The sequence below is a fragment of the Novosphingobium sp. BL-52-GroH genome (assembly GCF_044813085.1).
Taxonomy (GTDB): Bacteria; Pseudomonadota; Alphaproteobacteria; order Sphingomonadales; family Sphingomonadaceae; genus Novosphingobium.
In genome coordinates this window covers 615,675-673,345 of record NZ_CP171152.1, presented here as the reverse complement: position 1 = coordinate 673,345, position 57,671 = coordinate 615,675, and the positions used below count along the sequence as shown (strand labels likewise).

At 67.0% G+C, this 57,671-nt stretch carries 42 protein-coding genes and 1 pseudogene (2 of these 43 cut by a window edge); 20 read left to right on the top strand and 23 right to left on the bottom strand.

Translation table 11 applies throughout. From position 1 onward, the window contains the following. The 4 genes in view from ACFFDA_RS15780 to ACFFDA_RS15765 are tightly spaced (at most 32 nt apart) and all read right to left on the bottom strand, a layout consistent with a single transcriptional unit that may run on beyond the window. Positions 1–494: the 5' portion of an inositol monophosphatase family protein gene (locus ACFFDA_RS15780; protein WP_404481619.1), read on the bottom strand. 319 nt of this gene lie to the left of the window's left edge; 494 of the gene's 813 nt are visible here — the first part of the coding sequence; its start codon is at positions 492–494; its stop codon lies beyond the left edge, outside the window. Next, positions 491–1,114 carry a glutathione S-transferase family protein gene (locus tag ACFFDA_RS15775; RefSeq protein ID WP_404481617.1) on the bottom strand — a complete coding sequence of 208 codons (624 nt, stop codon included), beginning with the start codon at positions 1,112–1,114 and terminating at the stop codon, positions 491–493. Before ACFFDA_RS15775 ends, ACFFDA_RS15780 begins: the two co-directional genes overlap by 4 nt. Positions 1,115–1,116: 2 nt before the next feature. Further along, positions 1,117–2,343 (bottom strand): bifunctional glutamate N-acetyltransferase/amino-acid acetyltransferase ArgJ, encoded by a 1,227-nt coding sequence (argJ, locus tag ACFFDA_RS15770; protein ID WP_404481615.1) that lies wholly within the window; start codon positions 2,341–2,343, stop codon positions 1,117–1,119. Between the two features lie 32 nt (positions 2,344–2,375). Beyond that, positions 2,376–3,374 (bottom strand): acyltransferase family protein, encoded by a 999-nt coding sequence (locus tag ACFFDA_RS15765; RefSeq protein WP_404481613.1) that lies wholly within the window; start codon positions 3,372–3,374, stop codon positions 2,376–2,378. Between the two features lie 151 nt (positions 3,375–3,525). On the opposite strand from ACFFDA_RS15765, the gene ACFFDA_RS15760 reads away from it, so the two are divergent. From ACFFDA_RS15760 to ACFFDA_RS15735, 6 genes are all read left to right on the top strand, one after another. Next, complete coding sequence (locus tag ACFFDA_RS15760; RefSeq protein WP_404481611.1) at positions 3,526–3,828, top strand: hypothetical protein; 303 nt, start codon at positions 3,526–3,528, stop codon at positions 3,826–3,828. 114 nt (positions 3,829–3,942) lie between these two features. Next, positions 3,943–6,687 carry a preprotein translocase subunit SecA gene (secA, locus tag ACFFDA_RS15755; protein ID WP_404481609.1) on the top strand — a complete coding sequence of 915 codons (2,745 nt, stop codon included), beginning with the start codon at positions 3,943–3,945 and terminating at the stop codon, positions 6,685–6,687. A gap of 232 nt (positions 6,688–6,919) precedes the next feature. Then, entirely contained in the window at positions 6,920–8,803 is a 1,884-nt protein-coding gene (locus ACFFDA_RS15750; protein ID WP_404481607.1) for a hypothetical protein, read from the top strand. Further along, on the top strand, positions 8,688–9,656 hold the full coding sequence (locus ACFFDA_RS15745; protein ID WP_404481605.1) for an autotransporter outer membrane beta-barrel domain-containing protein: 969 nt from the start codon (positions 8,688–8,690) through the stop codon (positions 9,654–9,656). Before ACFFDA_RS15750 ends, ACFFDA_RS15745 begins: the two co-directional genes overlap by 116 nt. Before the next feature lie 617 nt (positions 9,657–10,273). Then, positions 10,274–10,852 carry a hypothetical protein gene (locus ACFFDA_RS15740; RefSeq protein WP_404481603.1) on the top strand — a complete coding sequence of 193 codons (579 nt, stop codon included), beginning with the start codon at positions 10,274–10,276 and terminating at the stop codon, positions 10,850–10,852. Further along, positions 10,849–12,192, top strand: a complete 1,344-nt coding sequence (locus ACFFDA_RS15735; protein WP_404481602.1) for a PepSY-associated TM helix domain-containing protein — start codon at positions 10,849–10,851, stop codon at positions 12,190–12,192. Before ACFFDA_RS15740 ends, ACFFDA_RS15735 begins: the two co-directional genes overlap by 4 nt. 12 nt (positions 12,193–12,204) lie before the next feature. On the opposite strand, the gene ACFFDA_RS15730 is transcribed toward ACFFDA_RS15735, so the two are convergent. The 4 genes from ACFFDA_RS15730 to ACFFDA_RS15715 all read right to left on the bottom strand — a co-directional run bounded on the left by ACFFDA_RS15730 (position 12,205) and on the right by ACFFDA_RS15715 (position 19,316). Continuing rightward, positions 12,205–13,401: a GGDEF domain-containing protein gene (locus tag ACFFDA_RS15730; protein ID WP_404481600.1), complete on the bottom strand. Its 1,197-nt coding sequence runs from the start codon at positions 13,399–13,401 to the stop codon at positions 12,205–12,207. 53 nt (positions 13,402–13,454) lie between these two features. Further along, positions 13,455–14,084 (bottom strand): OmpA family protein, encoded by a 630-nt coding sequence (locus tag ACFFDA_RS15725; protein WP_404481598.1) that lies wholly within the window; start codon positions 14,082–14,084, stop codon positions 13,455–13,457. After that, on the bottom strand, positions 14,081–15,916 hold the full coding sequence (locus tag ACFFDA_RS15720) for a cation:proton antiporter (RefSeq protein WP_404481596.1): 1,836 nt from the start codon (positions 15,914–15,916) through the stop codon (positions 14,081–14,083). Before ACFFDA_RS15720 ends, ACFFDA_RS15725 begins: the two co-directional genes overlap by 4 nt. Positions 15,917–16,019: 103 nt before the next feature. Further along, the gene (locus ACFFDA_RS15715) at positions 16,020–19,316 is read right to left on the bottom strand and encodes a PAS domain S-box protein (RefSeq protein ID WP_404481594.1); all 3,297 of its coding nucleotides are present in this window, start codon (positions 19,314–19,316) and stop codon (positions 16,020–16,022) included. Positions 19,317–19,535: 219 nt separating this feature from the next. Between ACFFDA_RS15715 and ACFFDA_RS15710 the strand changes: the two genes are divergently transcribed. Further along, on the top strand, positions 19,536–19,736 hold the full coding sequence (locus ACFFDA_RS15710) for a hypothetical protein (RefSeq protein ID WP_404481592.1): 201 nt from the start codon (positions 19,536–19,538) through the stop codon (positions 19,734–19,736). Positions 19,737–19,757: 21 nt separating this feature from the next. Here ACFFDA_RS15710 and ACFFDA_RS15705 read toward each other — a convergent pair whose 3' ends face one another. Together ACFFDA_RS15705 and ACFFDA_RS15700 are read right to left on the bottom strand one after the other, a co-directional pair. Then, positions 19,758–21,200, bottom strand: coding sequence for a hypothetical protein (locus ACFFDA_RS15705; RefSeq protein ID WP_404481590.1), 1,443 nt, complete (start codon positions 21,198–21,200; stop codon positions 19,758–19,760). 88 nt (positions 21,201–21,288) lie between these two features. After that, positions 21,289–21,825 (bottom strand): Lrp/AsnC family transcriptional regulator, encoded by a 537-nt coding sequence (locus ACFFDA_RS15700; RefSeq protein WP_404481588.1) that lies wholly within the window; start codon positions 21,823–21,825, stop codon positions 21,289–21,291. 30 nt (positions 21,826–21,855) lie between these two features. On the opposite strand from ACFFDA_RS15700, the gene ACFFDA_RS15695 reads away from it, so the two are divergent. Next, on the top strand, positions 21,856–22,761 hold the full coding sequence (locus ACFFDA_RS15695) for an EamA family transporter (RefSeq protein ID WP_404481586.1): 906 nt from the start codon (positions 21,856–21,858) through the stop codon (positions 22,759–22,761). A 13-nt stretch (positions 22,762–22,774) separates the two neighbouring features. Here ACFFDA_RS15695 and ACFFDA_RS15690 read toward each other — a convergent pair whose 3' ends face one another. Next, positions 22,775–23,446 (bottom strand): hypothetical protein, encoded by a 672-nt coding sequence (locus tag ACFFDA_RS15690; RefSeq protein ID WP_404481584.1) that lies wholly within the window; start codon positions 23,444–23,446, stop codon positions 22,775–22,777. Positions 23,447–23,461: 15 nt separating this feature from the next. Further along, the gene (locus tag ACFFDA_RS15685; RefSeq protein WP_404481582.1) at positions 23,462–24,448 is read right to left on the bottom strand and encodes a DUF535 family protein; all 987 of its coding nucleotides are present in this window, start codon (positions 24,446–24,448) and stop codon (positions 23,462–23,464) included. 465 nt (positions 24,449–24,913) lie between these two features. Here ACFFDA_RS15685 and ACFFDA_RS15680 point away from each other — a divergent pair, with 465 nt between their 5' ends. The 3 genes and pseudogenes from ACFFDA_RS15680 to ACFFDA_RS15670 all read left to right on the top strand — a co-directional run bounded on the left by ACFFDA_RS15680 (position 24,914) and on the right by ACFFDA_RS15670 (position 26,620). Beyond that, positions 24,914–25,138: a hypothetical protein gene (locus ACFFDA_RS15680; protein WP_404481581.1), complete on the top strand. Its 225-nt coding sequence runs from the start codon at positions 24,914–24,916 to the stop codon at positions 25,136–25,138. 382 nt (positions 25,139–25,520) lie between these two features. Further along, a pseudogene (locus tag ACFFDA_RS15675) lies at positions 25,521–26,332 on the top strand (transglutaminase family protein). Between the two features lie 150 nt (positions 26,333–26,482). Continuing rightward, positions 26,483–26,620: a hypothetical protein gene (locus ACFFDA_RS15670; RefSeq protein ID WP_404481579.1), complete on the top strand. Its 138-nt coding sequence runs from the start codon at positions 26,483–26,485 to the stop codon at positions 26,618–26,620. A 48-nt stretch (positions 26,621–26,668) separates the two neighbouring features. Here ACFFDA_RS15670 and ACFFDA_RS15665 read toward each other — a convergent pair whose 3' ends face one another. Beyond that, positions 26,669–26,887, bottom strand: coding sequence for a response regulator transcription factor (locus tag ACFFDA_RS15665; protein WP_404481577.1), 219 nt, complete (start codon positions 26,885–26,887; stop codon positions 26,669–26,671). Positions 26,888–27,167: 280 nt separating this feature from the next. Here ACFFDA_RS15665 and ACFFDA_RS15660 point away from each other — a divergent pair, with 280 nt between their 5' ends. Beyond that, on the top strand, positions 27,168–27,413 hold the full coding sequence (locus ACFFDA_RS15660) for a response regulator transcription factor (protein WP_404481575.1): 246 nt from the start codon (positions 27,168–27,170) through the stop codon (positions 27,411–27,413). Between the two features lie 63 nt (positions 27,414–27,476). Here the strand turns inward: ACFFDA_RS15660 and ACFFDA_RS15655 are convergent, their stop codons facing one another. The 6 genes from ACFFDA_RS15655 to ACFFDA_RS15630 form a co-directional block, all read right to left on the bottom strand. Beyond that, positions 27,477–28,208 (bottom strand): 4'-phosphopantetheinyl transferase family protein, encoded by a 732-nt coding sequence (locus ACFFDA_RS15655; RefSeq protein WP_404481574.1) that lies wholly within the window; start codon positions 28,206–28,208, stop codon positions 27,477–27,479. Positions 28,209–28,231: 23 nt separating this feature from the next. Next, complete coding sequence (locus ACFFDA_RS15650) at positions 28,232–29,209, bottom strand: glycosyltransferase family 2 protein (protein WP_404481572.1); 978 nt, start codon at positions 29,207–29,209, stop codon at positions 28,232–28,234. A gap of 17 nt (positions 29,210–29,226) precedes the next feature. Then, positions 29,227–35,775, bottom strand: a complete 6,549-nt coding sequence (locus ACFFDA_RS15645) for a type I polyketide synthase (RefSeq protein WP_404481570.1) — start codon at positions 35,773–35,775, stop codon at positions 29,227–29,229. An 18-nt stretch (positions 35,776–35,793) separates the two neighbouring features. Then, positions 35,794–40,449 (bottom strand): MupA/Atu3671 family FMN-dependent luciferase-like monooxygenase, encoded by a 4,656-nt coding sequence (locus tag ACFFDA_RS15640; RefSeq protein ID WP_404481568.1) that lies wholly within the window; start codon positions 40,447–40,449, stop codon positions 35,794–35,796. Positions 40,450–40,775: 326 nt separating this feature from the next. Next, on the bottom strand, positions 40,776–41,939 hold the full coding sequence (locus ACFFDA_RS15635; RefSeq protein WP_404481566.1) for a glycosyltransferase family 2 protein: 1,164 nt from the start codon (positions 41,937–41,939) through the stop codon (positions 40,776–40,778). A gap of 3 nt (positions 41,940–41,942) precedes the next feature. Beyond that, on the bottom strand, positions 41,943–43,217 hold the full coding sequence (locus ACFFDA_RS15630; protein WP_404481564.1) for a glycosyltransferase: 1,275 nt from the start codon (positions 43,215–43,217) through the stop codon (positions 41,943–41,945). Positions 43,218–43,528: 311 nt separating this feature from the next. Here ACFFDA_RS15630 and ACFFDA_RS15625 point away from each other — a divergent pair, with 311 nt between their 5' ends. Genes ACFFDA_RS15625 through ACFFDA_RS15610 form a run of 4 tightly spaced genes read left to right on the top strand, consistent with a single transcriptional unit; the run spans position 43,529 to position 48,421 of the window. Next, positions 43,529–44,836 (top strand): glycosyltransferase family 4 protein, encoded by a 1,308-nt coding sequence (locus ACFFDA_RS15625; protein ID WP_404481562.1) that lies wholly within the window; start codon positions 43,529–43,531, stop codon positions 44,834–44,836. A 1-nt stretch (position 44,837) separates the two neighbouring features. Beyond that, positions 44,838–45,968 (top strand): glycosyltransferase, encoded by a 1,131-nt coding sequence (locus ACFFDA_RS15620; RefSeq protein ID WP_404481560.1) that lies wholly within the window; start codon positions 44,838–44,840, stop codon positions 45,966–45,968. Positions 45,969–45,971: 3 nt separating this feature from the next. After that, entirely contained in the window at positions 45,972–47,090 is a 1,119-nt protein-coding gene (locus ACFFDA_RS15615) for an acyltransferase family protein (RefSeq protein WP_404481558.1), read from the top strand. Beyond that, the gene (locus ACFFDA_RS15610; protein WP_404481556.1) at positions 47,075–48,421 is read left to right on the top strand and encodes an oligosaccharide flippase family protein; all 1,347 of its coding nucleotides are present in this window, start codon (positions 47,075–47,077) and stop codon (positions 48,419–48,421) included. The genes ACFFDA_RS15615 and ACFFDA_RS15610 overlap by 16 nt, the downstream gene beginning before the upstream one ends. On the opposite strand, the gene ACFFDA_RS15605 is transcribed toward ACFFDA_RS15610, so the two are convergent. Continuing rightward, complete coding sequence (locus ACFFDA_RS15605; protein ID WP_404481554.1) at positions 48,397–49,926, bottom strand: O-antigen ligase family protein; 1,530 nt, start codon at positions 49,924–49,926, stop codon at positions 48,397–48,399. The two genes, ACFFDA_RS15610 and ACFFDA_RS15605, sit on opposite strands and share 25 nt — an antisense overlap. A 3-nt stretch (positions 49,927–49,929) precedes the next feature. Further along, the gene (locus ACFFDA_RS15600; protein ID WP_404481552.1) at positions 49,930–51,294 is read right to left on the bottom strand and encodes a glycosyltransferase family 4 protein; all 1,365 of its coding nucleotides are present in this window, start codon (positions 51,292–51,294) and stop codon (positions 49,930–49,932) included. 144 nt (positions 51,295–51,438) lie between these two features. Between ACFFDA_RS15600 and ACFFDA_RS15595 the strand changes: the two genes are divergently transcribed. Beyond that, positions 51,439–53,559, top strand: a complete 2,121-nt coding sequence (locus ACFFDA_RS15595; protein ID WP_404481550.1) for a hypothetical protein — start codon at positions 51,439–51,441, stop codon at positions 53,557–53,559. On the opposite strand, the gene ACFFDA_RS15590 is transcribed toward ACFFDA_RS15595, so the two are convergent. Further along, positions 53,500–54,573, bottom strand: coding sequence for a hypothetical protein (locus tag ACFFDA_RS15590; RefSeq protein ID WP_404481548.1), 1,074 nt, complete (start codon positions 54,571–54,573; stop codon positions 53,500–53,502). The genes ACFFDA_RS15595 and ACFFDA_RS15590 overlap by 60 nt on opposite strands. A 94-nt stretch (positions 54,574–54,667) precedes the next feature. Further along, complete coding sequence (locus tag ACFFDA_RS15585) at positions 54,668–55,462, bottom strand: WecB/TagA/CpsF family glycosyltransferase (RefSeq protein ID WP_404481546.1); 795 nt, start codon at positions 55,460–55,462, stop codon at positions 54,668–54,670. Positions 55,463–55,771: 309 nt separating this feature from the next. On the opposite strand from ACFFDA_RS15585, the gene ACFFDA_RS15580 reads away from it, so the two are divergent. The 3 genes in view from ACFFDA_RS15580 to ACFFDA_RS15570 are tightly spaced (each overlapping or abutting the next) and all read left to right on the top strand, a layout consistent with a single transcriptional unit that may run on beyond the window. Further along, positions 55,772–56,422, top strand: coding sequence for a polysaccharide biosynthesis/export family protein (locus tag ACFFDA_RS15580; RefSeq protein ID WP_404481544.1), 651 nt, complete (start codon positions 55,772–55,774; stop codon positions 56,420–56,422). Continuing rightward, positions 56,403–57,641, top strand: a complete 1,239-nt coding sequence (locus tag ACFFDA_RS15575; protein WP_404481542.1) for a hypothetical protein — start codon at positions 56,403–56,405, stop codon at positions 57,639–57,641. The genes ACFFDA_RS15580 and ACFFDA_RS15575 overlap by 20 nt, the downstream gene beginning before the upstream one ends. Next, on the top strand, positions 57,638–57,671 hold the start of the coding sequence (locus ACFFDA_RS15570; RefSeq protein WP_404481540.1) for a GumC family protein. 1,457 nt of this gene lie beyond the right edge of the window; 34 of the gene's 1,491 nt are visible here — the first part of the coding sequence; its start codon is at positions 57,638–57,640; its stop codon lies off the right edge, out of view. Before ACFFDA_RS15575 ends, ACFFDA_RS15570 begins: the two co-directional genes overlap by 4 nt.

Genomic DNA, 57,671 nt, shown 5'->3' with positions numbered 1-57,671 from the left:
AGCGTGGAGATCGCAGCGACGGGAGGCTCGTCGCCGGTGGTGCGCGCGCTGATCCGCTCGCCGTCGATCCAGGCGCCGGTGCCCAGGCCCGCCTTGCAGAACCGGCCGGAAAGGCAGTCGAGTATCCACCCGCCGAGAATCTCGCCCTTGTCCGCGAGCGCGACGAGTACGCCGAAGGGTGGCTTGCCGGCGGCGAAGTTGTTGGTGCCGTCGAGCGGGTCGACGATCCAGCACAGCCGGTCCTTGAGGCGTTCCATCACCGAGGCGTCTTCGAAGACGGCCTCCTCGCCGACCACCGCAGCTTCGGGTAGAAGCGCGGCGAGGCGTTCGGTGAGCATCGCCTCGGCCTCGCGGTCGGCCACCGTGACGAGGTCGTCGATCGCCTTGTTGTCGATCTCGCTGGCGGCGAGCGACTGGTAATGGGGCAGGATCGCGCGGTCGCTGGCTTCGCGCATGATCGTCTCGACGGCGGCGTGGAGGGCAGGCGTCATCATGTCAGCGGGATCATGACCTGGCTAGCGAAGCCCGGCCGCTGCCGGATGCGGGCATACCAGTCGGCCACGGCGGGAAACTCAGGCTTTTCGAAGGCGAGGCTGAACCACGTATAGGCATAGACGCCCATGGGGATGTCGCCGATCCCGAATTGGCCGCCCGAGAGCCAGGGCTTCTCGCCCAGGTACTTGTCCATTACCGCAAGGTGGCGGGCGCATTCGTCGATACCGCGGGCGATGGCGTCGTGATCCCAATCCTGGCGGGGGATGCGGGCGTGGCTGAGGAAAGGCACGCCCTGCGCGGCGGCGTAGGTGAACTGCCAGTCCATCCAGCGATCCGCGAGCGCGCGGTCGATCGGATCGCGGGCGAACCAGCGCTCGCCGCCGTATTCGGCCGCCATGTAGCGCAGGATCGCGTTCGATTCCCAGAGCACCACCTTGCCGTCCTCGATCGTCGGGATAAGCCGGTTGGGGTTCTTGGCGAGATAGTCCTCGCTGAAGCCGAACTGCCGGCCGACATCGTGGCGCACGTAGGCAAGCCCCAGTTCTTCGGCGAACCAGGCGACTTTCTTGACGTTGTGGGAGTTCAACCGGCCCCAGATCGTGAATGCGGGTGCGGTCATTCTCAGCTCCGGTAGTCGGCGTTGATCGAGATGTAGCCGTGCGTCAGGTCGCAGGTCCAGACCGTCGCGCTGCCTTCGCCGAGGCCCAGGTCGACCTCGATGGTGACGTCCTGGCCCTTGAGATGGGCAGCGACGGGGGCTTCGTCGTAGTCGGCCAGCGGCAGGCCCTCGCGCGCTGCCCAGGTGCCACCGAATCCGATCGAGAGCTTGTCGCGATCGGCCGGTTCGCCCGCCTTGCCGACAGCCATGACGACGCGGCCCCAGTTGGCGTCCTCGCCGGCGATGGCGGTCTTGACCAGCGGCGAGTTGGCGATGGCCATGCCGACCTTGCGGGCGCTCTCGTCCGAGACGGCGCCGGTCACGGCCACGGCGATGAACTTTTGCGCGCCTTCGCCGTCGCGCACCACGAGGTGGGCGAGTTGGCGGCACACGTCATGGATGGCCGCCGCGAAGGCGTCCGCACCGGGGCTCTCGAAGGAGGCGAGGCGGGTGTTGCCGGCCTTGCCGGTAGCGAAGGCGAGCACGGTGTCGCTGGTCGAGGTATCGGAATCGACCGTGATGCAAGAGAACGTGCGCTGGTTCGCCGCCGAAAGGCACTGTTGCAGGAAGCCCGGCTCGACCGCGGCATCGGTGAAGAGGTAGCCCAGCATCGTTGCCATGTCGGGCGCGATCATGCCCGAACCCTTGATGATGGCGCTGATCGTGATTTTCGTGCCGCCGATCATGGCCGTGGCCGTCGCACCCTTGGGGAAAGTGTCGGTGGTGGCGATGGTGTTCGCGGCGTCCTCCCAGCTGCAGGGTGCGGCTTCGAGGGCCTTGGCAACGCCTTCGCGCGCCTTGTCCTTGGGCAGCGGCACACCGATGACGCCGGTGGAGGAGACGAAGACCTCCTCCTTGCCGCAGCCCAAGTGCACGGAGACTTGCTCCATGATCTGCTCGACCGCCTCGCGGCCCCTGTACCCGGTGAAGGCGTTCGAATTGCCGGCGTTTACCACCAGCGCGCGGGCGCGGCCCGATGCCACGTTCTCGCGGCCCAGTTCCACCTCGGTCGAGCAGCACAGGTTTCGTGTGAAGACGCCGGCGACGGCCGTGCCTTTCTCGAACGCGACGTAAGTCAGGTCGCAGCGGCCCCAGTCCTTGTACCCGGCGCGCACGACGTGGGGCGTGACGCCCGCGATCTCGGGCAGGGCGGGGAAGGGCGAGGCGAGCGGGGAGACGGGGTAGGCCATGGCCTGAGCGACTAGCGCATGGTTGTGACAGGTCAAGCGTCGGCGAACGATGCGCGCGGCGATACCGGGGTGTCGGCGGCGGGGCCCGCGCGCCGGCCGGAGACCATGGCGAGAAGCGTGGCCAGGGTCAGGGCCATGGCGGCGGCGACGATCCTGCCGGGAAGGTCGCCCAGATGGTTGCCGAGAATGAGGATCGGCATGTGCACCGCGTAAAGCGGGAAGGAAATCGCGCCTAGCGCGGCGAGCGGTCGCCGTGCCCAAACCGGGGGGCTTGCCGCGGCGGCCATCCAGAACACGGTCGGGAACACGAGCATGACCACCGCGACATCGCGAAGCCAGTCGGGGCCGGGTAGGAACGGCAGCACGCAGACGACCACCACGGGCAGCACCAGGCAGACGCGCCAGTCGGCCAGTCGCGCGGGCGGAGCAACACGCCAGCGGCGGGCGAGGATCACGCCGAGGATGTACGACCACCCGGTCCGCGCCACCGCCGCGGGGAACTGGCCTCCTGTTAAGCCGAGGTCGAGAGTCCCCGCTTTGGCTGCGAGCAACATCATGGCGATCGCGCTCGCCGCTGCGATGGCCAGCAGGGTGCGGCTGCGCAGCCGATGCAGCAGCACCGCATGCAGGGCATTGGCCATCAGTTCGAGAAACAGCGACCATTGCGGCCCGTTGACCGGAAAGATCGGCCCCCGCGAGGGAAGCGGGATCATTCCGACGCCGAGCGCGAAGGCGGCGAGGCTCAAACTCAGCGGCTGCCCGCGCGCGACCAGCCCCAATATGCCCAGCGACGCGCCAACGAGGATCAACGGCCGGAAGCGGCTCAGGCGCTGGGCGAAGAAGCGGCCCACGCCAAGGCCCCTCGCGAAGCGGGGTTCGAACGCCAGGGTGATGACGAAGCCGGACAGGAGGAAGAACAGGTCGACGAACAGGTAGCCGCGAGAAAACGCCATCGTCACATCGTCGAACTGGACGTGAAACAGCACGACACCGATCGCGGCGAGGCCGCGAATGCCGTCCAGCAGAACCATCCTGTCCGCTTGCCCGCTCTTCATGAGCCCCCCGTATCCGATGACCCGCTCCTAGCGAAAAATGCTTAATGACGCGTAAGTGAGATTCGTCGGGGTGACGGGTGAGAGGAAAATCTGTTCGCGGCATACATCTGTCTGGTGGACACGTCGGATGCTCGTCCTTATCTGGTCTGCGATGGTCCATCGCCTGTTCCTGACCCTGCTTGCCCTGCTGACGGGCCTGGCCGCACAGATCGGCCCGGCGGAAGCGCGCCTGTCGCAGGCGACGAGCGTGCAGGTGGTCGCGTCGCGCGAACTGGTCGCGGCCAAGGCGCCGAAAGCGCCCGTCGCACTGGCGCGGCTGCCCGAACCGGGCTTGCGCAATACCCGTCTCCATGCCCCGCCGCGCATCGTCGCGCCGGCCCCGGTCGTCGTGGCGACCGTGCTTACAGGCATAGACCGCGCCCGCGAATAACGCGGAAAGCTGCGCAACATTTCGCTTCCTCGCGAGCTTTCGACGCGCCTGGGCAATGGTCCCGGCGCGCGACTTTCGATCATACGCATTCACGAAATACAGGGGTTTCCCGCCATGCTCGGCGCACTCGTCAAGTCCATCTTCGGCTCGTCCAACGAGCGTTACGTCAAGTCGCTCGACAAGATCGTCGCGCAGATCAACGCCTTCGAGCCCGCGCTGGAAGCCTTCAGCGACGAGGAACTGGCGGCGCAGACGCCCAAGTTCCGCGAAATGCTGGCGAATGGCTCCACGCTCGACGACCTGCTGCCCGAAGCCTTCGCCACCGTGCGCGAGACCTCCAAGCGCGTGTTCGGGCTGCGCCACTTCGACGTGCAGTTGATCGGCGGCATGGTGCTTCATCGCGGCGAGATCGCCGAGATGCGCACCGGCGAGGGCAAGACCCTGGTGGCAACGACCGCGACTTACCTCAACGCGCTCGAAGGCAAGGGCGTCCACGTCGTCACCGTCAACGACTATCTCGCCCGTCGCGACGCCGAGCAGATGGAGAAGCTGCACGGGTTCCTGGGCCTCACGGTCGGCGTGATCGTGCCCAACCTCAACGAGTGGGAGCGTCGCGAGGCCTACGCGGCGGACATCACTTACGGCACCAACAACGAGTTCGGCTTCGACTACCTGCGCGACAACATGAAGCACGAGCGCAGCCAGATGGTGCAGCGCCCGTTCAACTTCGCCATCGTCGACGAGGTGGACTCGATCCTGATCGACGAGGCGCGCACGCCGCTGATCATTTCGGGGCCCACCGACGACAAGAGCGAGCTCTACGTCCAGGTCGACGCCATCGTGAAGCAACTGGTGCCCGAGGACTACGAGGCCGACGAGAAGACCAAGAACATCTCGCTCACCGAGGACGGCGTCGAGAAGGCCGAGCGCATGCTCGAGGCCGCCGGCCTGCTCGAAGGCTCTAACCTCTACGACGTCGAGAACACCCAGGTGGTCCACCACCTCGACCAGAGCCTCAAGGCGGTGGTCATGTTCAAGCGAGACACCGACTACATCCTCAAGGACGACAAGGTCGTCATCATCGACGAGTTCACCGGCCGCATGATGGATGGCCGGCGCTGGTCGAACGGCCTTCACCAGGCGGTCGAGGCCAAGGAAGGCGTGCGCATCGAGCCCGAGAACCAGACGCTCGCCTCGATCACCTTCCAGAACTATTTCCGCATGTACCCCAAGCTTTCGGGGATGACCGGCACCGCCGCGACCGAGGCGGGCGAGTTCTACGACATCTACAAGATGAACGTCGTCACCATCCCGACCAACGTGCCCGTCATGCGCGTCGACGAGGAGGACGAGTTCTACAAGAACACGCTCGACAAGTTCGCAGCCATCGCCAAGCTGATCCGCACCAAGTACGAAACCGGCCAGCCCGTCCTCGTCGGCACTGTGTCGATCGAGAAGTCGGAACTGCTGTCGGACTTCCTCAACAAGGAAGGCGTCAAGCACTCGGTCCTCAACGCCCGCTTCCACGAGATGGAGGCGCACATCGTCGCGCAGGCCGGTTCGCTCGGCGCGGTGACGATCGCCACCAACATGGCCGGGCGCGGCACCGACATCCAGCTTGGCGGCAACGTCGAGTTTCGCGTCGAGGACGAACTGCGCGACGTGCCGGAAGGGCCGGAGCGCGACGCCGCCATCGCCAAGATCAAGGCCGAGGTCGGCGAACAGAAGCGCCTCGTGCTCGAAGCCGGCGGCCTGTGCGTGATCGGCACCGAGCGCCACGAAAGCCGCCGCATCGACAACCAGTTGCGCGGTCGTTCGGGTCGCCAGGGCGATCCGGGCCTGTCCAAGTTCTACCTGTGCCTGGAGGACGACCTCCTGCGCATCTTCGGTCCCGACACGCTGTTCTCCAAGATGATGAACAACAACCTGGCCGATGGCGAGGCGATCGGGTCGAAGTGGCTGTCGAAGGCCATCGAGACCGCGCAGAAGAAGGTCGAGGCGCGCAACTACGAAGTGCGCAAGCAGGTCGTCGAATACGACGACGTGATGAACGACCAGCGCAAGGTCATCTACGAGCAGCGCGCCGACATCATGGACGCCGAGACGGTCGACGACGTCGTCGTCGAGATGCGGCAGGACACCGTCAACGCGATCGTCGCCGACGCCTGCCCCGCGGGCTCCTATCCCGAGCACTGGAAGGTCGAGGAACTCAAGGAGCGCGCCAAGGATATCCTCAACCTCGACGCGCCCATCGAGGCGTGGATCGAGGAGGACGGTATCGAGCCGCAGGATATCGAGGAACGCCTCGCCGCGATGGCCGACGAGCACATGGCCGCGAAGATGGCGCAGGACGATCCCGCGATCTGGCGGCAGGTCGAGAAGTCGATCCTTCTCGATCGCCTCGACCATTTCTGGAAGGAGCACCTCGCCACTCTCGACGCGCTGCGGCAGGTGGTCTTCCTGCGCGCCTATGCGCAGAAGCAGCCGATCAACGAATACAAGCAGGAAGCCTTCAGCCTGTTCGAGCGCATGCTGGAAACCATCCGCGAGGACGTGACGCGGATCATCTCGGTCAGCGAACTGCGCATGCCCGAGCCCGCGCAACTGCCCGAACTGCCGGACTTCCTCACCGGCCACATCGATCCCTTCACCGGCCTCGACGATTCCGTCGATGGCGACGGGTCCTCGCTCAACCCCGCGCTGTTCGGCTCCTTCGCCGGAAGCCCGCAGGGTATCGCGCCGACGGAGGCCGGGGCCGCGCAGGGCAATCCCTACGCCGACCTGGCGATCAGCCGCAACGCGCCGTGCCCTTGTGGTTCGGGCAACAAGTACAAGCATTGCCACGGCGTGCTGGCCTGAAAGTCAAAAAGTGAACACAAGGCGCCGTCCGGTCTCGAGCCGGGCGGCGCCTTTTTATTTGAACTACGTAATTTTCACCAAGGTGCAAATTGAAGTAAACTTCTGTGCAGTTTGTGTTGTTAATAATTTAACAACTCTTGTAATATTTATAACGACGTTGATTACTACCAATGATCCTTTCCGTAGATTAGCTCCGTCGTAGAAGCATCAGGGCTTCTATGAGGGGGAACTCATGTTTGGTAGTGCGACACCTAACTCGTTGGGCCTGAAGGGCGCGGGCATAAAGTCGGCCGTCTCGGTCACCGCCCTTGGCATCTCTCTGGCGCTGGCGGCGCCGGCCCTTGCCCAGAGCGTCGTCAATCCCGGGTTCGAGACCGGCGATGCGAGCGGATGGGTTCTGAGCGGAGGCACCTGGACCAGCACGGCGGTCTGGCCGCCAGTGGATTCGACCTGGGCCGGTGCGCCCAACTCGGTCACCATCACCAATGCCGGGGACGTCGATCCCTTCACCGGCACGCCCACCGTCTTTGCGGGCAACCATGCGATCCGCCTCAACGACTTCACGCCGAACTACGGCGTCACCGCGCTGGCGCAGACGGTCAACGGCTATGCCGGCAACAAGCTATATTATGCCTGGAACGCGGTGCTGGAACCTTCGCACGGTCCCACCGACAGCCCTTCGTTCATCATCAAGGTGGTCGACAAGACGACCGGCAAGGTCATCAACAACATCGCCTACAGCGCCTACACCGCGCAGAACACCACGATCTTCCGCACCGCCGGTCGCTACGTCACCAGCGACTGGAAGGTCGAGGACATCGACATGATCGCGGGCCACGACTACGATCTGCTCTTCGTCGCGCTCGACTGCCCTTACGGTGCCCACTCCGGCTACGTCTACGTCGACGGCTTCGGTAACGCGATCCCGGGTGCCAACGCCAACGTCGACTTCGATCCGCTGACCGACATCACCCGGGGTTCGGACGTGCTGATCCCGATCCCCGGCGGCAATACGCCCGACATCGACCTGGCCAAGTCCTTCTACACCACGACCGAACTGACCGACGGTGACGTCAATCCCAACTTCGTGGGCGGCACCCTGCAATCCGATACCGGCGCTGCGATCAGCACGGCGCTGACGGTGCAGACCCAGGGCGGCACGATCGACACCAACGGCTTCGACGTCGACCTCACTGGTGGCCTCACCGGCGCGGGCGGCATGACCAAGGTGGGTGAAGGCACGCTGACGTTGTCGAACGCCATCAGCACGATCAACGAAGGCTTCGCGGTCAACGCGGGCACCCTGGCGGTCAACTCGGCGCTGTCGAGCCTGAACGTCACGGTCGGCTCGGGCGCGACCCTGGGCGGCACCGGCACGATCGTCGCCGACGTCGCGGTGGGATCGGGCGGCACGCTGGCGCCGGGCAACAGCCCCGGCACCCTGGTCGTCGCGGCCGGCGACGTCACGCTGGCCGACGATGCGACGTTCGCGGTGGAAATCGACGGGCGGACCTACGACGCGGCCGGCGGGGCGGGCACTTACGATCGTCTCGCCCTGACCACGGGCGCGACCTTCGAGCCCAACGGCGTGGTCGCGCCGACCCTGCGCGGGATCACCGGCGGCAACAACACCTTCACGCCCGTTGTGGGCGATACCTTCACCGTGGTCGAAGGCGGGGCGGTGGGCACCGGGGCGTTCGAATTCGGTCATCCAGCCCACGTCGGGACTGGCGGCGAACACGCGCTTCGACGTGATCTATCGCCCGACCAGCGTCACGCTGGCGACGACTCCGATCAGCTACGCGACGTTCGGCACGGCCAGCGGCTGGAAGCGCAACGCAATCTCGGCCGCGGGCGGGCTCGATCCCTTCCGTCCGGCAGCGGGCGCCCGCACGGGTGCGTTCCTGCCGCTCTACGACGGGCTCTACGGGTTCAACGGCGAACAGCTCGGTTATGCCTTCTCGCAGATCAGCGGCGAAATCCATGCCGATACGCTGCAGATGGCGCTGGCTTCGGCGCGGGACGTCAGCCAGACCGCGCTCACCGCCGCGCAGGAGCCCTGGGGCTGCCCGCCTGCGGTCCAGACGCCCGGCCAGTTCACCGAGCCGGCTCCTGAAAGCGCGGCGCAAGGGTGCGGCACCGATTCCACGAGCAAGGGCGCGACCGTTTGGGGGCGCTACCTCGGCCAGTCGACCGACGTCGGCGAGGACGGCACCGCCTATGGCTACAACCGCAACGCCAAGGGTCTGGTCGCCGGCATCAGCGTGGTGAACGTCGATGGGACGCGGCTGGGCATCGGCGGCAGCTTCAGCGACGGCGACATCGGCAGCGCCGTCGGCAGCACGGCCGACATCGATACGGCATCGGTCTTCGCCTATGGCGCCCATCGTTTCGGCAGCCTGTCGCTGGGCGGCGTGATCGGCTACAACAAGGCCAGCGTCGATACCGTCCGCACGGTCGGCCTGACCACAGGAAGCCTCCAGGCCACCGACAGCTACAAGATCAAGACCTGGACGGCGGCGCTCGAGGCGAAGCTGGACCTGAAACTGGGCGATCGTTCGGTGATCCGGCCGGTCGCCGGGATCGAGATCGCCCGCAGTTCGGCCAATGCCACGTCCGAAGGCGGCTCGGCCACGGTCGCGCTGACGCTCCCCAAGGAGAAGTGGACCAGCGCGAGGACGAAGCTGGGCGCCGAACTGGCGATCGGCGTGGGCAACCCGGTGGAGGCCGGGCTGTTCGGAAACTGGCGCCACGAACTCAAGGACGCGACCGCGGTGCGCGTCGCTCAACTGGGGGCGGCGAACTGGCTGGTCTCCAGCGTCGAGGCCGACAAGGATTCGTTCGAGGCCGGCGCACTGCTGGGCATCAAGGCGAGCAACGCGATCAAGCTGCGCCTCGAATACGCGATCGTACGCAACGGCGATTACCACGCCGATCGTGCCACGATGGGTGCATCGATCAAGTTCTGACCGCCAACGCGCGGTCCGCGATTGAAGGGGGCGTGGCGAGAGCTGCGTCCCCTTCGTCGCGCTGGCGGTGGGGATTCGCATGTCGATCTGAGTGGACGCCGACCGGGCGGAACCGGGTGGGCGAATATCGGAAATATGTGCATTGCAGCACACAACGAGCAGTGTTAGCTCCTCCCCCGCACGAGCAGCTTATGGCGGTAACTGAGTGCTTCGTTTTTTCATGAACGTCTTCGGGGCGAGACGTTCAAAGGGGAAGAAATGCCAGTTTTATCCGCTATTTATAACGGTATTCGCTGCAAGCTCGGTCGACATGCCCCGAACCGTCGGATGGTGACTTGGGATGGATCGCATTTTGTCGGCATCTGCCAATGCTGCAATGCGAAAATCCGACGCCATGCCCGATCCAAATGGCTCGCGGACGGCGGTGAATGACGGTCGTCCGTCGCTTTTCCCGGCATTAGTGCCATCGGGGCACCCGCAAGCATGCGGACATCCGACCCAGGCGCCGCTTGATAATGAAAATGATGCGCATTACGGCCTGACGAGGAGTTACGCCGAGGGGACCTGATGCGCATGCCTGGATTCGCCGTTCGATGGCCGTCGGCTGACCACCGCTGATGTCGGGCGACGCTCTGCTCATCCTCGCCGTAGCGATTTCGTTGGTCGGTGTCGCCGTGCTGCGCGCGGCATGGTCCCGGCCGCGCCGTTCGCTCGGGCTCAACGGTGCGGGGTGGGGTGCGCTGCTGGTCGGCGCTGCCTGCGGCTGGGCGTCGGCCGGCGCCTGGGGGGTGGCGGTAGCGGCCTTGTGGGCGATGGGCGCTGCCTTCCTGGTCCTGGCCGCGGCCGGGCTTTCCTCTCGCTCCGGCAAGACTCCGGCGTCCAACCGGCGCGTCGGCATGTTGCCGGAAGGGTCCGAGCCGCTGCGCATCGCCGGGCGTCTGTTCACGTTCGTGCTGGTGGCCATAGTCTCGGCATTGTTGGCGGTCGGAGCATCGCTTGCAGCGAGCGCGCTCGGCCTCTGGGCCGGGTGGGGTGCCGCCGATGCCTACGCCACCGCATTCTTCCTCGCACCGCTGGCATGGGGCCTGATCGCCTATGCCGTGCTGATGCAGCCGGCGCGGAAGGGCCAGTTCAAGGTGCTGGCGATCTCCAGTCTGCCCACCTGGCCGATGCTGGCAACGGGAATCCTGTCATGACCACGGCGCCCGAACCGTCCACCGTGAAGCAGGCGCTGGCGGGCCATGCCGCGATCGGCCTCGTCGCCGGCGCGCTGCTCTACATCGTGTGCCTGACGGGCACGATCGCGGTATTCTACCCCGAGTTGCAGCGCTTCGAGCAGGCCGACGCGCCCGAAATGGCGGCGGTCACGCCAGGTGCCGTCCAGAGGGCCGTGACGTCCGTGCTCGATTCCGAGCGCGGCAAGCCGAAGACGACGCACCTCTACGTCCACCTGCCGGTCGAGGACCTGCCGCGCACGACGATCACCACCGATACCCAGGCCGTCCACGTCCGTCCTGACGGAAGCCTGGCGGGGCCCGAGGAAATCGCCTGGTCGGACTTCCTCGTCGCGCTGCACTACACGCTGAGCATTCCCGACGTATACGGCATCACTCTCGTCGGGGCTCTTGGCGTGATGATCCTGGCCCTGGCGCTCTCGGGCGTGATCGCGCACCCGCGCATCTTCCGCGATGCCTTCCGCCTGCGCGCCCGCGACAGGGGTGGCCTGGCCCTGGCCGACTGGCACAACCGCATGAGCGTGTGGTCGCTGCCGTTCTCGATCGCGCTTGCGCTGACCGGCGCGGTCATCGGGCTCGGCACCGTGACGGCCTACGGGCTTGCGGTGCTCAACCATGGCGGCAACCTCGAGGCGGTGTACGAGCCGATCTTCGGCGAGGAAGGCAAGCCCGACAAGCGGCAAGCCCCGGTGCCCGATGTCGCCACCGCGCTCGCCTACATGGCCCGGCACTACCCCGGTGTCACGATCACCTATGCCACGCTCCACGATCCGCTGACGGCGGGTCAGGAAATTCAGGTCTCGGCGACCCATCCGCGCCGCCTGATCTTCGGCGAGACTTATCGTTTCGACGCACGCGGCAGGTTCCTAGGCACCGCGGGCATATCCGACGGTGCGATCGGCCAGCAGGCGGCGGCGTCGAACTACGGGCTGCATTTCGGCAACTTCGGCGGCTTGCCGGTCAAGCTGGCCTACTTGCTGTTCGGAACCGGGCTGACGGCGATCTGCGCGACCGGGACGTACATCTGGCTGGGCAAGCGTCGCCGCCGTGGCCTTGACGAACCGCGCCTGCTCAAGGCGTGGGATGCGGTCGTCTGGGGCGTGCCGCTGGTCCTGGGGCTGACACTGGCCGCGCGCTTCACGCTGGGGAACGCAGCGCCGTTCGTCGCGATCTTCTGGATCGGCTCGGCGCTGATCCTGGCAAGCGCTTTCGTGCCCTTGCCGCCCCCCCGCTATCGCGCGGTGCTGCAGGTGCTGGCGGGCCTGGCCAGTCTCCTCGCCGGAGCGCTCTACTGGGTTTGACGACTGCAATCGTCATTGCGACCGCAGCGAAGGGGCCCTTGGCGATGACGCACCGTCCTCAATCGAGCCACGCCGGTCGCGCGGCGTTGCCAGGGCGGCGATGCGCGACCGGCCGCGGGCCTTGGCTTCGTAGAGCGATTCGTCGGCACGGCGGATGGCGCCGATCAGGGACGTCTCGTTCGTGAGCACATCGCCGACCCCGACGCTCACGCTCCATCCCGACGTGGCTTCCCCGACCGCGCGCAAGCGAGCCTGGAGCATCGCGGCGAACGTGCGCGCTTCGCTGCCGGCCGGCAGCAGGACGATGAACTCGTCGCCGCCGATCCTTGCGACCTGACCCGCATAGTCGCCGGCAAGCTGGCGCGCCTCGCGGCCGATGGTGGCGAGGACTTCGTCGCCGGCGGCATGGCCGAAGCGGTCGTTGATCGTCTTGAAATGGTCGACGTCGAGCGCGATGGCGGCGGCGCCCGGAATTGAGAAGCTGCGGTTCAGTTCGTCCAGACCAGCCCGATTCCAGGTCCCGGTCAGGGGATCGCGCAAGGCTGCGTCGCGCAACTGGCGCTGGACCTGCTCGACCGGGATCGCGAGCAGCCCGAGATTGAGGACACCCAGCAGCACCTGGTCCGATAGCATCGCGAGCAAGGCGATCCACTCGGCACCCGGCAGCGACCAGATCGCGAAGACAATCGGGAGGATATAGGCCGGGAGGTATCCGAGCATCGCGACACCGGCCATGCGGCGCCCCGAATATCGTGCAGCGCCAGGCCCGAAGCCGAGCGCCACGCCGCACGTTGCCATCGACACGCCAAGTCCCAAGGCATCACCCGCTGTCTGCCATGCGCTATTCGCAGCTATCAGTTCGAGGTCGGTCAGCACGATCGGCAGGCCGTGGCCAAGCACGGTGCTAAGCAGGGGCAGGAGCATCCACGGCTGGTATGCCCGCTGGCCGTCGAGCAGGCGGGCGCCGGCGACGCATAGCACGTTGGTCAGGCCGAGGAGCGCGTAGAGCAAGGTCATCATGCCCGCCGCTCCGGGCGGCGTCACCCCGTATGCGAGGATGACGCCGCCATAGAGTAGCGACGACAGGCCCCACAGGGCGAAGTGCCGGTCCGAACCGTTGCGCAGCCACAGCGTCGTGAAGACGAGCCCGAACGCGCTCGAGGCGAGCACGCTGCAAAGGCGGAGTGTGTCGACGTCTGGCAAATGCATACCCAGCCCCTGATTGGCAGGCAGGCCTTGACATCAAGGTGTTAAAAAATCCGTCACTCCGGCCTTGCGGTGCGTCGATCTGCGGAAGGTGTCGGACGATCGGAGGGAAGGTCCACCCGGATATCCACGCGCCGGTTCTTTGCCCGGCCTTCGGGATCGTCGCTGCCGTCGAGCTTGCGGTTGGGCGCCACGGGGCGGCTCTCGCCCAGCGGGATGACGGTGATGCGGCCTCGTGCGACGCCCTTGCCCTCGAGATAGGCGCGCAATGCCTCGGCGCGGCGGCGCGATGCGGCCAGGTTATCGGCATCGGAGCCGCGTGAATCGCTGTGGCCCCAGATGGTGATCGGCCCGCCGGCCTTGAACGCCGGACCGGCGATCAGCCCGTCGACCAGCGCAAGGCCGGCCGCATCGGGGTCGCCTCTCGCCGGGAACGGCACGGTGATTTGCGCGGGTTCAAGCGGTGGTGCTTCGGCCGGGCCGGTATCCACTTCGGCGCGGATGATCGATTTCTTGACGATGGTATCGTCGGGGGCATCGTCGGGCGCATTGCTGGCCGCGACGTCGTCCAGGGTATCGGGCGCGGCGGCCCGGCTAGCGTCGTCGCCGGAGGGCTCGCTCGGCTGGCAGCCTGCCAGCAGCAACGGTGCGACGATCAGTGCGGACTTTGCGGACATGCCTCTCATGCGGTCGCCTCCTTCTTCGGGGATTGGCGGGATGGGTCGGGTTCGCCGTGGCGCGAGGGGCCGTAGGATACGACCACGTCGCCGGGTTGCGGCGTCGGGCGCGAAGCGTGGGTGAAGAAGCGGATCTTGCCGTCCTTGCGCAGGACGAAGAGCATGTGGGCTTCGTCGGGCAGGGCTGCCTGGGCATCCGCGAAATCGAACTGGTCGCTGATGCGGGTCTTGCGGAAGGCCCAACCGGCGCTTTCGCGCTGCAGGATCTCCTCGACACCGAGCCCGGAGGCGAACATCGCCCGTCCGCGCAGGGCTTCGGGCAGACTGCGATGGTCCTCGTCGTCGCCCATGCCGCCGAGCTGGTAGACCGAATCGCGGCCGATGTCGGGCGCGAACTCGCTGCAGACGAGGGCGTTGTAGGCCTCGTTCTCGGTGGTCGCGACGAGCACCTGGAACTGCGTGAGGTCGAGGCGCTCCTCGGTCGACTCGGCCAGGATCTCGCCGTGGTAGGTGTCGATACCGGCCTGGCGCGGCGCGGCGAGTCGCTGCCAGCTAGTGTCCGAGATCATCACCGGCAGTTCGAGCTGACGCAGCTGCCGCGCCAGCGAGAGGCTCCACGAGGTGCTGCCGACGATCAGCAAGCCCTTGTGCGGCGCCCCGGTTACGTCCAGCCAGCGCGCGACGTGGCGAATGCTGAAGCCGTGGGCGACGATCGTGGCGATGACCACCGAGAACGACAGTGTCACCAGGATCGAGCCGTCGCCGTAGCCCAGCTGGTCGAGACGCAGGGCGAAGAGGCCCGAGACGGCGACGGCGACGACGCCGCGCGGGGCGATCCAGGCGACGAGCAGGCGCTCGTTCCAGGGAATCTTGCTGAAGGCCAGGCTCGCCAGGACCGTCGCCGGGCGCACGAGGAACAGCAGGGCGAGGAGGAAGGCGATGAAGCGCCACTCGAAATGGCGCAGTACCTCGAGGTCGAGCGAAGCCGAGAGCAGCACGAAGACGCCCGAGATCAGGAGGACCGTCACGTTCTCCTTGAACGGGTGGATGTCGCGCAAGGAATCGAGGCGCATGTTGGCGATCGCGATGCCCATCACCGTGACTGCGAGCAGGCCGGTTTCCTGCTGGATCAGGTTCGAGAGCACGAAAGTGCCGATCACCGCCACCAGCAGCACCGGCGCCTTCAGGTATTCGGGCACATGGCCGCGGGGGAAGGCCCAGGCGATCGCCCGTGCCACGCCGTAGCCTATCAGGCCGGCGACCACGGCTGCGGCCAGCAGCGCGGCGACCACCGAAAACAGCGTGCCGCCTTCGGCCGAGCGGCGCAGGTATTCGTAGGTGATGACGGCGCACAGGGCGCCGAACGGATCATTGACGATGGCCTCCCACTTGAGGATCGCGCGGGGGCGGGGCGCGACGTTGCTCTGGCGGAGCAGCGGGATGACGACGGTGGGTCCGGTGACGACGAGGATGCCGGCGAACAGGATCGCAACCGGCCACACCAGCCCGGCCACGTAATAGCAGGCCAGCGAGCCGAGCACCCAGCCCAGCGGGATGCCGATCACCATCAGCCGAGTGACCGCGCCGTCGGTCTTGCGCAGTTCCCGGAAATTGAGGCTGAGCCCACCCTCGAACAGGATCAGCGCCACCGCGACCGAGACCATCGGCTTGAGCAGTTCGCCGAAGGTCTGCTCTGGCATGACGAGGCCGGTGACGGGCCCCGCGAGGACGCCGGCGGCGAGCATGAGGGCGATGGCCGGCCAGCCGGTACGCCATGCGATCCACTGCGCGCCGATGCCGAGGATGCCGATCAGCGCGAAGACGAGGGCTTGTTGCTCCATATGGTGGGGCATAACCAACGAGGGCGCACAAGGTAACCGCCTATGGCCGGATTTCCGCGCACGCGCCGTGTCGATTGCCGCAACGCGCGCGCGGTCGTGCCGGTTACTCTGCCATCATGTCCCGCACGCGGGACGCCAGCGTCTCGACCACGAAGGGCTTGGTCAGGACCTGCATGCCCGGCTGCAGGTGGCCATTGCCGATCACCGAGTTTTCCGCATAGCCTGTGATGAAGAGGACCTTGAGATCGGGGCGCACCTGCCGACCGGCATCCGCCATCTGCCGCCCGTTCATGCCCCCCGGCAAGCCGACGTCGCTGACCAGGAGGTCGATGCGGATGTCCGACTGAAGGACCCTGAGGCCGGAGGCGCTGTCCGCGGCCTCGATCACGGTATAGCCGAGGTCCTCCAGGATGTCGGTCACGAGCATCCGTACACTGGGTTCGTCGTCCACCACCAGGATCGTCTCGCCCGCTTCCGCGGCGGCCAGCGGCGCTTCGAGGGGGCTTGCGGTTTCCCGGGCTTCGTCGCCGTAGTGGCGGGGCAGGTAGATGCACACCGTCGTGCCGTCGCCCACTTCGGAGTAAATGCGCACCTGTCCGCCGGATTGCTTGGCAAAGCCATAGATCATCGACAGGCCGAGGCCGGTCCCCTGGCCGATCGGCTTGGTGGTGAAGAACGGGTCGAAGGCCTTGGCGATGACGTCGGAGGTCATGCCGGTCCCGGTATCGGTGACGCAGAGCGAGAGATACTGGCCCTCGGGAATGTCGTGGGTGCGGGCGCCGTTGCGGTCGAGCCACTTGTTCGCGGTCTCGATCGTGATCCGGCCGCCGTCGGGCATGGCGTCGCGGGCGTTGATGCACAAGTTGAGCAGTGCGTTCTCCAACTGGCTCGGATCGACCAGGGTAGACCACAGTCCGGCGGCACCGACGGTCTCGACCCGGATTGCGGGACCGACCGTGCGCTGGATCAGGTCGGTCATCCCGTTGACCAGCGTATTGACGTTGGTCGGCCGCGGATCGAGCGTCTGGCGGCGCGAGAAGGCGAGCAGCCGGTGCGTCAGTGCGGCGGCGCGGCGTGCGGCGCCCTGCGCGGCGACGAGGTACTTGTCGACATCCGCCAGCCGTCCCTGGCTCAGCCGCGTGCCGACCATCTCCAGTGCGCCGGATACACCCGCCAGGAGATTGTTGAAGTCATGCGCGAGTCCGCCGGTGAGCTGGCCCACCGCTTCCATCTTCTGGGCCTGGCGCAGTTGTTCCTCGGCCTGCATGAGTTCGGCCGTGCGCGCGGCGACGCGTTGTTCCAGGGTCTCGTTGAGCGTGCGCAAGGCGGCGGCGGCACGATCGCGCTCCTCCTCGATCGTGCGGCGCTGCTCGATGTCCAGCACGACGCCGGGGAAGCTCAGCGGCGTTCCGTCCGGCGCTTGGTCTACCCGGCCATTGGCCTCGATCCAGTAATAGCGCCCGTCGGCGCGCCGCACTCGGTACTGGTGGGCATAGGCACCACCCCGTTCGATCGCTTCGCGGATCGCGGTGCCGAGGCCCTCCCGGTCGTCCGGATGGACGGTGGCGACGATCTGGGCGAGGCTGAGGCCGTCTCGCCCCAACGCCGGATCGAGCCCGAAGGCACGCGCGAAGGCCTCGTCGACGGTGAAGCGATCCTCGGGCAGGTCCCATAGCCAGGTACCGATGATGGCCCCGGCGGACAGCGCGAGCTGTACCCGGTCGATATTCGCGCGGGCCAGCGCCTCGCTGGCGCGAAGGGCGTCCTGGGCCGTTTTGCGCGTTTCGATGTCGCGGAACAGGACGGACACCTGCCGGCGCTCGGGCGGCTCGACGCGGGCGGCGGATACCTCGATGTGACGGCCGGCGGCCGTGAAATAGCGCTCGAAGCGGATCGGCTCGCCGGTGCGCAGCACGTTGCCGTAGAGTTCGGCCCAGCCTTCGGCGTCATCGGGTTCCAGTGCGCGCAGGGTCATGCCGACCACGCCGGAAATGCCAGACTGCCGTTCGTAGCCCGCGTTCGCTTCCACATGGACGTAGTCGCTCGCCGGCCCATGCGGTCCGTCGAAGAACTCGATGATGCAGAAGCCGTCGTCGATCGCCTCGAACAGGGCGCGGTAGCGCTCCTCGCTTCGCGCCAGCGCGTCGAGGGCGGCGCGCTGGTCGGTGATGTCGCGGGCCACGCCCACGAAACGAACCGGAGCGCCGGCCTCGTCGAACTCGACCTTGCCGGCGCGCGAAAGCCAGCGCACTTCGCCTGTTTCAGGGTGGCGGACGCGATATTCCAGTTCGCCGGCGGCCTTGCCCCGCCGGCGCGACTCGGCGGGCGTGACGAGGAACTGGTCTTCGGCGACGACTTGCGCCTCGAACGCGCTGGCCGGATACTGCTGTTGTACCGGCAAGCCGTGAAGACGGCAGAATTCAGCCGTGGGCATCACGACATCGTCGGCGAGTTCTAGTGTGAAAAGGCCGATCCCACCCGCTTTCTGAGCCTGGCGCAGACGTGCTTCGGCGGTGTGCAACTGCTGCTCTGCAAGGTGCTCGTCGGTACGGTCGCGCAGGACCTTGACGTAGCCGATGTGTCGTCCGGCATCGTCGCGCAGGGGAGACGTCTTGCCGCTGCCCCAGAACCGTTCACCAGGCTTACCCCGCGGGTGCCAACGCTCGTCCGAGCCGCGTCCGGCCTCGAACGCGTGCGCCATTTCGTTTTCCGGGATGCCGGCGGTCCGGTCCTCGTCGGTATAGACCGCAGCGATCGACGTGCCTGCCATCTCGGCCTGGCTCCAGCCGAAAACGGTGCGGGCGCCCTCGCTCCAGTCGGTGATGACGCCTGCGAGGTCCGTCACGATGATCGCGTAATCGACCGCGCTGTCGACGATGGCGCGGTGACGGGCCCTTTCGTGGTCGGCCGAAATGGCGGCGCGGCGAAGTTCCAGGGTGGTCATGGTCTGCCGCGCGAGTACGCGCAGCGCCTGTTCCTGCAAGGTATCCAGGTCCCGTGGCTCGTAGTCCAGCACGCACAGGGTGCCGATCGGGGTGCCGTCCCCGGTCTTGAGCAGGGCACCTGCGTAGAAGCGCAAGTGCGGTTCTCCGGTGACCAGCGGGTTGCAGCCGAAGTGGCTGTCCAGGCTGGCATCGGGGACGACAAGGAATTCGTCTTCCTGCAGGGCGCGGATGCAGAACGAAGTTTCCAGCGGCGTCGTGCTCACGCCCAGGCCGACTTCCGCCTTGAAGAACTGGCGGTCGCTGCCGACGAAATTGACGACCGCGATCGGCGTACGGCAGATCGCCGCGGCCAGTTGCGCGATCTCGTCGAACGCCTGCTCGCGCGGGGTGTCGAGGACGGCATATTGCGCGAGCGCTTCGTCGCGCCGGGCATCAGGATGGGAGGCGTCGTTCATTCGGATCGGCTCTTGTCATTCCTACAGCGCGAAGAAAGCTGCGTCAGCCGCCCACCGAAGCCAGCTACCGTGCATTGGGCTGAAAGTATATCGCGGCCGTTCCGTTCCATGACTTCCGCCGATAACCGCAAGTTGCCACGGGGAGGGCGGAACCGGCGGCGTGGAAAACCGGGGGAGGGGCATGGACGGGACCGCATCCGGGTCGGTAGCGGCGACGCCATGAGCATCATCGCCACCATCATGAATTCGTCGACCGGCCAGCCGATCCAGAAGATGACCTTCGGACGCATGCCCAAGCCGTGGGCCTCGTTCAACCTCGCGACCGGCGAACTGGTCACCGCCGATCGCGTCAACGTCGGCAAGCCGGCGCCCGGCAAGTTCGTTGCGCCCGTGGAGGTATGGGTCACGCCGAAGGCTTGAGCCCGCCTGGAGACCTTTTCTCTAACGCCCGATCAGCCCCAGGGCATGGCGGATGAAGGCGTCGCGGTCGGTCACCCATTCGGCGCCGGCGGGCAGGTCCGGATCGGTGTAGGTCCAGCCCTCGCCCGAATAGGCCCGCTTCAGCGTTCCCGAGGTGTTGAAGGCGATCGAGACCATGCGCTGCTGGGCACGGGCGGTCCGCTCGTTGCCCTCGACGGTATTGGTGCCCGGAACCATGCCCGTGCCTTGCGGCCTGAGCGCGAAGACATAGGGCTCGGTGCGGAAGCTCTGGACCGACGTGTTCAGGAACACCGACAGATAGACCTTGTCCAGAGCCGAGAGGGGGGACGCCGGCATGCGCCAGCTACCGTCGGCGAGCAGGCTCCAGGGATAGTTCTCGGGCGTGCCGTAGACAATCTCGGTGCGCAGGTCGACGAGTGCGTCGCGCGGAGCCTGGGCGGGAGCGACGCGCTGCAGTCGCAGGTTGTTCGACCAGGTGAAGCCGTAGGCGGAGGCATCGATCAGCGGCATCGCCGAAGGCGTCGAGGCGTTCGGCCGGTTCGAGACCGTCACGTTCTCGTAGATCCGCAAGTAGGCCTTGTCCTTCAACTGGTGGCCGCTGGCGATGTTCTCCCACGCCTTTTGTCCGTGCCACGTCGAATTGCGCAAGTGCGAGACCAGGATGCCGTTGATGTAGGTCGAATGTTCCTGGTCGGAATTGGTGCCGACGTTGCCGGCGATCTCGCTGTCCTCGATGTAGAGCATGGTCTGGCCGCCGGGTACGAACAGCGCGTTCTTGCCGCCGAACAGCTTGGACCTGCGGATCACTGCCGTGATCAGCCCGGGCCTGGTTGCGCCGGTCGTCTCGAGATGGACCGCGCCCATCGCCTGGATTGCCCCGGGGAAGTCCAGTTCGATGTCGCGCATCTCGAAATGGACCCGCTGCGGCCCGATCTCGAACATGCGCAAGTCGATGGTCGCCCATTGATCCGGGGTGCGGAACGTCACTCGCCGGCCCGGTATCGACGAGCGGAAGATGTACTGTGTCCCCTGTAGCGAGCCGACGATCTGGGGCATCCACGGGGCGAACGGGTAGACGCAGGGTTTGCCCGTGCCGTCGAGCGCTTCGTAAATGAACTCGTAGCCGCCTTCGGCGCGCCCGTAGAGCGAGGCGGCGTCGCGCCCGTCGTAGACTTCGCGCCCGGCCGCACGGGAGGCATCGCATCGGATCTTCAGCTTGACGGCTGGCGCGCGCAGGCCCGCCATCGGCATGTAGAACGGATACAGGTTCTCGAGCGATTGAGGCGGCGCCAGCGGAGCTTCCATCTCGATACTGCCCGGGTGCACGACCTGGGACGCGCCGGCTTCTCCTGCGGAGCCCGCGGCCTGGATCGGTCCGGCGATTCCGAACAGCAGCGGGAGCGCCAGCGTCAGTGCGGATCGGCAGCAATGGAACGCGGACACGAGGATTCTCCGTCGCAAGGGTGAGCGTGGACCTCTCTGCCGCAAAAACTCGACCAAGAGATGAACGGCCGCGAGGTCACGGTGATGATCAGGCCGTGAGCGGGCGCCGGGACAGCATGTTGTCCACTACGGGTCGAATTGAAATCAAAGTTTTGAAGGTCCGGACATAAGCTTCGTCGCTGAGTTCCTCGCGAGTGAAGATGTCGTAGGCCTCCATCGAGGGCACCTGAACGGTGAGAAGAAAGTCGTCGTCGCCCGTGACGTTCCACGCGGCAACGACTTCCGGGCGCCGGGCGATGGCCTTGGCGAAGCTGTCGGTGCGGGCGTGGCCGGCATTGTCGAGCTGGACCAGCACATGCATCGTTATCGCCGCGCCGGTCAGCGCCGGATCGACGATCGCAACGTCCGCGACGATGATACCTTCCGCCCGCATTCGCCGCAGCCGGCGCAGCACGGACGATTCGGACAGGCCTACTCTCTCCGCGAGATTGCGCGCCGGCTCCAGATTGTTGCGGCGGACAAGGTCGAGCAGTTTGCGGTCGAAGGAGTCGAGGTTGGCTGATTTCATCAGTTTCGTAACCATCGTGACGAATTTCGGCACATGAATGCCGAAATTCGGCGGCACCCGCAATCGCGATTCGGCTATTTGATTCGCATGACGACGCCCGCCCGCCTTTCCGGCCCTCGCGCGGATTTCTCCGCGATCGTGCCCTATCTCGCCTTGGCCGGGGCGATGATGGCGTTTGCGACGGGCAGTTCCGCTGCGAAGCAGTTGTTCCCGATCGTGGGGGCTGCCGGCACGACGGTCTACCGGGTCGGTTTTGCGGCCCTGCTGCTGATGGCCATGTGGCGCCCGTGGCGTCGCCGCTGGACGCGTGCGGACATGCTCCTGCTCGGTCGCTACGGGATCGTGCTCGGGGTGATGAACCTGAGCTTCTACCTTGCCTTGCGGACGATACCGCTGGGGCTGGCCATCGCCATCGAACTGCTGGGGCCGCTTGGCGTGGCGCTGTTCAACGCGCGCAGGCTCGTCCATTTCCTGTGGATCGCGCTGGCTTTGGCCGGCCTCGCCTTGCTGCTTCCGATGGGCCAGGTGGGCGGCGGGCTCGATCCCGTCGGCATCGGCTTCGCGCTCTGCGCCGCGCTGTGCTGGGGCCTATACATCATCTTCGGCAAGCAGGTCGCCCACTTCCATCCCGGCGAGGCGGTGGCCGTGGGCATGGCCTTCGCCACGCTGGCCGTCGCCCCGATCGGGATCGCCAGCGTCGGCGCGGGCCTCCTGAACGCCCACGCCGTCATGCTCGGCTTGATCGTCGCGGTGCTTTCGAGCGCCTTGCCCTATTCGCTGGAAATGATCTCGCTGCGGCACATCCCCGAGCGCACTTATGGCGTCGTCCTTAGCGTCGACCCGGCAATCGGGGCGATTGTGGGTTACTTCCTGCTGGGCGAGGTGCTGACGCTTCGCCAGTTAGTAGCGCTGTCCTGCGTGGTCGCGGCGGCGATCGGTGCCGTCCTGACCCGCGATCCGGCGCTGGCGCCGCCGCGCTGCGTCGAAGCCTGATCGCGGGCGGACATCATCCCCCGCGCGGCGAACAGTCCGTCGATTGCCAGATCGTCGTGCGATAGTGATCGGCGCTGGACAGCCACTGCGTCCTGGGGGGCAACTGGCCGACGCGGCGGAACCAGCCCGAGTCGCGTATGACCTCGTCGCAGACCGGGTTCACGTAAGCGATGCGCAAGGGGCGCCTGGCACCTGCGGTCCGCCGGTCGTGCCGGGCCTTGTCCAGCACTTCGGCGACGATCTGGTGGCCGAAGCTGTGGAACATGTAGCACAGCGTCGTCGCGCTGATGTCGTGATCGATCACGTTGCCCTGGATGAAGGCGATGTCCTTTCCTTCCAGGCGCGTGCGGGCCCGGTTGTCCTGCGCCTGGCGAGCCAGCGCCGGAATCAGTTCCACACCCTCCGCCCGCCGGGCGCCGCGATGGCTGGCGGCGAAGACGACGCGTCCCAGTCCGCAGCCCAGGTCGGTGAAGACGTCGTCGCTGCGCAACCCGGCGATCTCCAGCACATCGAAGATGTCGCGATAGGGGGAGGGGATATAGTGCATGTACCATTCGCGCTCTCCCGGTCCGCCGGACCCGGGATGATGGCCGAAGGTACTGATGCCCAGCCGCCGGTCCCACAATTCGTCGGCCGGCTGGAGCAGACGGGCGCTGAGGTTGCGGTTACGCAGGCCCGAAAGCATGGGGCTGCCTCCCCGTCACGGCGCGGAGCCGCCTAGAAGCGCAAGGTTTCCAGCCATCGCGTCGGAGATTCCGGTCAGCATGTCGTAGCGGCGGCGGTAGAGGCTGCGCTTGCGGGGCGGCATCTGCTCGGGTGTCCGCAGCGTCGCCTGCACCGGCAGTTCGAACATCGTCTCGTCGATGCGCACAGCGCCCCGCTCGAGCCAGACACTGTCATAGCAGGTCCGCACGTCTTCGCGGCTGCGGCCGAAGTAAGGATCGCGATGTTGCTGGTATCGGTCCGATACCAGCAGGATATGCGAAACCGAGAGCTGGGCGCAGAGCGTGCGGAACAGTTCTATAAGAAGGTCGCGGGGCCGCATGCCCTGGGCCGCGCGCGTAAGCTCGCGATAGATATCGAGGATATCCGGAAGGTCCTTGGGATTGCGCCCCTGCACGGCACCGACGTGCGCGACCAGGCAGCCTTCCTCATCGCGCAACGCGAAGGCGATCGAGAAGATCCGGTCCGTGCCGAGGAAGAGGCTGAGGACCAGGGGGCCTTCGTTCTTGAACCAGATGGCCTCGTCCAGGACGAGCCGCAGCCTGGGGTCGATGCCCGGCAAGGGGCAGAGCACGACTTCGCTCTGCTCGTGAGGGTCGAACAGCCATCGCAGCCGGACCATGGCTTCGTAGTGGGCGCGCAGCTTCGTCAGCCGGGTGCGGGTGTTCCAGTTGGTTGACTGGTACGGGCGGATGACCGCGTCCAGGATCGTGGGCCGGGCCTTCAGCCTTCTGCCGAACGGGGTGTCCCCGGCAGTGTCATGCTCGGGGCAGAGCAGATCCTGGTGGCGCCATCCGGCATAGATGAACTTGATGCGCTGCAAGAGCGTGCTCAGGATGCCGCCCTTGGCGACGATGGTCGAGGAACGGCAAAGCCAGCCCATATAGAGGAACATAGCGGAAAAGCTCGACTCCATGGCCAGCCTGCTAACGACGATCTGATTGGTGATCTTGATGAACCACATGAGTTCGTTCTTGAGTTCCCTGACACCAGTCTTGCGATTTGGCCAATTCGTCGAACCACCATCGTGACATCACAAACCGTGTCCGGCATGCGATGACGACGGGGTGAGTTCAAATCATCAACCGGTTCAGGGTCGCACATGATCGAGGCGGTCGATATACCGTGAATTTACCACCAACATTATCGCATGATTTTGAGTGAGTATTCGCAAAAGTCGGCGGTTTGGGCGAGCAGGCAGTGAATGCGGTTCCGCAAACCGGGTATTGCAGGCCGGGCGACGGGCCGGGAGCCGCCCTTGCATATTGCATCGCGAGCCCCCATCTCAGAAGTATCGAAGCCATCTCCATGGTAGGCAGTTCTTCGACTGAGAGCCCATTGTGCTCCCGCTTACGCAGTGGAGCTTTATGATGGGCCTCGTTTTCCTTCATTCACCTCGTGCACGTACTGTCGCCAGGGTGGCGACACGATGAGCCGCGCGATCAACGTCAGCCTGCCGGAAGCGGACGTGGCTGCGATGTGCACAAAGTATGCCGTGGCGGTCAGCGCGATGGAGCCATTGCCCTCCGGCGGGACCCACCTGGTCTGTACGACCAGCGAAGGCGCGCAGGAGATGCGGGTGCGGCTCAAGTCGCATGTCGTCGACGGTGTGGTCCGGCGTTTTGCATTCTATCGTGCGAGGGGCCCCTGGTAGGCTCCGGCACCCTGGGCGCCACCGCCGGCACACAGCATCGCGACCAGGGCGGGCATTTTGATGTCTATCGCACAGAAACCATCAGCGTCACGCCCATCCTGTTCGCAGGCGGCGACTGGCACTGGCGGCTGACATCGGGTGCTGGCCTGTTGCTGGTGGATTGCGGTGGCTACCGAAACCGTGCCGACGCGCTGCTGGAGGTCGACGTCTTGCGTAGCGACGCATGGTCCGCGACGGCCCCGACCCCCGCTTGGGGTATGACCTAGCCTGAACACTCCTCGTCACTCCTGCCTTCGCGGGAATGACGAGGATACTGCCTAACGATCACGCTGGCGCCCGCCGCTCCTTGCGGGCTCGGACATACTCATACGAAAGCTTCCTGATGCTGATCCGCGCCGGATACGATATTGGCTTCAGGTCGGAGCAGGCCGTGCCGATGCTCGCCAACCTCAGCATTCACGCCACGCGCAACAAGGACCTGCGTACCGCCCAGCGGATATTCACCACGCCCGACGTGCCGCTCTACGACTACGTCGACGGCTTCGGAAACATCTGCACGCGACTCATCATGCCGGCGGGCGGTATCACCATATCGTGCGGCTTCGTGATCGAGGACCCGTTCGAACCCGATGCCGTCGTGCCGGGTGCATCGCAGGCGGCGCTTCCCGAACTTCCGGACGACGTGCTGCTCTATCTGCTCGCCAGCCGCTACTGCGAGACCGACCGGCTGACCGAGGCTGCATGGGACCTGTTCGGCGGCGTGCCGCGCGGTGGTCGATGGCACAGGCGATCGTCGATTACGTCCACGCCCATATCCGGTTCGACTACATGGCCGCGCGGCCGACCAAGACGGCGTGGGACGTCTTCCACGAACGCGTGGGCGTCTGCCGCGATTACGCGCACCTGGCGATCACCCTGTGCCGTTGCATGAACATTCCCGCGCGGTACTGCACCGGATACATGGGCGACATGGATCTTCCGGCGCTGGTAGGCGACATGGACTTCTCGGCCTGGTTCGAGGTGTGGCTGGGCGGACGGTGGTACGTGCTGGATGCCAGGCACAATCGCCCGCGCAAGGGCCGCATCCTGATGGCCCGCGGGCGCGATGCGGCGGATGCTGCGCTGACCACGACGTTCGGTCCGGTAACGCTGTCGCGCTTCGATATCTATACCGACGAGGACCGCCTGGGGTGATCGGTCAGCTCCGGTCCTGTACGCCTTGCGAATTGATGCGGGGAGTGGCCGGGAACGGTGTTAAGGCTCGCCCATCGCGAGACTTACGATCCCGAGCTTCTCGCGGCTGAGGGATGCAACGTGCCCCCGCTTGAAGGTGGAGCATGCCTCATGGCCAAGTCGCAGAAGCGCAGCAATCGAGAAGTCCGCAAGCCCAAGGTCGAGAAGGCCAAGGCATCGTCACCCGTCGGGCTCGCCCAGGCCTCGCCAGTCATGGCTGCCATGCGCAAGCCCAAAGACAAGCTCTGACCCGCAGGCGGCGTTTCGCGCCGCCCTGGGGTTCGCGTACGCACCTGCTCACACAAGGCCGTTGGCGATAGCGAATGCGACCATGTGGGAGCGGTTGCGCGTGCGCGTCTTCAATCGGATGTGGTCGATGTGTCGCTCGACCGTGCGCGGAGCGATCTGTAGCTGCTTGGCTACTTCCTTGGCGGAAAGGCCCTGCGCGATGGCGCGCAGGATTTCCGATTCCCGTTTGGTCAGGCCCTCAATTGTTGCGCCAGGCTGATCGTCCATCTTCGTTGATCCAGTTCATAGTGGATTGACGCAACCCATCTTCTTCTTGTCGAAAGTTAAACGATGTTCACGGGAAGAGGCTCCTGATGCAACGGCAATAGATGTACGTAAAAAACGGACCGAGGACAAAACCTGTTCCGGAACATCAACCTGTGTTAGATAAATATACCAATAGGAAATTCCCTAGGTCGCCCCAGAAAAATACCAGGTAAACAAATGTTCGTGTAACCAAAGGTTGCGGATTTTTGTCGTGTTTTCATACACATAGGGGGAGACTTTTATGGACAAATTGTGCAATTTGCAACTCACTGTCAGGGAATCTGAAGTTGTCGGCCTGGTGGCACGCGGAATGTCCGCGAAAGAGGTCGCACTAACTCTTTCGATCGCACCGTGCACTGTGGAACGCCACGTGGAAAACGTTCGTCTCAAGACCAGGACGCGCAACCGCGTTCACATGATTGCTTATGTAATTCGTAACGGCATGCTGGGTGACGCGTCTCCCGGCTACATCGTCCACGCTGCCTGATCTCTACATTGGTTAACAACGTCTTCGGCCTGCCCATCCTGCCCGCCGGGTCCCCGCATTGCCCTAAGGGCAGGGCGCCGGCCAAAGGGCGGCGGCAGGTTGCCGAGGATCGCTGGCAGGGGCGGTCATCCGCGCCCAGGCAGCGGTAAAACCAGGGAGAGGAGGGCATCCGCCCACCTCGAGCAATACCTGCCCGTCCATCCGCACGGGCTTCCTGCCACTCAATCCGGAATGCAACAGCGCCGCGGGCATGGTCAGGCCGTGCCCGAGCGCCTTGAGGCAGGCCTCCTTGCGGGTCCAGCCCTGGAGGAAGCCGGTGCCATGGCGCACCGGCCCCGCCAGGCTGGCCAGCGCACGCTGTTCGCGGGGATGGAAGTGCAGGGCGCTGAGCTCGTCCGCGTCGGGGATCGGCCGGTCGCTCTCGATGTCGACGCCGACCGGGTTCTCGCAATCGACGCCGACGAGAGCCACGTCGCCGGCATAGCTGAGGCTGAAGTGGCAGTCCGGCAGATCGGCGAGGGACGGCTTGCCGTCCGCTCCCAGGACGAAGCGCTGGCGCCTTGCGGCAAAGCCGCAATATTCGGCCAGTACCAGCCTCAGACCGATATGGGCGTTGAAGTAGCGTTCCCGGTAGCGGGGGAAGGCGAAGCGCGCTGCACGGGCTCGTTCCTCCTCGGATAACCAGGGGATCGCCTCAGCCGGCGGCATCCCGGAAAGGTCGAGCAGCCACAGTTCCAGCGGCATGTCTCCCACCAGCGGGCGGGCCATGGACAGGACGTCGATCTTGGTAGCCATCGTCGTCTCCAGGCTGGCGTTCGTCAGGTCGTTCGCGTTCCGTGGAAGAGTGCGGAACGGGCGATGAAGTCGCGCAACAGGAACGGGACGATCGTGTCCCGCCGCGAACGGAAGCGCCGCAGCCCCCGCCAAACGAGGTGTCCCGCCAGCCACGCCAGGTCGGCCAGCATGGCATAGCCCTGGCCATGGTTGACGATGAAGTAGCGCCGTCGGGACTCGAACCAGTAGCGCGGGATACGGGACTGCTGCGCCTCGCTCATGCCGGTGCTCTGCCCGGCGATGTGCACGACGACCGCCGAGGGCAGATACCAGCAGGCCCAGCCGTGCTGTCCCGCCTTTCGGCAGAAATGGGTTTCCTCGAAGTAGAGGAAGAAGCTCTCGTCCATGAGGTCGGTGGCCTCCAGCGTAGCGCGCCGGACGACCATGCTGGCGCCCGATACCCAGTCGACCCGCTCGGGCGTCTCGCCCATGGCTATGGGCACGCGCTGGTTCTTGAGCATCCGGCTCACGAGGCCGCAGCAGGCTCCGCGCTCCAACTCGCTCAGCGCGGACGGAAAGCGGAAGGCGAAGGGCCAGGGCGTCTCGTTCCCCAGAAGAAGCATGCTGCCGACGATCCCGGCTTCGGGCGTATCGCGCATGAAATTCAGGAACCGGCCCAGCGTGCCGGGCTGGACGCGGGTATCGGGATTGAGCAGCCAGAACAGCTCCGACGGCGACGGTTCGGCCAATGCCGCCCGGATCGCGAAGTTGTTGCCGGCCGCGAAGCCGCCATTGACCGGAGAACGCACGAGGCCGGCCCAGTCGGCCCAGCCCCGCTCGGCGATCGCGGCGGTGATGACCTCGGCGGAATCGTCGCCGGATGCATTGTCGACTACGGTAACCCGTGTCGCCGGGTAGGCAGCAACTTCGGCCGCGAGACTGGCGAGGCAGTCCACCACCAGGCGACCGGTGCGGTAGTTCACGATGACGACCTTCAGCGTCGGCAGATCCGGGGCGCCCATGGTTCGTGCCTCCCGTTTCACAGCGACTGCAGGGCAGCCACGGCGGGCGTGCGGCCGAAGTCCATCTCGGCGGTCGGCGGTGCCTTCAGCGGGATCGGCAACGGGGTGACAAACTCGGTCGGGCAGGCGCGGACGATGGCTTCGCGCATGGCGCTGGCAAGGACGTCGACGTTGGCTTCCTGCAGCACGCTGGTATGGCCACCGGGCACCGAAACGACGGTGACGTCGCCGGCGACGCGCTTGCCCCAGCCGAAGATGCAGTCGGTATAGAGATCGATGTAGGGGACGTCGTCGTCGGCTCCCGTCCCGCGCGTGGCCTTGAACAGGACGACCTCGCCGCCGTCGAAAAGCCCGGTCGGACGATGAGCCCGGTGCGCGACTTCGTAGAGGTGCAGGAAAGAAAGGTTCGCGGGCGTCGCACCGGCATCCAGGGACGCATCGTCGTTCACCCCGACGGGGGCGTCCGCCATCCGCGCCACGGTACGGGTGCGGCGCATCCATTCGAGGCGGGTCGAAACGTCGTAGACCACGGCGTTGACGGCGCGGCGGGCGAGTAGCGCCATCGTCGGCGTCTCCCCGGCCGTGTCGCCGCGCAGGAGCGCGCGGACGCGCTGGATGCGGGTACGGGTGATGTAGAACGACTTCTTGTGCGCCTCCACGTCTGCCGCGTCGATGATGCCGACGAACGCGGTGGTCTCGCCCATGTCCTGAAGCTGGCGTGCCATCTCGAAGGCGATCACGCCCCCTGCGCAAAGGCCGGCGACAAGGTAGGGCCCGTGCGGCTGGACCGTCTGCATCCGGGCGATGTAGGCGCTCGCCATCTCGGCGATGCCGGTATGCAAATAGGTGCCACCGGGGTAGCGGTCGGGCTCGATGCCCATCACCGGGCGGTCGGGGTCCATGCGCATCGCCAGCGCCCGGTAGAGCAGCGTCTCGCCGAGCCCGTCGTGGACCAGGAAGAGCGGGGTCTTGCGCGAGCCTGGCCGGATAGTGATGATCTTGCGGCTGGCCGGGGCATCGGTCTCTTCGGGGATCGCCGTGCCCGCGCCCTGGCCGACCTCGTCCGCGGCGCCGTCCGGGTCTATCAACCGTCCCAGCTTCTCGACCGTCGCCGTTTCGAGCAGGGTCGCCAGCGGCAACTGCTTGCCGGTCCGCTTGCGCAGGCGGTTCATGAACTGCACGCCCAGCAGCGAGTGGCCGCCCAGGTCGAAGAAATCATCTTCGCGCTGGATATGCCGCACGCCCAGCATCTCGCTCCAGATCTCGGCGATGATCCGCTCGGCCGATGTTACCGGGGGATTGTCGCCGGGCGCCTCGTCGTCGCGCTCGATCGCGGTTTCGGGCTGGTAGGGTGCGCGCATGCGAGCGAGGGTAGGGGCCAGTTCGGTCGGCGATACGATCAGGTGGCTGGCGCGGCCGCCGGCGAGAAGACGCTCGATGATGGCCAGCCCCTCGGCGGCGACAAGTCCGTCAGTGGCCGGTTCGATCGCGGGCGGCCGGTTCGTCGCCCGCGTCGGTGCGGTGTCAGCGATGGTCAGGCGCGCGGTGTCCGAGATCCTCAGCATCGTGAATTCGGTGATCTCGGCGATGATCCGGCCTTGTCCGTCAGCCAGGGTGACGTCGAATATGGCGACGTTCTCGCTGGTGGCGGGACGGCAGATCACGTGGCTGAACAGGCGCTTGGGCAGCGCATCGTACAGCCGGATCGAGCCGTAGGAGGCGGGGGCGAAGAAGTCGGCCCCGGGCCGGCGGCCGGGGATCAGGCACTGCGCCCCTGCCGTCGCGAAATCGAGCAGGGCGGGGTGCAGCGCGATGAGGCCCAGGTCGCGTTCGAACTGGCGGTCGAGCACGAGTTCCAGCACCGCCTCGGCGTTTCCGACGTGCAAGTGCCGGACGGAGTTCCACCGTGGTCCGAAGTGCATCAGCGAGGACGCGTCCATCAGCGCTCCGGCATCGCCTTCGGTCGGGCAGCGCTGCATCAGCGCCTCGAGGTCGAGGGGCTTGGAGGCTGGTTCCGCCAGACGGCGGACGACGCCGCGGACATGTTCGGTCCAGCCCAGGTCCGCGGGCGCATCCGTCGCGCGGCCGAGGATGGCGAAGCGCCAGTCCCCGTCGCCGCGCAAGTGCATGTGGATGCGCAAGTCCCGGCTCTGGCCATCGGCGACCGCGAAGGGCGACAGGAAAAGGATCTCGCCGAGTTCGACGGGTCCGGTCTCGACGCCTTCGAACGCGGCCCGGACCAGTTCCAGGAAGCCGGTGCCGGGGACCAGCGCCGAACCATCCGCCATGCGGTGCTCGTCGAGCAGCCAGTGGCGATCGGGCGTCAGCGTGGCCTCGACCACCAGTTCCGAAGTCGCCAGCCGGTGCATGGTGTCGAGGAACGGGTGGTTCATCTTCGAGCCGCTGCCCAGTGGCCCGGTCGCCCGGTCGGAAGCGGCCTGGTCGGCGAGGTCGGCGGCCATGCCCACGTCCTGCCAGCGGCTCCAGCCGATGGAGACGACATTGGTGGCGTCGTCCCGGCGGCTCTGGGCGTAAGCGTCGAGGAAGGCATTGGCGGCAGCGTAGTCGGCCTGTCCCGGCAGGCCCGCGAACGCGCTGATCGAGGAAAACAGCATCAGGAAATCGGGGTGTTCCTCTTCCAGCGCGGCATGCAGGGCGAGCGTTCCGTGCAGCTTGGGCGACAGCACGCGCTCCATCGAGGCGCGGGTCTTGAGCTGGAGCAGCCCGTCGTCGATCACGCCTGCGGTGTGGAACACCCCGTCGATCGGCCCCCAGTGCCTGCGGATCTGACGGACGGCCCGCTGCATGTCGCGCACGTTGCAGACGTCGGCGACGATCAGCATGACTTCGCCGCCGGCGGCCTCGATCGCGCGGATCTTGCGGATCTTCTGGGCGAGCGGATCGGCTCCGGCGCGGGCCATGATGTCCTGCCACTGGGTGCGCGGAGGTAGCGGCTTGCGGGCCACCAGCGCCAGCCGGGCACTGCAGGTCTGGGCGAGATGGCCGGCGACGACCAGGCCGAGCCCGCCGAACCCGCCGGTGATGAGGTAGACGCCTTCCTGCTTGGGGCGGCAGTCGGTGGTGATCGGCGAGATCGGCGCCACGCCGGCGGCGCGGGCAGGGGCGAAGTGCCCGACCCACCGCTCGGACGCGCGATAGGCGACGACGTCCGCGTCATCGGGCTGGGCGAGTTCCGCCACCAGCATGTCGCGCAGGGCCGGCCAGGCGGGGCTGCTGCGGGGCGGCAGCCGCAAGTCGACGTTGCGCAGGCTGATCTCGGGGTACTCGCTGGGGATGACGCGGCTGGGGCCCAGGATCGTCGCCTTTGCGGGCACCAGCCCACCTTCGTCGGACACACGCTGGACGCCGTCGGTGACCACCGCGATGGCGATGGGTCCGGTGTCCCTCTCGCCAAGGGCCTGGGCCAGGAAGACGAGGCTGTAGAGGCCGCGGTCCTGGAGGGTGGCGACGTCGTGCGCCTTGTCGCCGGTGACGAGCCAGAGATGGTGGATGTGGCCAGGCATCAGGTCGCGGTTGGCGAGCACGGTGACCAGGCGGCTATAGTCCTCGGCCGCGCGGATGTTGATCTCGAAGTTGCCGTCTTCCAACGCGCGGAAGCGCCGGCCCGGCCGCACCGTCACGACCCGGCCCCCCCGGCTGCGCAAGCCCGCGCCCAGGCAGGGACCGAGCCCGGCGTCGTCCTCGAAGATCAGGGTCACGGGCGCGACTTCCGTGGTCGCCTGCTGCGTCGAGCGCTGCCAGATCGGCTCGTAGAGCCAGTCGCCGAGGTCGGTGTGCCGGGGCAGCGGCAGGTCGGGCGAGAAGTCGTCGTGCCCGGCGGCAGCGAGCGCGGCGGCGCCCGGCTCGAACCAGTGGCGCTGGCGGTCGAAGCGGTAGGTCGGCAGCGGTACGCGCAGGCGGCGTTCGGCGGCCCAGTACGCATCCCAGTCCGGAGCCACGCCGGAAGCCCACAGGTTGCCCAGCGTTTCGAGCAGGTGGGCAAGGTCCGAGGCCTTGTGCTCGTCCTTGTGGCGCATCGAATTGAACGCCGGCTGCTCGGGGGAGCGGTCGGGGTGCTGGCGCGCGAGGCTGGACAGCACGCGGCCCGGGCCGACTTCCAGGAGGACCCGCTCGGGGTCTTCCAGCAGGCGCGAAAGGCCGTCGGTGAAGCGCACGGGCTGGCGCAAGTGCCGGACCCAGTATTCCGGATCGGTCGCCTGCGCTGCCGTGATCCAGTCGCCGGTCAGGTTGGAGACGAAGGCGAGAGCAGGCGCCTTGAGGGTGACGGAAGCGAGGACCTGCCGGAACCGCTCGAGGATCGGGTCGAGCATCATCGAATGCGCGGCGACCGAGATGCCCACCCGTTGCGTTTCCACCTCCAGCGCGGCCAGCCGCGCGCCGAGGGCTTCGACCTGCGGGGTCGGTCCGGAGACGACGACCAGCTTGGGACCGTTCACCGCCGCGATCGACAGCTCCGGCGGCAGCATCGGCTTGAGGTCCGCCTCGGTCATGGGGACACTGAGCATGCTGCCCTTGGGCAGCGTCTCGAACAGGCGGCCACGGGCGCGCACTACCGTCAGGGCATCGGCGAGGCTGAACACCCCGGCGAGGTGGGCGGCGGCATATTCACCCGAGCTGTGGCCGATCATCGCCGATGGAGCGACGCCCCACGACATCCACAGCCGCGCGAGGGCGACCTGAACGGCGAAGAGCAGGGGCAGGGCGATGGACGGGCGCTGCATCGCCTCCTCGGCTTGTGCGGCGTGCTGCTCATCGGGATGGAGCCACTGCCGCAGCACGTCTCCTTCTTCCTTCGCGATATGCGCCAGGCACTCGTCGATCACGGCACGGAACAGCGGCTCGCTGGCATAGAGGTCGGCGCCCATCCCCGCATATTGCGCACCGGCGCCGCAGAACTGGAACGCGACCCGGCGATCGGTGCCGGCCTGGACCGGCTTCTGGGGGCGCGCCGAGGTGGGCGGGCGGAGCGCTTCCACGGCCCCGGCGCCGTCGCGGGCGACGACGATGCGGCGATGGGGTAGGGCCTTGCGGCCCGTGCCCAGGGTATAGGCGACATCGGCGAGATCCGCATCCGGGTGGCTGGCGAGATGCGCGGCCAGCGCGGCGGCGTTCGCCTCGAGGGCGGTCGCGGTCTGGGCCGAAAGGGTGAGCAACTGCCACGGACGGCTGGCGCTGCCCGGTGCGCGCACCGGCGCTTCCTCCAGCACGACATGGGCATTGGTGCCACCGACTCCGAGCGAGCTGACGCCAGCGCGGCGTGGACGGCCGGGAAGGCGGGGCCAGGACTGGAGTTCGCCGGCGACGGCGAAGGGGCTGTCCGCGAAGTCGCAGGCCGGGTTCGGGCTGCGGTAGTGCAGCGTCGGGGCAATGGCGCCATGGCGCATCGACAGGGCGACCTTGATGACGCTGGCCACCCCGGCGGCAGTGTCGGTGTGGCCGATGTTGCCCTTCACCGAGCCGATGCGGCAGTAGCCGGTGTCGCCGGTGTGGCGGCGATAGGCCTGGCTCAGTGCGGCGATCTCGATCGGGTCGCCCACGCGCGTTCCGGTGCCGTGCGCCTCGACGTAGCCGATCGAGCGCGCGTCGACTTGCGCGACGTCCAGCGCCTCGCTGACGACGCTGGCATGGCCGTCGACGCTGGGGCTGAGGTAGCTGACCTTGCCCGAGCCGTCGTTGTTGACGGCCGAGCCGCGGATGACGGCGTGGATGTGGTCGTTGTCGGCGATGGCGTCTTCCAGCCGGCGCAGCACGACGATGCCGACCCCGCTGCCGAACACGGCGCCGGTGGAATCGGCATCGAACGGCCGGCAGTGGCCGTCGGCGCTGGTGATCTCGCCTTCCTCGTAGAGGTAGCCTTGCGCATGCGGCAGTTCGATCGAGGCGGCGCCGGCCAATGCCATGTCGCACTCGCCGTTCAGCAGGCTCTGCACGGCCGTGTGGATGGCGACCAGCGAGGTCGAGCAGGCGGTCTGCACGTTGACGCTGGGGCCCTTTAGGTCGAGCAGGTAGGATACGCGGGTCGACAGGAAGTCCTTGTCGTTGCCGGTGTGGCGCAGCAGGAACGGACCCACGTCGCGCAGCAGCTTGGGGTTGCTCAGCAGGTTGCTGAAGAGATAGGCGTTGTGTCCGGTCCCCCCGAACACGCCGATCGCGCCCGGGACCCGGTTCGAGACATGGCCGGCGTCCTCCATCGCCTCCCATGCGCATTCCAGGAAATGGCGATGCTGCGGGTCCATGATCGCGGCATCGCGCGGGCTTAGACCGAACAGCGCTGCATCGAAGCACTCCATGTCGGCGAGGGGGGCGCCGGCACGGATGTAGTTGGGCCGGGCCAGCATGCGCGGATCGACGCCCGCGGCAAGCAGGGCGTCTTCGGAATAGTGCTCTATGCCCTCGATTCCGCCGCGCAGCATGTCCCAGTAGGCCTCGAGCCCGCGCGCGCCGGCAAACCGGCACGACATGCCGACGATGGCAACCGCGTTCTCGATGCCGCCACCCTGAGCCGCAGGAAACTCGCCTTCGAAGTGCTCATCGTTGCGATACATGGCTTTGTCCCACCCTGATTATTGTGTTGCGAGCGGCGCCCTGGTGCCCCGACGCCGTTCCAGTGCCGCCCTGCGACCCGCTGCCCGAGCCTGACCCTGCTGCGTGGCCACGTCCCCGTCGCCGCTACCGGAGAGGTGCGCGCTGAGCGTCTGCACGGTCGGGAAACGGAAGATGTCGGTCAGCGGCAGCGGCCGGTCCAGTGCCGCGCGCAAGGCGCGGTGGACCTGCACCGCAAGTAGCGAATGCCCGCCGATGTCGAAGAAGTTGTCGCGGGTGCCGACCCTGTCGAGCTTGAGTACCTCGCGCCAGATGCCCGCGACTTTCTCTTCCATGGCGTCCCCCGGGGCGACGTAGTCGCCGCCGGGGGAGCTCGCATCGCCTTGCGGGGCGGGCAGGGCGCTGCGATCCACCTTGCCGTTGGGTGTCCTCGGCAGGGTGCGCATTTCCATCAGGAGGGCAGGAACCATGAACTCCGGGAGATGTGCGCGCATATGGTCACGCAGCGTGTCCACAGGGGGTGTGACAACCGTTGCTGGCACGTAGTACCCGACCAAACGAACATCCCCCGGAGTGTCCTCCCGTGCAGAGACAATCGCTTGCTCCACATCGGGGTGACTGCTGAGGACCGCCTCGATCTCGCCGAGTTCGATGCGATATCCCCGTATCTTGATCTGGTGGTCCAGCCGGCCCAGGAACTCGAGCGTGCCGTCCGCCCGCTGCCGGGCGAGGTCGCCGGTGCGGTAAGCGCGCGCGCCCGGCCTGAAGGGGTGGGCGATGAAACGCTCCGCCGTCAGTTCGGGCCGGAACAGGTAGCCGCGCACCACGCCCTCGCCGCCGATCACCAGTTCGCCCGGAATGCCCGGAGGGCAGGGCTGCTGGCGGCCATCGAGGATGTAGACCTGCTGGTTGGCGAGCGGCCGACCCAGCGGCACCGCGCCGGGTGCCCCGTCGAGCTTGTGGACGGCCGACCAGATGGTGGTTTCGGTCGGCCCGTACATGTTCATCACGGCGTCGCCGGCGAGTTCGTGCAGTTCGTGCGCCAGGGCGGGCGGGAAGGCCTCGCCGCCGATCATCAGCCGGGTGAGGCCGGCCAGACGGGTCCGTGCGGCCTCCTCGGCGACGAGCATGTGCGCCATAGAAGGCGTGCACTGGAGATGGGTCACGCCGTGCCGCTCCATCAGCACGGGCAGGCTTGCCGCCTCGACCTGCGGCGGGTTCGCCAGCTGGCGCAATGCGTCGAGCGCCGGAAGGTGGTCGAGCACCTGCTGCACTGGTAGGCCGAAGTCGATCAGGCAGCCTATCTCGTCGACACCGGCGCCGCGCACGCGGCCGACCATCTCCAGGCAGTCCTGCGGGGTGCCGAACAGGCCGCTGGTCTCGTAGTAGCGATCGAAGGCATATTCGAGGAGCGCGTCCATCTCATCGTCGGTGATGCCGGACAAGTCGGTGTGGGCGCTGGATTCCTCCATGCCGGGGCGGCGCTTGAAGGCGGGGAAGGACCAGGCGAACTTCTTCACGAGGTCGGTAGAGGTGCGCAGATACGCGATCATCGGCGCCCGCACGGCCTCCTTGATCGCTTTGGCGTCATGGCCCACGAAGCTGTGCAGCATCAGCGTGACATGGCCCTCGCCAGCATGGCCCGCGGCTTTCCAGGCGGCGCGATAGCGCGCGATCTTGACCGCCAGTTCCTCGACCGTCTGGCCGAGCAGATGGGTAAGCAGGAAGGTGCCCGCCGTGCCCGCTGCGGCGAACGTATCGGCATTGCCGGCCGAGGTGATCCAGGTCGGCAGTTCGCGCTGCACTGGCCGGGGATAGATGCGGGTCTCGACGTCGCTTCCGAGCGGCCCGGGGAAAGGCCGCGCCTCGCCGCGCCACAGGGCGCGCACGGTCTCGATCCCGCGCATCATCGCGCCGTTGCGGTCGGCGAAGTTCTCGGGCTTGAGCACGAAGTCGTTGGGCTGCCAGCCGGCGGCGAAGGATATGCCCACGCGTCCGTTGGACAAGTTGTCGACCAGCGACCACTCCTCGGCCACGCGGATCGGATGATGCAACGGCAGGACCACGCTGCCGCCGCGGATCTGGACCCTGCTGGTGATCGCCGCGATCGCCGCGCCGGCCACCGAGGGGTTGGGATAGAGGCCACCGAATGCGTGGAAATGGCGCTCGGGGGTCCATACGGCAGTGAAGCCGTGGGTGTCGGCGAACCGCGCGCCTTCCAGCAGGAGTCGATACTGGTCGGCGGCGCTGGCGGCGTCGGCGCTGGGGAAGTAGAAGAGGCTGAACTCGACCGGCGCCTCGGGCGCTTCGGCCACGGGCGCGGCCTTGATATCGTCGTTCGTGGCCAGGACGACGTGGAAGCCGCGCGTCAGGGTCCAGCACAGCTCCAGCACCGAGATGTCGAAGCTGAGGCTGGTCACGGCGAGCCAGGTTCCCGGGGCCTCGATCTTGAGGTCCATCCCGGCGAAGAAGTTCACGGCATTGCGGTGCTCCACCATGACGCCCTTGGGCTTGCCGGTGGAGCCCGAGGTATAGATCACGTAGGCGAGGTGCTGCGGGCCGGCCAGCGGCGCGACCGGATCGGTCGGCCGGGTGGAGATGAAGGGCCAGTCCGTGTCCAGGCACAGGATCGTCGCCTCGGTCGGCGGTAGTGCGGGGACCAGGGCACTGTCGGTGATGATGATCGCCGCGCGCGAGTCCTCGATCATGTAGGCGATGCGATCGTGCGGGTAGGTCGGGTCCAGCGGCACGTAGGCGCCGCCCGCCTTGTGGATGGCGATCAGCGCGACAAGCAGGTCGACCGAGCGGCCGGCGTGGAGGCCGACCAGTACGTCGGGCCCGACGCCGAGCGCGCGGAGCTGATGGGCGAGCTGGTTCGAGCGGGCATCTAGTTCGGCGTAAGTCAGCGCCTTGCCCCGGCAGGTGACGGCGAGGCTTTCGGGCGTCCTCGCGACCTGTTCGGCGAAGAGGTCGTGGATGCACAGCTCGCGGCGGGTTTCGACCTCGGTGGCGTTCCAGTCCTCGACGACGCGGCGCAAGTCTTCGGGTGCCAGCAGCGGCAGTTCGCCCACGGGCGCGTCCGGCGACACTTGTGCCGCCGCCAGCAGAGTCAGGAAACCGGCCTGCATCGTGCCGATGGCGGCGGCGTCGAGCTTGCGCGGATCGTGGAACCAGCGCGAAGCGCTGTTGTCGGCGAGCAAGGCGACGGTCAAGTCGGCGCCGGGCCGCGGCGCAGCCTCGTCGAAATCCTCGACCACCACGACCGCGACCGGCAGCGTGGAAGGATCGTCGCCATTATCCGTGCGCAGTTCCGGGCTGCGTGCGAAGATGTCGGCGGCGTGGCCGATCCTGCGACGGATCTGGCGGATTTCGGCGCAAAGTCCTTCGCGCAGGTCCGTGAGGCCGCGCGTGAAATCGACGGTGACGCCGAGCGGCAGTTGTGGCGAGAACCACGCCGCCAGTCCATCGTACTGGCTGGTGAGAATGGGATCGGCATAGCCCAGGTCGAACGACGGCTTGTCGGCCACGCGGGCGAGGCAGGCGACCAGCGCGGCCATGACGGTGCGGTCGGTCGGCGGGTTCGCTATCGGCAGGTCGACATGGGCGAGGCGCGGCGCGGCGTCGATGCCGCTGCGGTCGACCTGAGGCAGTTGCAGGGGTTGCCGCCGGGCCAGCCGGCGGCGCCACCACGGTTCGAACTTGCCGACCGCGGCGTTCAGGGCCGAAAGATCCTCGCATTGCCGGGGCGAAGGCGAATCGAGCCGCACGCCGGGGGCGAGACCGTGCTCGCCCGGAGGGACCGCCCGGATCGGCGTGCCGCCGCACGTCGTCAGGCCGCCGATGCGCAGGTCCTCGCTCGCCGTCGCGACGACGAGGCCGTCCTCGTCAATGGCGACGATGGTGCCGGGTGCCTGCTCCGACCGCCAGGAGAGAACCGAGGCGGTGCCGACCAGCATCACCTTGCCGTTGAGGCTGGTCTTTGCCGCGCCCAGCGGATTGGCATACGTGCCATGGTCGAGTGCCCGCACCAGGCGCGCGATGTCTCTCGCGTCGGTGCTCCAGTCGATCGTTCCGGCAGCGGCGGGGCGGGCGGCGAGGCCGTAGAGACGGCCGGTCGCGTCGCCCTGTCCGCGCGGGGCGAGCGTGTCGGATTCCAGCCCGGCGACCAATGCATCGAAACTGTCGATCGCGGCGACGAAGCACTTGGTATTCACCGAAAGGGCGCTGTCGTCCGCATCGAGATCGAAGGAGCGGGTCAGCAACAGGTCACCGGCGTCGATGTCCGCGGTCATCAGGTGCCAGGAGATGCCGTGCCGTGCCTCGCCGTTCATCAGGGCCCAGACTGGCGTGTTGAGGCCGGCATAGTCCGGCAGCAGGCCGTCATGGAAGTTGATCGCCGCGCGTGTCGGCATCTCGATCACTTCGGACGACAGCCGGCGCAGGTTGGTTATGCTGAACAGGTAGTCGAACGGGGGCAGGCCGGCGGCGGGCAGGGCGCCCGGACGGTCCAGCACGGGGATCTGTTCGCCGCGCGCCCAGTCGAGGATCGGCGCCTGGTCGGTGATGATCGCGAGGATCTGGTGGCCGCGGTCCTGCAGCTTGGCGGCGCATTCGATCAGCAGCCGTTCCGAGCCGACAAGAACGCACCGCAGCGGGCTTGGCGCGAAGGAAGTCATGCGGTCACCGTGTGGCCGGCACCCTGGCGGGCTACGAATCCGGCGAACTGCGCGGTGTCGGCTGGCGCAAATCCCCCAGTCGGCGATATAATCTGGATCGCAAGGTGCATTAATTCCCCCCATCGCACGCAGTGCGTTTGCATAGAGTTCCCGATATTCCAGAAATCTATTCAAGTTTCATATGATGGCTTGGAGATCTGTGTAATTTCACGTTTTACGGTATCACAAATCACCACTGTGCATTTTTTACTCTTATTCTATCAGTTGTTTGCGATTTTAAATGGCATAAGCCCAGTATTCGAGTCCGTTTGAGGCAGGGTTGCCGGTCAGGGCTTGCGACTGGTCCGCACCCACAAGGTCTGCCGGTCGCCGGCGAGCCGCCGGTAGATCGGCAGCTTCCACAGCAGGTAGCGCGGCAGGTAGGCGGCCATGGCAGGCGGGAGCACGTCCCGTCCCAGCCGTAGCCAGGTGAAAGCGAGCGCCGCGATCGCGACCGCACTGATCGCTGTCAGCACGAGCAGGGGCGCGGCGTTACCCGTCAGCACGGCCAGCAACCCCAGCGCCAGCCAGATCGCCATGTCGATCCCGGCGAGCAGGGCGAGAGGCGGGATCGAAAGGTCGGCCGCAAGCACCAGCAACGCCGGACGACCCAGCAACCCCGCCCGCAGCAGGCGCGGCACGTAGGAGCGCGCGGTCGCGATCGAGCCATGTTCCCATCGCGTGCGCTGCCCTTCGGTGGCCGACTGGCCACTCGCCGAACTGGTGAAGACCGAACCGGAATCGAAGCGCACCGGCCGCCCCGCCAACCGCAGCTCGAGGCCGAGTTCCAGGTCCTCCACCAGCGAGGCGGTTTCCAGCGGGGCGGTATCGAAGACCGGCCAGGGGAACGCCATGCCGGTGCCTTGCAGCAGGGCGCCGCCGCCCAGTCGCTGAAGCCCGCGCTGGCGAACGAGGTTCTTTATCATGAATGCGAATGTCGAAAGCCGCACCAGCGGCGTCGCGTCGGCGGGGACCTTGAGCAGGTAGCATGCCTGCACGGTGGCGCCATGGCCGGCGGCATGCGCCGCCAGACGGGGCAGGGCACCGCGCGTGGGCACGCAGTCCGCATCCACGACGATGACCAGCGCGGTCGGCTGCGCGCGCAGGACCTCGCGACCGAAGGCAAGCGCATAGGCCTTGCCGCGACGCTTGGGATCGTGACGCTCGACCACGTCGGCGCCGCAGGCGGCAGCGATCGCGGCGGTGTCGTCGGTGCAGTTGTCGGCCACCACGAGCACGCCGTCGCAGGGCCGCAGTTGCGCGCGCACCGCGCGTATCACCGCAGCGATGCCGTCCGCCTCGTCGTGTGCGGGGATCAGGACAGTGAAGGGCGGCGGCAGGACGTAGGGGGACTTGATCCTCGGGTTCGAGCCCAGAATGCATTCGGCCGCGAGCATCAGCAGCGGAAGTCCGGCGGCGGCGGCAAGCGCCCAGGTGAGAAGGCCCAGCATCGGCTAGGCCAACGGACGCAGGAGATCGGCGAGATCGGGTACGTTCTCGTCGATGTCGTGCCCCGCCCTGACGCGCTGCCGGCCGGTCTCCCCCATGGCGCGCAACTGCTCGGTCGGCGTAACCAGAGCCGCGATCATGGCATTGACGAGCGCGGTCACCGAGCCGGCCGGTATGACCCACCCGGTCTCGCGATCGACCAGTTCGGGTATTCCGCTGATCGCCGTGGCAATGACCGGGCGCCCCATCGCCAGAGCTTCCATGATGACGACCGGAAGGCCCTCGGCGAAGCTCGGCAGGACGAGCGCGCGCGAGGCGAGCAGTTCGCGCCAGATGCTTCGCCGGTCCAGCCAGCCGCTCAGGGTGACCACGTCCTCCAGGCCGTGGGCCTCGATCTGTGCTTCCAGTTCCGCGCGCATCGGTCCGTCGCCGATGATGTTGAGGTGGAACTCGTGCGTCTGCGCGACGATCGCCGCAGCTTCGATCAACAGCATGATCCCCTTTTGCGGGCTGAGCCGGGCCACGCAGACGAGGGTATTGTCGGTCAGCCCGGTATCGACGATGGGCGTGACGTGATGCATGAACAGCGGATCGCTGCCACACCGCACCACCGCGATCTTCGACCAGTCGGCGGGATCGGACCAGCGCATGATCTGGCTGCGCCCGAAGGCGCTGATCGCGATGACGAACCGCGCGTCGGCGACTTTCGTGCCCAGTTGGAGCCCTTCCGGTGCGTCGAACTCGTCGGGGCCATGCATGGTCAGGCTGTAGGTTATCGCGCCGAGGCGGCTGGCGATCCGGGCGACGGTCGCGGGATTGGTGCCGAAGTGGACGTGGACGTGGCGCAGGCCGTCGCGCTCCATGCGGTCGGCGAGGCGGCAGGCCTCGAGGAAATAGGCCGTGCATCGGACCAGTCCCTGCGAGCCGCGCCGGAACGTCGCCGCGGCGACCCCCATGGCCTTGAAGAAGGCACGCGGGCTCTTCACCAGCCTGCCGATCGCAGACCACAGCATCGCGACAAGGTTGCCGTCGAGGAGCGCTGTCGTATGCGTATTCTCTTCCTCGTCGGCCGGGTCCGCGAAGGCGTCGGGCGAGCGCCGGATTGTCAGCCGGGTGACCTCGAAGTCCATCCGTTCCAGCGCCAGGATCTCGTTGCGGATGAAGCTGTGGCTGATCTTGGGATAGACGTTGGTGAGGTAGGCGATACGCGTCGGCGCCTGTTCCGGCACTTCCGGTGTGAGGCGGCCATCACGCCGCTCTTCGCGAGCCACCCGGGTCATTCCCGCCAGCCGTGGAGCAGTGCGGCCGGGGTCGTGTGGCGGGATCGATGGCGCGGCATAAGGGGGCTCTTCCTCTACGCTTCAAGCGGCTGGCACGGCGTGTAGGGCCGGAATTTTGCGCTTTCCGGCAGCTTGCGGCCATCCGACCTTATCGCCCCCCGAAACGCGGTGGTGTTCAGGCCCTTCCGAGATTGGCCCACGTAGATCGCAGTCTGGGGCGCGGGCCGGATGGCGGATAGCGTAGGGCTGCCGACATCGCCGGGGGAATGCTGCCGAGATGGCGCAAGGGCGGGCGTCCGGCGGAGATCGACATGCGCATCCTGATGGTAGCCGAAAACGCCTCGCTGCGGCTGAGCGGCGAAACCCTGCTGCCCTGCTGCTACTTCGAGCAGTTCGTCGCCGCCGGGCAGGACGTACGCCTGCTCTGCCACGAACGGGTCCGCGAGGACTTGCGCGCCGACCTGCCGCCCGAACAGTTCGCCAGGGTACGCTTCGTGAAGGATTCGGCGCTGCAGAAGCTGGTGTTCCGGCTCGGCCGCCATTTCCCGTATCGCGTCGAGGACCTGGTGTTCAACCAGCTTATCCAGATGCTCACCCAGCTGCGGATGCGGGGTATCGCTCGCGACATGGTGCGCGCCTTCGACATCGACGTGGTGTTCCAGCCGGCGCCGATCGCGGCCAAGACGGTCAGCTTCCTGCACGGGCTTGGCGCGCCGGTCGTCATCGGCCCGATGAGCGGGGGCATGGACCTGCCGCCTGCGTTCAGGCGGATGGATGGGCCTTTCAGCCGGCTGGCGATCGCGGCGGCACGTCGCGGATCGGCGTTGCTGCACCGCCTGTTTCCCGGCAAGCTGCGTGCGCAGGCGCTGATCGTCGCCAATGCGCAGACGCGGGCCGCCTTGCCTCCCGGCGTACGCGGCAAGGTACACGAAGTCATGGAAAGCGCGGTCGACCTGGAACGTTGGAAGGCCCGGCCGGAGACGGCGCCGGTGCCGGGCGCGCCGGTCTCGTTCATCTTCTGCAGTCGCTTCGTGGACTGGAAAGGCATCCGGCTGCTGGTGAGCGCTTTCGCGCCACTGGCGCGGTCGGGAGGCGCCATGCTGCACCTGGTGGGCGACGGCGAGCTGTTCGACGAGATCAGGCAGCAGGTATGGCGTGAGCGGCTGAGCGGGCAGGTCATGCTGCACGGCCGCCTGAGCCGCGAACGGTACCAGGACATGCTGCGCGAAACGGACGTCTACGTCACGCCGTCGCTGCGCGAATGCGGGGGCATGGCGATGATGGAGGCGATGGCGGTAGGACTGCCGGTGATCGGCATCGATTGGGGCGGGGCGGCGCAATATGCCTCGCCGGACTGCGCCCTCTTGGTCAAACCGGCTTCGGAGGCGGAGGTGATCTCCGGCCTGACCGCGGCGATGGCGCGGATGGCGGCGTCGCCCGAAATGCGTCGTTCGATGGGAACCGCCGCACGGCGCCATCTCGAGGCGGCGGGCCACGGCTGGGCCGACAAGGCGCGGCGGGTGCTCGAGGTGCTGGAGGAAGCCGCCGCCGATGCCGACCGCGCACGTCTCCGACCAAGCCGGGCGCCTACCGCCGGTATCCTCCAGGCGGTGCGCTGAGATGGCGACCCGCGCGGACAGCCCCGAAATCCTGTTCTATACCCGCCAGTTGCACAACGGCGGCGTCGACAGGGTGGTGTTCAACCTCGCCGGCGAATTCCTGCGCCGCGGCATCCGATCGTCGATCGTGGTCGACGTGGACAATCCCCACTCGCCCTTTCGCACGCTCATCCCTGAAGGCGTTGGCTACGACGTGCTGGAGGCCCGCGGGCCGATCGCGCGCCTGCTCAAGCTGCGGCGCTACATCCGCGAGGCCAGGCCCAGCGCGGTGATGTGCGCCAGCTTCGGCTTCCCCAATCTCTACGCGGTGGTCGTGCGCTGGGTGGCGGGGGTCAAGTTCCGCCTGATGCTGACCGAGCACTGCTTCCCATCCGTCGACCACGCGGGGCCCAAGCCTTGGCAGTCGCGCTTCTGGTTCTTCCCGTTGGCGCACTACCTCTATCCCTTCGCCGACCGGATCGTCGCGGTTTCGAAAGGCACAGCGCTCGACCTCGCCAAGGTGATCCGCATCGATCCCAAGACGATAGCCTGCATCTACAACCCGCTCGTCAGCGACGGCCTCATCGCCCAGTCGAAGGAGCCGGTGGACCATCCCTGGTTCGCCGGCGACGGGCCACCGGTCGTCATCGGCGTGGGACGGCTGGAGCCGCAGAAGAACTTCTCGCTGCTGATCCGTGCTTTCGCGAAAGCGCGCGCGCGGATGCCGGCGCGGCTGGTGATCCTGGGGAACGGATCGGAACGGCAGATGCTGGAGGACCTCGTCGCCGAACTCGGCCTGCAGGAGGACGTCGTGCTGCTGGGCTTCGTGCCCAACCCGCATGCCTACGTTGCCAAGGCCGACCTTATGGTGCTGTCGTCCGATTTCGAGAGCCTTGCCAATGTCGTGATCGAGGCGCTGGCGGTCGGTACGCCGGTGATCGCCACCGACTGTCCCTCGGGACCGGCCGAGGCGCTCAACCACGGTGCCTGTGGCACGCTGGTCCCGGTCGGCGACGTGGACCGGATGAGCACCGCCATGCTCGAAGTCCTGTGCGAACGGCCGCCGCCGATCGCGCGTGGCTGGCTCGACCAGTTCAGCGAGCGCGAGGTGGCGGACCGCTATCTCGACCTGCTGGCGATGGATGCGAGGTGATGGGTGACCGCACCGCGTCCGACTTCGCAACCGGCATCCCTCGAGCAGCTTACCGGCTTGCGCTTCGTGGCGGCCTTCGCGGTGCTGCTTTCGCATCTGGACTTCCTGGCGCAGGAGCCGGGAACGCCCAGGTGGTGGATCTACGAGACGCTGCTGCGCCAGGGCTACTGCGGGGTCTCGTTCTTCTACCTGCTCTCGGGCTTCATCCTGTCGCACGCCTATGGCGACAAGCTTGCGAGTGGCGCGATCGGGCTGCGCTCGTACCTCCTGCTGCGGGTATGCCGCATCGGCCCGCTGCACTGGATCATGGCGTTGCTGTTCCTCGCGTGGCTGGTCCTCGCGGGCGGCGTGCCGGGCGCGGGAACGATCGCGCTCAACCTGGCGCTGCTTCATGCCTGGGTGCCGAACGTCGAGGTCCATTATTCGCTGAACGGGCCGTCGTGGAGCCTGTCCGACGAGTTGTTCTTCTACGCGATGTTCCCCTGGCTTTCCCGATTGCCGGCACGGGTGCTGGCGACGTGCCTGGGCTGCGCGGTGCTGCTGATCGCCACCGTGGCGATGCTGACCATCGGCACGCCGGGCCAGTTTTCACCGACGGCGGAGTGGTTCTTCTACGTGGCGCCGCCGGTCCGGCTCGTCGATTTCGTGGCGGGCATGCTGCTGTACCGGCTGTACCGCGCGGGACACGGCCGGCGCCTGGCAGGGACCTCCTCGGAGATATGCGTAACCCTGGCGATCCCCGCGGCGATGATCGCCTACTCGCTCGCGGACCTGCCGATGCCGCTGCGCTGGCAACTGGCTTACCTGCCGCCGATGGCGCTCGCGGTGCTGGTCTTCGCGCACGGCACAGGGACGCTTTCGCGCATCCTGTGCAGCCGGTGGGCCGTGCTGCTCGGCGAGGCGTCCTTCGCGCTGTACCTCACGCATCGGCCGCTGGTGACGCTCGCGGCCCGGGTGTGGAACGACGCTCCGATTCTCGCGCTGCTGTTGCCGCCGGCCTGCATCGCCTTTTCGATCACGACTTTCCTGTGGTTCGAGCGGCCGCTGCTGGCCCGCCTGCGCCGGAGTGTGCGGGCATATGACCAAGCGAAGAGCGGGCTGAAAGCATGGCAACCGTCGTAGAGCAACCGCCCTGGCGGCGGGTGGTCCTGAGCAGCGTCAGTCTGGTCGCGATCACGATCGTCGCGTCCAACGTGTTGCGCATCGCCAGCACCCTGATCCTCACCCGTGTCCTCTCGCCGGCCGACTTCGGCGTGGCGGGGCTGACGGGCGCGATCCTCAACATCCTGCTGATGATTTCCGACGTCGGGTTCGCCGTCTACATCGTGCGCCATGCGCGCGGCGACGACCCGCGTCTGCTCGACGTGATCTGGACGGTGCGGCTGTTGCGCGGCGCGGTGCTGACGGTGCTGATGGCTGCCTGTGCCGGGCCGCTGGCCGGCTTCCTCGGCAAGCCGGAGCTGCAACTGGCAATCGCCGTCACGGCAATCAACTTCCTCCTCGATGGCTGCGCCTCGCTGTCGTCCTTCACCGCGGTGCGGCAGGAGCGGCTGGCGATGCTCAGCGTGCTCGACATCGCCAGCGCGGTCACCCAGACGGTGGCCGGGATTCTGCTGGCGCTGCTGCTGCGCAGCTATTGGGCAATCATCTTCGCGGGCCTGATCGGCGCCGCACTCAAGGCGGTGCTGAGCTACATGATGTTTCCCGGAGCCGCGCGCCGCTTCGCCTTCGACCGACAGGAGGCCGGCGACCTGTGGCGCTTCGGGCGGACGATCGGGGGAGCAAACACCATCCATGTCCTGCTGGGCAACGTCGACAAGATCGTGCTGTCGCGCATCTTCCCGCTTTCGCTCTTCGGCCTCTATTCGCTGGCCTCCAACTTGTCCGGCGTCGCCTCCGGGTTCACCACGCTCTATCCCAGCCGCGTGCTGCTGCCCGCCTTCGCCCGCGCCCATCGCGAGGAGCCGGATACCCTGGCGCATGTCTACTACGGCAGCCGTCGCAGCCTGACCCTGCTCTACATGATCGCGATGGGCGGGTTCATGGCCATGGCGCCCGCGGTTGTAGACCTGCTCTACGACCCTCGCTACCAGGCCGCGGCAACCTACCTTCGACTGCTCGCCTTTGCGCCGGCGATCGCGATGAACAACTACGCCGCGCGCGAAGTGCTGATCGTCGTGGGCCGGGTAAGCTCGCTGCTCTATGCCAACCTGGTGCGACTGGGCTGGCTGCTGGGCGTGGGCACTGCCGGGTTCCTGGCCTTCGGACCGATCGGACTGGTGGCCGCGGTTGGCGCGATCGAAGTACCGGTGCAGATCTACTGCTGGTACGAACTGCACCGCGCCGGAGTGTTTCGCTGGAAGCAGGAAGCGCTGATCGTCGCGGCCCTCGTCGTCGGCATGGTGCTCGGCGTCGTCGGCAACCGGCTCTACTTCATGATCGTGGCGGGCTGACGGACCAGGTTCGGCTGGCTGATGGGGATGGCGGCGCGCGCCGTGACCCGGCCGACCAGCCCGGCGGCAGCGGCGAGCAGCATGACGTAAGTGGTCTCGTTGCGGCCGTAGCTGGTGGTGACCAGCGCGGCCATCAGCCCGACCAGTCCGGCGAAGCAGGCCGTCGCCGAGGCGTTGGCCTCGCTGCCGAGGCGCCTGCCGCGCACGAACAGGAAGCCCAGCGCACCGAGCAGCATCGCATAGTAGAGCCCGGTGCCGAAGACGCCGCCGCGCATAAGGATGGTCAGCGGCTGGTCGACGAGGTCGATGATGCCCTCGCCCTGGCGCAAGTGCTCGAGCCTTGCGTAAATGTCGTCCATGCCGAGGCCGGTCGCCCAGTGCTCGCGTGCGAGCGCAAGGCCCGAGTGCAGCAGTTCCGAGCGGTAGTCGACCGAGCCGGCGGCATCCTCGCCGGTGCCGATCGAGGCGGCGAGGGTCGGAATGAAGCGTGACGCCACCAGCAACATGCCACCGACGAGGGGCAGCGCCAGCAGCATGGCGAAGAGGCCGGACCATCTCCGCTCCTGCACCATGCAGGCGATCAGCCCGGCGACCACGACGATGTAGCCGATCCGTGCGAGCGTGAAGAACACGCCCGAGGCCAGCAGGGCCATCGCCGTCCAGAAGGCCAGCGCCGAATTCAGGTGTCGGCGCAGCGCGACCAGCAGCACGACCTGCATTCCCAGCAGGAGCGAGAGGCCGGTCGATTCCGGGAAACTGGCACGGGCGCGCAACAGGCCGCCGCGCTGCTTGACGTAGCCGGAGCTGAGTTCCGGATCGGCGCCGATGCTTTGCGGCATGGTGTCGTAGAGCAGCCAGTGGCGGGGTGCCTCGAAGGTCGCGATCAGCGCCAGGATGCAGCCGCCCAGTATCACCGAGAGCATCAGGTCGTTGGGCGATTTCGCGCGCACGAACGCGCGGCTGACAGCGAGGTACGGCAGGCCGAGGTTCAGCACCACCTGGTTGCAGGCGCGGACCGAGTACGTCAGGTCGTTGCCGCGACAGTCCATGAACGCCTGCACGATCATCATCAGCGCAAAGACGAGGTCCCAGCCCTGCAGGCGGGCATCGATAAGGCGCTCTCCCGCCATGGCCATCGCCAGCAGGTAGCCGATGCCGAGCAAGTGGACGTAGTTTATCTGCGCGAAAGTCAGGCCGCCGATGGCGATCGTGTAGAACATCAGCGGCATCAGCGGGAGACAGAGCAGGTAGAGCCGGCTCCGCAGTTCCATGGCGTTCGCCGCGGGCAGGACGAGGCCGGCGCGGCTGATGGCCGGGGCCAGCGCCAACAGCAACACGACTCCCACCGCGAAGATCGCGTAGTGCAGCCCGAAGGTGCCGAGCAGCGGCAGCGCCAGCGCCAGTGTTGCCTGGTGGGGGCCGGAAACGGAGCCCAGTCGTCCGGGCAGGCGGGTCGCGCACCACAGCACCATGGCGGTCAGGATGAGGATCACTACGAAGGCCATCGTTCAGACCTTTGCGAGGGAGGAGAAGGGCATCAGCGACGGCCGCGGGCCACCGTCGCGGACCCAGTCGTAGACCTTTAGGATCTGGTCGGCCTTGCGGTCCCAGGTGAAGATCGCCTCGATACGGCGGACCGCCGCGTCGCCCAGGCGATCGAGTATGGCCGGGTCGGCCTGCACCTGCTCGAGTACGCTGCGCAGGCCCTTGATGAGGCTGTCGGGGCCGGAGAACGGCACGCGGATGCCGGTGTCGTCGTCCATCAGTTCGATCGGGCCGCCATAATCGGCGACGATCGGCGCGACCCCCAGCGCCATCGCTTCCAGCACGACCCCGCCACCGAACTCGCGGATACTGGGGCAGGCGAGGAAATCGCAGTCGACCAGCAGTTCCTGCACGCGCCGGTGCTCCACCGCGCCGTGCAGCGTCACGGCCGATCCGACGCCCAGGCTGTGGACCAGTTCGGCGATCGCGTCGCGCTCGGGTCCATCGCCGATGATGTCGAGATGAAGGGCATTGCTGCGCAGCATTTCGCATGCGGCGAGGATCAGCATGTCGGCGCACTTGTAGGGCACCAGCCGGCCCACGAAGGCGCCTCGCAGCGGCGTCGTGGCCCGGCGCGTCCGGCGCAGGGTGAAGCGGGCGGGGTCGATGCCGTTCTCGGGCAGATGGAAGCTGCGAGGCCGGGCCCGGGGCGGCAGTTCGGACAGGGTATGGCGTGAACCAGCGAGTATCGCGGCGGCGTCGCGCCGGGTCGAGGCATAGCCGGGCATCAGCTTGTAAGCGCCGCGCAGTCGCGAAAGCCATTCGCGTTCGCGCAGCATGCGGTCGGCGAAGCCCGGCGGCCAGGGCAGTCCGCCGTTGAGAGGTCCCACGACAAGCGGCACGCCGAGGCGCTTGAGCCGCCGCGCGAGCATGGAGGGTGTGGTCGGGCTCATCGGCGTCAGGCGGTGGACGATGTCGTAAGTGCCAGCCTTCAGGTCGGGCCCGAAGCGTTTCCACACCGCCTTCTCGAACGCGTAGCAGCCCAGCGGCGCGAGGGCCTGGTAGATCGTCCAGCCGCGGTTGTCGCTGGCGCCGAGCAGGCGCGCGACGCGGAAGATCCAGCGGACCGTGGGCTCTGTGTCGATGATCGAGAAGTCGCGTCCCTCCTGCCAGCCCATGGCCTCGATCGCCTCGCGGTTGCGGATGTGGGTGACGAGGTGGACGTCGGCCTGCCGGGCCAGCGCCTCGGAGATGCACCAGCCGATCAGGGGCACGCTCACCATCTCGGGATTGGCGATCTCGGCGAGGAGCAGGATGCGATGTCTCGCCTTCGGGGCCGTCGCCGTCGCGGCGGGTGCCCAAATCTGCCCGGTACTTTCGACCACCATAATACGGATACCTGTCGGGGTTGGATCGGGCGGGTAAAATCGCGGCGGAAGAACGTCTTCCGGTATCCCCGGCAGTATAGGACCGCCGCTCGCAACATCCGATCATGCCCATTGGGAAGGGAGAAGCGCGTGGGGAGATTTCAGGTGACCCGGCCGGCGCCGCGATGGAAGGCGGGAGCCTTGGTGCTGGTACTGCTCGCGGCCGCTTGCGGGGAGGGCGGCCTTGCCGCCGCGCAGGGCGACGATCCTGCAGTAGCGGGGGCGGAGGCGACTTCGGAGCCCATGGCGATGGGCACCAATCTCGACGGCCTGGCCTACTGGAGCACGGCCTTGCCTACGCTCGACATCGTGAAATCCTCGGGGCCCTGGTTGCCGCAGGAGGAAGGCACTTACGATACCGGCGAGACCGTTGCGCTCGACCGCGAAGGCTGGCCGCTCCCCGGCACGGCATCGCACCGCTATCGCTCGCTGGTGGTGAACGTGCTCCACGACAACCCCGCCGCGCCGCCCCAGGCCGCCTACGTAGTCCTCTACGAAGGGGAGGGCGCGATCACCGCGCTCGACGTCGACGGCGCCAGCGTGGTTTCGCGCGCGCCGGGCGAACTGCACGTAACTTCCGGGCGGGGCGGCAGCCTCTATCTGCGCATCGAGGCCGATGGCGCGACCAAGGGCGGCGACCCGATCCGCAACGTCCGGGTGATCCGCGAGGAATACCTGCCGCTCTATCGCGCGGGGCTGACGTTCGATCCTCAATTCCTGTCGCGGATCAACCCGTTCCAGGTCCTGCGCTTCATGGACTGGATGAACACCAACGCCTTGTTCGCGCCCACAGGCGGGCCGCTGACGGGGGACGCGGCGATCGAAGGCGCGCCGCAGCTTCGCTGGGCGGACCGGCCGAAGCCTGGGTCGATGCGCTGGGGCGACGGCAGCCGCGGGGTCCCCGTCGAGGCGTTGGTCGAGATGGCCAACCGTACCGGCGCCGAGCCCTGGTTCACGATGCCGGTCAATGCCAGCGATGATTACGTGCGCGGTTTCGCCGCCTATGTCCGCGCCAACTTGCGCCGCGACCTCAAGATCCACGTCGAACTTTCCAACGAGGTGTGGAACTGGATATTCCCCCAGGCCCGCTATGCCCAGGCCCGGGCCCGCGAGGTCTTCGGGCCCGATGGCGAGTGGCTGGAATGGTACGGCATGCGCGCGGCGCAGGTCGGCATGATCTGGAAGAAGACGTTCGGCGAGCCGGAGCGCGGCGACGGGGGGCAAGGGCGCGTGTCGATGGTGTTCGGCACCCAGTTCGCCTGGCGCGGCCTGGAGGCGACCGGCCTGGAAACCAAACACTGGCGCGATGCCGGCGGCAAGCCGGTCCGCGCGGCCGACTACTTCGACGAATACGCGATCACCGCCTACTACGACGGGACGATGAACGTCGACGAGGCGGTGGGCCAGGTCCAGACCTGGTGGAAGGACCCCGATGGCGGCTACGCCCGTGCGGTGAGCGCCCTCGACAAGCGCATTACGGAGTTCAACGCTCCGCTTTATCGCTACCATGCCGAGCAGGCGAAGGCCCACGGGATGCGCCTCGTCAGCTACGAAAGCGGCTTCGGCGAATACACGCCGATCTCGCAGCATGCCAACGATGCCTACACCGAGTTCCTCGTGAAGCTGCAGCGCCGTCCCGAGTTCAAGGCATTGGAAACCGCCAACTACAAGGCCTTCGCGGCGGCGGGCGGAAGCCTGTTCATGAATTTCGGCATCATCGGTACGCCTTCCAAGTGGGGAAGCTGGTCGGCGCTGGAATCGGTGCGGCAGACGGGGACGCCGCGCTACGATGCGCTGATGGCCTGGCTCCAGGCGCATCCGCCGGCGGCATCGCGAGGGCCTCGCGTCGCCTTCGAGGATGCCCGGATCGCGATCGGCGGCAGCAAGGGAGCGACGTTCGAGGCGACCCCACATGGCTACGACGTACTGGTCGGCGGCAGCGGCGACGATCGCTTCATCGGCGCAAGCAGCGCGGGCACCCGGATCGACGGCGGCGGCGGCGCCGACACGCTGTTGCTGCCGGGCCGGCGCGAGGCCTATCGCTTCATCGGCGAGCCGGGACAGGAGGTGGTGCGGATCGAAGGTCCCGGCGGCGCGCAACGGGTCTCGCGGATAGCCGTCGTGCGCTTCGAGGGCGGGGACCCGGTCCCGCTGGCGCAACTCGTATCAAAGCGGGGCCGGTTTGCCGACGTAGAACGGGTTGGTGGCGTCGTGGCGCCGAAATAGCCGTGGCCAGAGCAGGCGCAGCTTCGCCCATTTCAGCCAGGTCATCGCGCTGCCGTGGTCGCGCCATTGCAGGTCGCGCTGATAGGCGAGGTAAGTCGGCACGAAGTCCTCGCTGACGTAGCTGCGGCAGGCCTCGACGGTCAGCGGCCTTTCACCGCGAGCGTAGTCGGCGACGAAGGTCGTCGCGATCTGCCGGAGCCGTTCGGCGGTATCCTGCCGCATCCCCCTTGGCCGCACCGTCACGTCCACGGGGCGTCCGTGCAGGATCGCAGTCGTCACCAATGCGACGTAGTAGACGCCTGCCGGCCGCAGGTGGACGTCGTCCCTGAAGATTGCGGCGAGGATCGACTTTGCGTCCGGCCCCTCCAGGCCGGGTATAGGGCGGGACGACGTGGCCTCCTCGACCAGTGTCGCCAGTGCCGACGCGGCCGGTATCGTCGTCAGCCGGTCCGGTCGTCCCGCAGCGGCGAGGTCATGGTTGATCCGTTCGGCCATGCAGCGCCAGATCGGCGCGGCAGCTCGTTCGTAGGCGATCCACCGGGCGGGATCGTCGAGGTCGAGGACGTTCATCCAGGCAGCGAAGAGATATGTCCGCGCCTGCGGGTCGAGGGCGATCACCCGATCGTGGAAATCGCGCAGCAGACGCAGGCTGTCGTTCCACACGATACTGCCGAGCACGGTATGCTGTTCGGTGATGATGAGGGTGTCGTAAGACGGGCCGGGCCGCTGCAGTTCAGCGCGGACGTCGAGCGGGTGGCCGGCCTTGTCGATGCCCGCCGCATAGCCGGTCCACGGTGCCGGGCCGTTCCCCATGCTGCGGTCCTTCACCGAGGAGCCCACCAGCCCCTGCATGTTCCATTCCAGCGGCCATCCCAGATCGGCCGCAATGCCCTCGAGGTATTCCGGGAAGGGGTGGTTCGTCAGGCTGTGACCGGACACGAACAACCGGCGGGGAACATGCGGAGCGAGACGCGGCGCTGCCGCCTGGTAGACCTGTGCGGGTGCTTCGATCATCGGAGTCGCCGGTCCCATTGCGAACAGCGCGAGCACCGCGCAGGCGATTGTCGCGCAGCCGTCGCCCCGTCTCATCGCCTTGCGATGCCGCTCGTCATGCCCGTCGATGCCGCCATTCGCGCACGATCTCGAAGATCAGCGGTCCTTCCACGAGGTAGCGGCGCCACAGACGCTTGGGATCGCTGAGCAGGCGGAACAGCCATTCCAGGGACAGTCGCTGGAAGATCCGCGGCGCGCGCATCTGTTCGTCGGTCAGGAACTGGAGGCTGGCACCAATACACAGGCCGACGCCGGTAGCCTGCCCCGTCCGCGAAATGCGGTAGGCGAGGATTTCCTGCTGCGGCGAGCCGACCGCCATGAAGGTATAGCGCGCCTGCGCATCGATCGCGAACTGGACGGCCTCCTCGGTCGCCGCGGCATCGTTGATGAAGCCCATCGGCGGGTTGTGGTGGACGAGGTTGGTCAGGCCGAACGTGCTGCGCAGCTTCTCGATCAGGGGCGTGCTGCCGCCGATCACTGCGATCCTGTCGTCGGGATGGATGACTTGCCGGAACATGGCGACGGTCAGGTCGCTGCCGGGAACAATCGGCAGCGACATGTCGGCGCGCTGGGCCAGGCGGCCCAGGATGCGGCTGTCGCACAAGGTGATCCAGGCATTGCGGTACATCGGCCACAAGTCCGACCGCGCGTGCTGGATACGCACGACATGGTCGACGTTGGGAGTCACGATATAGGCAAAAGGTGCGGCTTCGTGGCGCTGCTCGATGTCGCGCAGGACCTGCCCCTGGTCACGCCAGGCGAACGACAGGTCGATGAATTCCGACGTGCGCAGCTGCGCACCCGACCGGCGCGCGCCGCGCGACTGGGGCGCGCGATAATCGTACGTCATTCCTGTGCTTCCGTTGGGCATCGCAGACGAAGCCATGAAATTGCCCTCCCATTTTTTCGGCGATCTGCGCCTGTTTTCAAATTTTGATGAAAGTATTTCGAAGTAATGACTCCGATATACAGGATCGCCGCCCGCATATGTTCATTCTTAGTTTGAACCGATTACCATCCGCGAAATTCTACCTACGGGATTCGGGGAATACGGAAGTCCCCCTTGAAGGGGGTGGTGAGAATACGGACCATCCTTGAACGAATGACGTGCAATCCCTGTTGCTCGTACACTGGGCACTCAACAGCGGGGATTATCGAGATGCTCTGCAATCGAGCCGGAACGGCGAGCCGCAAGGGCCTGGCGGGCCTGCTGATCGCCCTATGCGCCTATCCGCCGATGCCTGCCCTGGCCGCCGCCCAAGGGGTGACGGCGGTAGTCCAGTCGAGCGTCGTCGATCCCGAATACAGGGTCAATCCAGGCGACGAGCTGGACATCCTGGTCTGGGGCGACGAGCGGCTGCAGCGCGTGGTCCGGGTGCTGCCCGACGGCACCCTCAGCTTCCCCCTTGCCGGTCGGATCACCGCCGCCAATCGCACCGTGGGCGAGATCGCCGGCCAGATCCGCGACAACCTCGCACCCAACTACCGGGAAGCGCCGCCGAGCGTCACCGTGGCGGTGCGCGAGGCGACGGGGATGCGCTTCTACGTCATGGGCAAGGTCCGCACGCCCGGCGGTTTCGCAAGCGGGGGCCGCGCGGTGAACGTGGTGCAGGCGCTCAGCATGGCCGGGGGACTCGCGGAATTCGCCGACGTCAAGAATGCCGTCATCCTGCGCCAGACACCGCAAGGCCAGACGGTCGAGCCGGTGCGCCTTTCGCGCATTCTCAAGGGTGCGCGCAAACTGGACGCAGGCAGGCTCGCCGTGCCGCTGCCCGTGCTGGGAGCGGGCGATGTCCTCGTCATCCCCTGAATGCGTGTGCACGATGGACCGCTGCCGCCAGCTTCCGTCCGTGGCTTTCGCACTGGTCCTGCCTGCGCTTGTCGCGACACCCGCGCAAGGGCGGACCGAGCCCAGCCTGACCGTCGACATGTCGGTCTTCGCCTCGCCCGATCCGCTGCTGCTTTCCGGGAGCGGCAACGGCGCGGTGATGTTCGAGATCGCGGCCTCGCCCGGCGTCACGATCACCACCGACCGGGGATCGACGATCGCGCTCAACGGAACGTTGAAGCGGCGTGATTTCAGCCGGCTCTATGGCCACTACCTGCTGGGCGATGCCACGGTGGAAACCCGCTATCGCGACAGCGAGTACCTGACGATCGGCGGTTCCGCCGGTTTCGACAGGGCGCTGGCGATCGACCTGCTGTCCACCAGTGCCGATCTCGCGGTCGATCCCGGTGCCATTCGCAACAGCTGGTTCGCCGGTTTCGACGCCGACTGGCGGCCCAATGCCTTCGAGCTGTTCCGGCCGGAGATACGCTTCGACGAGACCTTCTATTCCGGTGGCGAACTGCTGCGCGATTCGCGCGCGCTGGCGGTCGGTCTTGCCTATTCCAAGCGGATCGGCCCGCGCACCAGCGTCGGCGTCCGGGTACGCGACACCGTGAACCGGGTCGACGGCATGGCGAGCATGAACAGCATCGCCGCCTACGGCACGTACAATCGCCGTTTCAGCGGCAACGGGCGTTTCATGCTGGAACTCGGCGCGGAGCGGGCTGGACGCCAGATCGAGACGATCGGCGGCATGGCGATGCGGCGTCCCGGGCGGACTCTGCTGGCCGGCCGGGTGGACTTGTGCCGGGATGCCGCCACGGGCTCGCGAGGAATGACTGCCTGCCTTTCCGGCACGCTCAACACCGAAGTGAGCGGCGTCGGTGGTCTTCGGCGCAACGCGACGGTTTCGGCTTCGCTGATGCAGCCGCTCGGCGAGAAGTTCGTGCTGCGCGGTTCCGGCGACTACCGGCGCTCGACGCTGGTGGGCGGTTCGCGCGCGACCGGGCCGCCTGATCTCGAGCGCAGCGGCCCGACCGATGCCATGCGCGGTACGGTGGCGCTGGACTGGAAGCCGCGCCGGGACTTCACCGTCACCGCGAGCGTCCAATACCTTCGCCGCCAGGTCGTTACCGGACAACGCATCGGCGCGGCCTTCTTCGGAATACAGCTCAGTTATAGACCAGGGGAGCGCAAATGAGCGAAGAAGCGACGTCGAACGCCAGCGTCA

Excerpts from the sequence above, each read along its gene's own strand:
- ACFFDA_RS15600 (WP_404481552.1), bottom strand. The coding sequence starts at position 51,294 with ATGGTGGTCGAAAGTACCGGGCAGATTTGGGCACCCGCCGCGACGGCG.
- ACFFDA_RS15775 (WP_404481617.1), bottom strand. The coding sequence starts at position 1,114 with ATGACCGCACCCGCATTCACGATCTGGGGCCGGTTGAACTCCCACAAC.
- ACFFDA_RS15630 (WP_404481564.1), bottom strand. The coding sequence starts at position 43,217 with ATGACCCGGGTGGCTCGCGAAGAGCGGCGTGATGGCCGCCTCACACCG.
- secA (WP_404481609.1), top strand. The coding sequence starts at position 3,943 with ATGCTCGGCGCACTCGTCAAGTCCATCTTCGGCTCGTCCAACGAGCGT.
- ACFFDA_RS15580 (WP_404481544.1), top strand. The coding sequence starts at position 55,772 with ATGCTCTGCAATCGAGCCGGAACGGCGAGCCGCAAGGGCCTGGCGGGC.
- ACFFDA_RS15765 (WP_404481613.1), bottom strand. The coding sequence starts at position 3,374 with ATGGTTCTGCTGGACGGCATTCGCGGCCTCGCCGCGATCGGTGTCGTG.
- ACFFDA_RS15740 (WP_404481603.1), top strand. The coding sequence starts at position 10,274 with ATGTCGGGCGACGCTCTGCTCATCCTCGCCGTAGCGATTTCGTTGGTC.
- ACFFDA_RS15620 (WP_404481560.1), top strand. The coding sequence starts at position 44,838 with ATGGCGACCCGCGCGGACAGCCCCGAAATCCTGTTCTATACCCGCCAG.
- ACFFDA_RS15660 (WP_404481575.1), top strand. The coding sequence starts at position 27,168 with ATGGACAAATTGTGCAATTTGCAACTCACTGTCAGGGAATCTGAAGTT.
- ACFFDA_RS15685 (WP_404481582.1), bottom strand. The coding sequence starts at position 24,448 with ATGTGGTTCATCAAGATCACCAATCAGATCGTCGTTAGCAGGCTGGCC.
- ACFFDA_RS15575 (WP_404481542.1), top strand. The coding sequence starts at position 56,403 with ATGTCCTCGTCATCCCCTGAATGCGTGTGCACGATGGACCGCTGCCGC.
- ACFFDA_RS15625 (WP_404481562.1), top strand. The coding sequence starts at position 43,529 with ATGCGCATCCTGATGGTAGCCGAAAACGCCTCGCTGCGGCTGAGCGGC.
- ACFFDA_RS15585 (WP_404481546.1), bottom strand. The coding sequence starts at position 55,462 with ATGACGTACGATTATCGCGCGCCCCAGTCGCGCGGCGCGCGCCGGTCG.
- ACFFDA_RS15590 (WP_404481548.1), bottom strand. The coding sequence starts at position 54,573 with ATGATCGAAGCACCCGCACAGGTCTACCAGGCGGCAGCGCCGCGTCTC.
- argJ (WP_404481615.1), bottom strand. The coding sequence starts at position 2,343 with ATGGCCTACCCCGTCTCCCCGCTCGCCTCGCCCTTCCCCGCCCTGCCC.
- ACFFDA_RS15720 (WP_404481596.1), bottom strand. The coding sequence starts at position 15,916 with ATGGAGCAACAAGCCCTCGTCTTCGCGCTGATCGGCATCCTCGGCATC.
- ACFFDA_RS15695 (WP_404481586.1), top strand. The coding sequence starts at position 21,856 with ATGACGACGCCCGCCCGCCTTTCCGGCCCTCGCGCGGATTTCTCCGCG.
- ACFFDA_RS15715 (WP_404481594.1), bottom strand. The coding sequence starts at position 19,316 with ATGAACGACGCCTCCCATCCTGATGCCCGGCGCGACGAAGCGCTCGCG.
- ACFFDA_RS15605 (WP_404481554.1), bottom strand. The coding sequence starts at position 49,926 with ATGGCCTTCGTAGTGATCCTCATCCTGACCGCCATGGTGCTGTGGTGC.
- ACFFDA_RS15745 (WP_404481605.1), top strand. The coding sequence starts at position 8,688 with ATGGCGCTGGCTTCGGCGCGGGACGTCAGCCAGACCGCGCTCACCGCC.
- ACFFDA_RS15730 (WP_404481600.1), bottom strand. The coding sequence starts at position 13,401 with ATGCATTTGCCAGACGTCGACACACTCCGCCTTTGCAGCGTGCTCGCC.
- ACFFDA_RS15645 (WP_404481570.1), bottom strand. The coding sequence starts at position 35,775 with ATGTATCGCAACGATGAGCACTTCGAAGGCGAGTTTCCTGCGGCTCAG.
- ACFFDA_RS15750 (WP_404481607.1), top strand. The coding sequence starts at position 6,920 with ATGTTTGGTAGTGCGACACCTAACTCGTTGGGCCTGAAGGGCGCGGGC.
- ACFFDA_RS15665 (WP_404481577.1), bottom strand. The coding sequence starts at position 26,887 with ATGGACGATCAGCCTGGCGCAACAATTGAGGGCCTGACCAAACGGGAA.
- ACFFDA_RS15725 (WP_404481598.1), bottom strand. The coding sequence starts at position 14,084 with ATGAGAGGCATGTCCGCAAAGTCCGCACTGATCGTCGCACCGTTGCTG.
- ACFFDA_RS15735 (WP_404481602.1), top strand. The coding sequence starts at position 10,849 with ATGACCACGGCGCCCGAACCGTCCACCGTGAAGCAGGCGCTGGCGGGC.
- ACFFDA_RS15650 (WP_404481572.1), bottom strand. The coding sequence starts at position 29,209 with ATGGGCGCCCCGGATCTGCCGACGCTGAAGGTCGTCATCGTGAACTAC.
- ACFFDA_RS15760 (WP_404481611.1), top strand. The coding sequence starts at position 3,526 with ATGCTCGTCCTTATCTGGTCTGCGATGGTCCATCGCCTGTTCCTGACC.
- ACFFDA_RS15670 (WP_404481579.1), top strand. The coding sequence starts at position 26,483 with ATGGCCAAGTCGCAGAAGCGCAGCAATCGAGAAGTCCGCAAGCCCAAG.
- ACFFDA_RS15680 (WP_404481581.1), top strand. The coding sequence starts at position 24,914 with ATGAGCCGCGCGATCAACGTCAGCCTGCCGGAAGCGGACGTGGCTGCG.
- ACFFDA_RS15635 (WP_404481566.1), bottom strand. The coding sequence starts at position 41,939 with ATGCTGGGCCTTCTCACCTGGGCGCTTGCCGCCGCCGCCGGACTTCCG.
- ACFFDA_RS15610 (WP_404481556.1), top strand. The coding sequence starts at position 47,075 with ATGGCAACCGTCGTAGAGCAACCGCCCTGGCGGCGGGTGGTCCTGAGC.
- ACFFDA_RS15710 (WP_404481592.1), top strand. The coding sequence starts at position 19,536 with ATGAGCATCATCGCCACCATCATGAATTCGTCGACCGGCCAGCCGATC.
- ACFFDA_RS15655 (WP_404481574.1), bottom strand. The coding sequence starts at position 28,208 with ATGGCTACCAAGATCGACGTCCTGTCCATGGCCCGCCCGCTGGTGGGA.
- ACFFDA_RS15690 (WP_404481584.1), bottom strand. The coding sequence starts at position 23,446 with ATGCTTTCGGGCCTGCGTAACCGCAACCTCAGCGCCCGTCTGCTCCAG.
- ACFFDA_RS15640 (WP_404481568.1), bottom strand. The coding sequence starts at position 40,449 with ATGACTTCCTTCGCGCCAAGCCCGCTGCGGTGCGTTCTTGTCGGCTCG.